Origin of the sequence: Microvirga sp. 3-52 (genome assembly GCF_018383585.1) — a bacterium.
In the GTDB taxonomy this organism is placed as follows: domain Bacteria; phylum Pseudomonadota; class Alphaproteobacteria; order Rhizobiales; family Beijerinckiaceae; genus Microvirga.
In genome coordinates, this window is sequence record NZ_JAHAMK010000031.1 from 1 (window position 1) to 51,070 (window position 51,070).

The 51,070-nt window shown below is 59.2% G+C and carries 42 protein-coding genes and 3 pseudogenes; 16 read left to right on the top strand and 29 right to left on the bottom strand.

All coding sequences use genetic code 11. The features are described from left to right. The first annotated feature begins 255 nt into the window (after positions 1–255). Positions 256–510: a hypothetical protein gene (locus KHP60_RS19530; RefSeq protein ID WP_213565982.1), complete on the top strand. Its 255-nt coding sequence runs from the start codon at positions 256–258 to the stop codon at positions 508–510. A 367-nt stretch (positions 511–877) separates the two neighbouring features. On the opposite strand, the gene KHP60_RS19535 is transcribed toward KHP60_RS19530, so the two are convergent. The 3 genes from KHP60_RS19535 to KHP60_RS19545 form a co-directional block, all read right to left on the bottom strand. Then, complete coding sequence (locus KHP60_RS19535) at positions 878–1,702, bottom strand: carbohydrate ABC transporter permease (protein ID WP_213565983.1); 825 nt, start codon at positions 1,700–1,702, stop codon at positions 878–880. A gap of 2 nt (positions 1,703–1,704) precedes the next feature. Continuing rightward, entirely contained in the window at positions 1,705–2,604 is a 900-nt protein-coding gene (locus tag KHP60_RS19540) for a carbohydrate ABC transporter permease (RefSeq protein ID WP_409366302.1), read from the bottom strand. A gap of 75 nt (positions 2,605–2,679) precedes the next feature. Continuing rightward, positions 2,680–4,005: an ABC transporter substrate-binding protein gene (locus tag KHP60_RS19545; RefSeq protein ID WP_213565985.1), complete on the bottom strand. Its 1,326-nt coding sequence runs from the start codon at positions 4,003–4,005 to the stop codon at positions 2,680–2,682. Positions 4,006–4,145: 140 nt separating this feature from the next. On the opposite strand from KHP60_RS19545, the gene KHP60_RS19550 reads away from it, so the two are divergent. The 3 genes from KHP60_RS19550 to KHP60_RS19560 are packed head-to-tail and all read left to right on the top strand — an operon-like array spanning position 4,146 to position 6,667. Beyond that, positions 4,146–5,033, top strand: a complete 888-nt coding sequence (locus KHP60_RS19550; RefSeq protein WP_213565986.1) for a dihydrodipicolinate synthase family protein — start codon at positions 4,146–4,148, stop codon at positions 5,031–5,033. Beyond that, complete coding sequence (locus KHP60_RS19555) at positions 5,030–5,704, top strand: GntR family transcriptional regulator (protein WP_213565987.1); 675 nt, start codon at positions 5,030–5,032, stop codon at positions 5,702–5,704. Before KHP60_RS19550 ends, KHP60_RS19555 begins: the two co-directional genes overlap by 4 nt. 3 nt (positions 5,705–5,707) lie before the next feature. After that, positions 5,708–6,667 (top strand): PfkB family carbohydrate kinase, encoded by a 960-nt coding sequence (locus tag KHP60_RS19560; RefSeq protein WP_213565988.1) that lies wholly within the window; start codon positions 5,708–5,710, stop codon positions 6,665–6,667. Positions 6,668–6,688: 21 nt separating this feature from the next. Here the strand turns inward: KHP60_RS19560 and KHP60_RS19565 are convergent, their stop codons facing one another. The 5 genes from KHP60_RS19565 to KHP60_RS19585 form a co-directional block, all read right to left on the bottom strand. Then, positions 6,689–7,594 carry an NAD(P)-dependent oxidoreductase gene (locus KHP60_RS19565; RefSeq protein ID WP_213565989.1) on the bottom strand — a complete coding sequence of 302 codons (906 nt, stop codon included), beginning with the start codon at positions 7,592–7,594 and terminating at the stop codon, positions 6,689–6,691. Between the two features lie 57 nt (positions 7,595–7,651). Next, positions 7,652–9,166, bottom strand: a complete 1,515-nt coding sequence (locus KHP60_RS19570; protein ID WP_213565990.1) for a tripartite tricarboxylate transporter permease — start codon at positions 9,164–9,166, stop codon at positions 7,652–7,654. 25 nt (positions 9,167–9,191) lie between these two features. Continuing rightward, the gene (locus KHP60_RS19575) at positions 9,192–9,671 is read right to left on the bottom strand and encodes a tripartite tricarboxylate transporter TctB family protein (protein WP_213565991.1); all 480 of its coding nucleotides are present in this window, start codon (positions 9,669–9,671) and stop codon (positions 9,192–9,194) included. An 80-nt stretch (positions 9,672–9,751) separates the two neighbouring features. Further along, positions 9,752–10,747, bottom strand: coding sequence for a tripartite tricarboxylate transporter substrate binding protein (locus KHP60_RS19580; protein WP_213565992.1), 996 nt, complete (start codon positions 10,745–10,747; stop codon positions 9,752–9,754). A 58-nt stretch (positions 10,748–10,805) separates the two neighbouring features. Further along, positions 10,806–11,825: a 4-hydroxythreonine-4-phosphate dehydrogenase PdxA gene (locus KHP60_RS19585; protein ID WP_213566022.1), complete on the bottom strand. Its 1,020-nt coding sequence runs from the start codon at positions 11,823–11,825 to the stop codon at positions 10,806–10,808. Positions 11,826–12,043: 218 nt separating this feature from the next. On the opposite strand from KHP60_RS19585, the gene KHP60_RS19590 reads away from it, so the two are divergent. The 6 genes from KHP60_RS19590 to KHP60_RS19615 all read left to right on the top strand — a co-directional run bounded on the left by KHP60_RS19590 (position 12,044) and on the right by KHP60_RS19615 (position 18,076). Next, positions 12,044–12,733 (top strand): GntR family transcriptional regulator, encoded by a 690-nt coding sequence (locus tag KHP60_RS19590; RefSeq protein ID WP_213565993.1) that lies wholly within the window; start codon positions 12,044–12,046, stop codon positions 12,731–12,733. A 55-nt stretch (positions 12,734–12,788) separates the two neighbouring features. Next, positions 12,789–13,508: a 3-oxo-tetronate 4-phosphate decarboxylase gene (otnC, locus tag KHP60_RS19595; RefSeq protein ID WP_213565994.1), complete on the top strand. Its 720-nt coding sequence runs from the start codon at positions 12,789–12,791 to the stop codon at positions 13,506–13,508. 4 nt (positions 13,509–13,512) lie between these two features. Beyond that, positions 13,513–14,322: a hydroxypyruvate isomerase family protein gene (locus tag KHP60_RS19600; RefSeq protein WP_213565995.1), complete on the top strand. Its 810-nt coding sequence runs from the start codon at positions 13,513–13,515 to the stop codon at positions 14,320–14,322. Then, complete coding sequence (gene otnK / locus KHP60_RS19605; RefSeq protein ID WP_213565996.1) at positions 14,319–15,584, top strand: 3-oxo-tetronate kinase; 1,266 nt, start codon at positions 14,319–14,321, stop codon at positions 15,582–15,584. Before KHP60_RS19600 ends, otnK begins: the two co-directional genes overlap by 4 nt. 79 nt (positions 15,585–15,663) lie before the next feature. Further along, positions 15,664–17,058, top strand: a complete 1,395-nt coding sequence (locus KHP60_RS19610; protein WP_213565997.1) for an NAD(P)H-dependent oxidoreductase — start codon at positions 15,664–15,666, stop codon at positions 17,056–17,058. Positions 17,059–17,083: 25 nt separating this feature from the next. Continuing rightward, positions 17,084–18,076, top strand: coding sequence for a bile acid:sodium symporter family protein (locus KHP60_RS19615; protein ID WP_213565998.1), 993 nt, complete (start codon positions 17,084–17,086; stop codon positions 18,074–18,076). Between the two features lie 31 nt (positions 18,077–18,107). On the opposite strand, the gene KHP60_RS19620 is transcribed toward KHP60_RS19615, so the two are convergent. The 6 genes from KHP60_RS19620 to KHP60_RS19645 all read right to left on the bottom strand — a co-directional run bounded on the left by KHP60_RS19620 (position 18,108) and on the right by KHP60_RS19645 (position 25,475). Then, complete coding sequence (locus KHP60_RS19620; protein WP_213565999.1) at positions 18,108–18,971, bottom strand: PCC domain-containing protein; 864 nt, start codon at positions 18,969–18,971, stop codon at positions 18,108–18,110. An 84-nt stretch (positions 18,972–19,055) separates the two neighbouring features. Then, positions 19,056–19,859 (bottom strand): SDR family NAD(P)-dependent oxidoreductase, encoded by an 804-nt coding sequence (locus tag KHP60_RS19625; RefSeq protein WP_213566023.1) that lies wholly within the window; start codon positions 19,857–19,859, stop codon positions 19,056–19,058. A gap of 7 nt (positions 19,860–19,866) precedes the next feature. Beyond that, positions 19,867–20,673 (bottom strand): SDR family NAD(P)-dependent oxidoreductase, encoded by an 807-nt coding sequence (locus KHP60_RS19630; RefSeq protein ID WP_213566000.1) that lies wholly within the window; start codon positions 20,671–20,673, stop codon positions 19,867–19,869. Between the two features lie 54 nt (positions 20,674–20,727). Continuing rightward, a complete protein-coding gene (locus tag KHP60_RS19635) occupies positions 20,728–22,365 on the bottom strand; it encodes an acyl-CoA synthetase (RefSeq protein WP_213566001.1) in 1,638 nt (545 codons plus the stop codon). 101 nt (positions 22,366–22,466) lie between these two features. Next, the gene (locus tag KHP60_RS19640; protein ID WP_213566002.1) at positions 22,467–24,341 is read right to left on the bottom strand and encodes a TRAP transporter large permease subunit; all 1,875 of its coding nucleotides are present in this window, start codon (positions 24,339–24,341) and stop codon (positions 22,467–22,469) included. Between the two features lie 114 nt (positions 24,342–24,455). Beyond that, a complete protein-coding gene (locus KHP60_RS19645; protein WP_213566003.1) occupies positions 24,456–25,475 on the bottom strand; it encodes a TRAP transporter substrate-binding protein in 1,020 nt (339 codons plus the stop codon). A 200-nt stretch (positions 25,476–25,675) separates the two neighbouring features. Here KHP60_RS19645 and KHP60_RS19650 point away from each other — a divergent pair, with 200 nt between their 5' ends. Next, positions 25,676–26,542: an IclR family transcriptional regulator gene (locus KHP60_RS19650; RefSeq protein ID WP_213566004.1), complete on the top strand. Its 867-nt coding sequence runs from the start codon at positions 25,676–25,678 to the stop codon at positions 26,540–26,542. An 85-nt stretch (positions 26,543–26,627) separates the two neighbouring features. Here the strand turns inward: KHP60_RS19650 and KHP60_RS19655 are convergent, their stop codons facing one another. From KHP60_RS19655 to KHP60_RS19705, 12 genes and pseudogenes are all read right to left on the bottom strand, one after another. Beyond that, positions 26,628–29,318 carry a PAS domain-containing sensor histidine kinase gene (locus KHP60_RS19655; protein WP_213566024.1) on the bottom strand — a complete coding sequence of 897 codons (2,691 nt, stop codon included), beginning with the start codon at positions 29,316–29,318 and terminating at the stop codon, positions 26,628–26,630. Between the two features lie 113 nt (positions 29,319–29,431). Next, entirely contained in the window at positions 29,432–30,067 is a 636-nt protein-coding gene (locus tag KHP60_RS19660; RefSeq protein WP_213566005.1) for a chemotaxis protein CheX, read from the bottom strand. Between the two features lie 5 nt (positions 30,068–30,072). Next, entirely contained in the window at positions 30,073–30,456 is a 384-nt protein-coding gene (locus KHP60_RS19665; protein WP_213566006.1) for a response regulator transcription factor, read from the bottom strand. 103 nt (positions 30,457–30,559) lie between these two features. Continuing rightward, entirely contained in the window at positions 30,560–30,829 is a 270-nt protein-coding gene (locus KHP60_RS19670) for a hypothetical protein (protein ID WP_213566007.1), read from the bottom strand. Continuing rightward, a complete protein-coding gene (locus KHP60_RS19675) occupies positions 30,826–32,817 on the bottom strand; it encodes a chemotaxis protein CheA (RefSeq protein ID WP_213566008.1) in 1,992 nt (663 codons plus the stop codon). The genes KHP60_RS19670 and KHP60_RS19675 overlap by 4 nt, the downstream gene beginning before the upstream one ends. Continuing rightward, entirely contained in the window at positions 32,817–33,701 is an 885-nt protein-coding gene (locus KHP60_RS19680) for a protein-glutamate O-methyltransferase CheR (RefSeq protein ID WP_213566009.1), read from the bottom strand. Before KHP60_RS19680 ends, KHP60_RS19675 begins: the two co-directional genes overlap by 1 nt. Beyond that, the gene (cheB, locus tag KHP60_RS19685) at positions 33,698–34,801 is read right to left on the bottom strand and encodes a chemotaxis-specific protein-glutamate methyltransferase CheB (RefSeq protein ID WP_213566010.1); all 1,104 of its coding nucleotides are present in this window, start codon (positions 34,799–34,801) and stop codon (positions 33,698–33,700) included. The genes KHP60_RS19680 and cheB overlap by 4 nt, the downstream gene beginning before the upstream one ends. After that, positions 34,798–35,511, bottom strand: coding sequence for a chemotaxis protein CheW (locus KHP60_RS25880; RefSeq protein WP_409366303.1), 714 nt, complete (start codon positions 35,509–35,511; stop codon positions 34,798–34,800). Before KHP60_RS25880 ends, cheB begins: the two co-directional genes overlap by 4 nt. A gap of 498 nt (positions 35,512–36,009) precedes the next feature. Continuing rightward, a pseudogene (locus KHP60_RS25885) lies at positions 36,010–36,243 on the bottom strand (chemotaxis protein CheW); the annotation flags it as partial. A gap of 4 nt (positions 36,244–36,247) precedes the next feature. Continuing rightward, entirely contained in the window at positions 36,248–38,116 is a 1,869-nt protein-coding gene (locus KHP60_RS19695; protein WP_311925210.1) for a methyl-accepting chemotaxis protein, read from the bottom strand. A gap of 632 nt (positions 38,117–38,748) precedes the next feature. Further along, a complete protein-coding gene (locus tag KHP60_RS25890; RefSeq protein ID WP_213566013.1) occupies positions 38,749–39,108 on the bottom strand; it encodes a VanZ family protein in 360 nt (119 codons plus the stop codon). A 212-nt stretch (positions 39,109–39,320) separates the two neighbouring features. After that, a complete protein-coding gene (locus tag KHP60_RS19705) occupies positions 39,321–40,739 on the bottom strand; it encodes a hypothetical protein (RefSeq protein ID WP_213566014.1) in 1,419 nt (472 codons plus the stop codon). 1,077 nt (positions 40,740–41,816) lie between these two features. Here KHP60_RS19705 and KHP60_RS19710 point away from each other — a divergent pair. The 4 genes from KHP60_RS19710 (at position 41,817) to KHP60_RS19725 (ending at position 47,517) form a co-directional block, all read left to right on the top strand. Next, positions 41,817–42,980 carry a glycosyltransferase gene (locus tag KHP60_RS19710; RefSeq protein ID WP_213566015.1) on the top strand — a complete coding sequence of 388 codons (1,164 nt, stop codon included), beginning with the start codon at positions 41,817–41,819 and terminating at the stop codon, positions 42,978–42,980. A gap of 174 nt (positions 42,981–43,154) precedes the next feature. Beyond that, on the top strand, positions 43,155–44,189 hold the full coding sequence (locus KHP60_RS19715; RefSeq protein WP_213566016.1) for a glycosyltransferase family 4 protein: 1,035 nt from the start codon (positions 43,155–43,157) through the stop codon (positions 44,187–44,189). 66 nt (positions 44,190–44,255) lie between these two features. Beyond that, positions 44,256–46,250 carry an asparagine synthase (glutamine-hydrolyzing) gene (asnB, locus tag KHP60_RS19720; protein ID WP_213566017.1) on the top strand — a complete coding sequence of 665 codons (1,995 nt, stop codon included), beginning with the start codon at positions 44,256–44,258 and terminating at the stop codon, positions 46,248–46,250. A 145-nt stretch (positions 46,251–46,395) separates the two neighbouring features. Further along, positions 46,396–47,517 (top strand): glycosyltransferase family 2 protein, encoded by a 1,122-nt coding sequence (locus tag KHP60_RS19725; protein WP_213566018.1) that lies wholly within the window; start codon positions 46,396–46,398, stop codon positions 47,515–47,517. Between the two features lie 119 nt (positions 47,518–47,636). Here KHP60_RS19725 and KHP60_RS25270 read toward each other — a convergent pair. Continuing rightward, positions 47,637–47,773 (bottom strand): annotated as a pseudogene (locus KHP60_RS25270) (IS481 family transposase); the annotation flags it as partial. 137 nt (positions 47,774–47,910) lie between these two features. Further along, entirely contained in the window at positions 47,911–49,089 is a 1,179-nt protein-coding gene (locus KHP60_RS19735; RefSeq protein ID WP_213566020.1) for a hypothetical protein, read from the bottom strand. 1,275 nt (positions 49,090–50,364) lie between these two features. Here KHP60_RS19735 and KHP60_RS19740 point away from each other — a divergent pair. Continuing rightward, positions 50,365–50,748 carry a hypothetical protein gene (locus KHP60_RS19740; protein WP_213566021.1) on the top strand — a complete coding sequence of 128 codons (384 nt, stop codon included), beginning with the start codon at positions 50,365–50,367 and terminating at the stop codon, positions 50,746–50,748. Between the two features lie 176 nt (positions 50,749–50,924). On the opposite strand, the pseudogene KHP60_RS19745 reads toward KHP60_RS19740, so the two are convergent. Continuing rightward, positions 50,925–51,070, bottom strand: a pseudogene (locus KHP60_RS19745) (IS630 family transposase); the annotation flags it as partial.

Sequence of the window (51,070 nt, forward strand, 5' to 3'; positions counted from 1 at the left end):
GAGCCGAACTTCGGGTTCGGGCACGATCCGGTCCACGGCAGCAGTCAGGCGGGTGCAGAAGCGCTCCGAGGCGGAGAGCAGGAGGCGAAGCGATCTGGCATTGGGAGGCGTGCCGGATGATGCATCCCGCACGAGAGATGCGTTAGCGGGGGAGCGGGCGATGACGCCTTCGAATTCACGCGCGGCTCATCCGGAATCACCAGCACGAGCGCAGACACGATCACCGATTGGAGCGCAGCCAGCGATTGAATCGGCATGAGAATCGCAGGAACATCCGCCAATTACCGCGAGGCCGGCACAAGCGTAACCTCCATTGCGGACGCGGCATCCCAGGCGGAGGCAGCCTTCACCAGCGCGCGCATCGCCCATGTGTTCCTGTACAACGCACAGACGGATACGGGCTACCTGCTCTCCGATCTCAACAACGACAATCGGTTCGAGACCGGGGTTATTCTGACGGGTGCCGGCAGTGCCGCGGACATGAACTACAGCTATATCATCAACATCTAGGCGAATGGCGCTCAGCATGGCGTGGCCAAGCCCGAGCGCTTGAGGATATGCGGGCGCCTCCTCCGCCACCGCGCCCGCCGAACCGCTGCGCCTGAGCATCGCCTGGAATGAGAAGAGCACTCACTGCCAGAGCGCGAGCAGCCAAGAGAATCCTGTTCATCGCCATCCTCCGTTTCGCCGGAATGTACAGCCCAGGCACGAGGCAAGAACCAGAAGGAAGCCTATTGTACTCTTTTCCGGCGAAGCTGCTCGATCATTTGCGACAAACGCTGGGAATTTTCGGCGGACAGGATTGGGCGAATGCGTTTCAGATACTGAACCGGCAGAAGGAGAGGCTGCTCTGCATAGGTCTCCGGGCAGGAGTTCATCATCCGCCCTTCACGGCACCCGCCGTGAGGCCGGCCACGATCTGTCGCTGCGCCACGATGGTGAGTATGAGGACCGGCAAGGTCACGATCAGCGCCGCGGCAGCCAATGGGCCCCAGCTCAACTGCTCGAAGGACAGCATGTTGTAGACCGCGACCGGCAGAGTTCGCGTTTCCCGGCCTGCCAGCACGACGCCGAAGACGAAGTTGTTCCAGGAAAATATGACCGCGAGGATGAACGCGACCGTGATGCCAGGCTTCGCGATCGGCAAGGCAATATAACGAAAAACATCCCAACGGTTGGCACCGTCGATGACAGCCGCCTCCTCGAGCTCGAGCGGGGTTGTCTCGAAATATCCGATCATGATCCAGATGACGATCGGCACGGTGATCACAAGGTGCGCAATGATCTGGGGTACAAGCGTGCCCATGAGTCCCAGCCACTGGAAGAGCAGGAATAGTGGAATCAGATAGGATAAACCGGGGGTCATGCGGGCAATGAGCACGACCACGGCAGCCTTGGTAGCCCGCATGCGGGCAATGCCATAGCCGGCAGGCACGCCGATCAGGAGGGCGAGTCCGGTTGCGGCGCCGGTCACGATCAGGCTGTTGAGAAAAAAGAGGCCAAAACGATTCGACTCGAACACGCCCGTATAGTTCTTCCAGGCGAATCGTTCGGGGATCAGGATGGGCGGGTACGCGGCATTATCGACCTCGAATTTCAGCGAGAGCGAAATCATCCATAGAAAGAACAGAACGGCCGGCGAGACCAGTACAAGGCCGACGAACAGCAGGCCGAGGGAATTGGCGACTTTTCTGAGGTTCATGCTCACCCCTGAACGTCAGTCCATTTCGTGCGCTGACGAAGATGGAGCATGAGAAGGGACAGGGCGATGACGATGGCGAAGAACACGACTGCGATCGCCGATCCGTAGCCGACATCGTAATAGGCGAAGGCGACACTGTAGAGATAAAGATTGATGGTTTCCGACGCCGTGCCAGGTCCGCCTTGCGTGATGGCGTAAATGATGTCGAAGCTCTTCAGGGCGTCGATCGTTCTGATGATCACAGCGACCATGAGGAACGGCGCAATCATCGGCAGCGTGATGTAGCGGAAGCGCTGCAGGACGTTTGCTCCATCGATTTCGGCGCTTTCATAGGGCTCCGCTGGAATGGCGGCTAGGCCACCCAGAACGATTAGCATGACGAGCGGTGTCCACTGCCAGGTCTCGACCAGAACCAGCGACGGGATCACCGTGGAGGGATTGAAGACCCATGCCTGTGGACCGATCCCGACCAGGGACAACAGGTAGTTCAACACGCCTAGCTGCGGATGAAACATCATCGTCCACACCAATGCGACAGCCACGGGCGTGGCCATCATCGGCATAACGAATACGCCACGAAGAACTCCCCGAAACGGCAGACGGGAGTTGAAGATGAGAGCCGCGAAGGTCCCGAAGATCAGTGGCAGAACGACCGCCAGGAACGTGTAGACGAGCGTATGGCCGACGGAGGTCAGGAAGCGCTCGTCCGACACGAGGCGCATGTAGTTTGACAGGCCGGTGAAGCGCCGGGCTCCACCGACCGTCCATTCCTGAAGGCTCATCCACACCGTGAAGACCCACGGGAACACGATCACCGATCCCACCACCGCCACGGCGGGCACGACAAAGGGCCAGTAGGAGCTCTTAGGGCGAGCGTCCGGAGTGGGCGCCGGCTCCGTCATCGAGGTGACTTGGCGTTCAGCGATGGTGGACATGGACATGCTCCACCATGCCGAACTTCTGCCATCGGGCTCGCATCAAGCCTTCTCGCTGCGCTCGAGGATGGGCTTGAACTGCTCCGTCGCCTTCTTCATCTCGGTGGCCGGGTCCCCTCCTCCCAGGAGGTTCGTCAGTCCGATGCCGATGACATCGCGGAACTCGGTCACCGGCTGGATGACGGGAAGGCCGAGCTTGCTGATCTTGCCCGATTCCACCACTGCGTCGATCCAGGCCGGCGGCATCTTCACGCCCTTGCGGGTTTCGGGGTCGTTGAGGATCGACTGGCGGAACGGAACGCCACCACCGGCCTGCAGCAGGCGCGCGCCCATCAGCTTCGAGACGGCCCATTGGCAATAAAGATAGGCTGCCTCCTTGTTCTTGCTGGCTGCGGTGACGCCGATGCCATCGCCGAACGTCGCCGAAGCCTGTGCCTTCGGCCCACGCGGCATGACACCGTAGCCCACCTTGCCGACGACTCGTGATTTCTCTGGATCCTCCAGCGGAGGTGCAAAGCCGACGCCATCGAGCCACATGCCGATCTTGCCCTGCAGGAAGGCCGATTGGCATTCTGACCAGTTGAAGCCGGCGACGCCCTGCGGGGCGGACTTCGTGAGTAGACGCTGATAGAGTTTTGCAGCCTCGATGGCTTCCGGTCTGTCCGTCATCAGGTTACCGCTGGCGTCGACAGGATCGATGCCGTGGCCGAGCAGGAAACTCGTCCAGACGGGAACATTGGCATTCTTCAGACCGCGGGCCACGAAGCCGTAGATCCCCTCCTTCGAGTCCGTCAGCGCCTCGGCAGCCTTCACCATCTCGTCGAAAGTTTGCGGATAGGCGATCCCCTTCTTCGCGAAGAGATCCTTGTTCCAGTACACCATCCAGTAATCGACCGAGAACGGCAGCGACAGCATCTGGCCCTGCGGGTTCTTCGCATAGAGCAGGCCGGCCTGGGAGAAGTCGCTTTCGGTGAGGCTCGGATCCGTCAGTTCCGGGTTCTTCATGAAGGCGCTGATGTCGGCCAGCCAATTGGCCTTTTCGAACTGGCGTTTCTGCACGTGATAGCTGATATGAACCACGTCGAAACTCGGGCTTCCCGAATTCAGCTCGATCACGGCTTTCTGCCGCTGCTGCTGCTCCGGCGTCTGCTCGGAGGAAACCTGAATTCCCGTCAGGTCGGTGAATTCCTTCTCGTGCTTCTGCAGAACCTCGCCGCGCGGGCTTTTGATGAGGTTCACGCCGATCTTCGTGCCGGCAAACTTCTTCCAGTTCACATCCGCAAAGGCAGGCGCGACCCCGCCCAAACCATATGCGGCAACCGCCGCCGTGCTTGCAAGAAATGTACGACGCGTAACCGACCCTGCCATTGCCCGTTTCCTCCGTGATTTGATGTAACGGTCCTTCCGGACTCTTTTCGGTGCTTGCAACCGATTAAGCACCATGTAACATGTTAGTGTCAACACAGCACTTGCTCGGCCCGGGGCCGAAGCTGTTACTGGAGGCTCTCTTGTCGCTCAGCTTTGGCATCAGTCCCGCACTTGTCACGCCGTTTCTGGATGGAAAGGTAGACGTTCACCGATTGGCCGCCCATGCGAAAGACTGCCTTGCTCGGGGCTGCCGGACGGCGACCTTGTTTGGCACGACCGGCGAAGGTCCTTCCATCGGCGCCATGGAGCGGGAGCGCATCGCAAACGAAGTCGTGGACTTCGGCATCCCGGCGGAAAAGTTGGTCGAAGGCGTCATCGCCTGTTCGCCGGAAGAAGCCGCCTACAGCACGAGCCAAGCCTTGCGCCGCGGTGCCCATGCGGTCCTGCTGGCGCCGCCCTTCTACTTCCGCCCTGCCCCGGACGACACCGTGGTCGGTTGGTATTCGGCCGTGTTCGATGCCGTCGGCAGCGATCTTCGCGATGTCATCCTCTATCATATTCCCGGGATGACAGGCGTACCCCTCTCTCGCTCGGTCATTTCGCGCCTGAAGGATCGCTATCCTGGTGCCATCAGGGGCGTCAAAGACAGCGCGTGCGATGCCGAGGCGACATTCGATCTGATCAAGGCTTTTCCCGACCTGGACATCCTCGTCGGCGATGAAACCTATCTCGGCCGCGCCTGTGCCGCAGGCGCCGCCGGGTCCATCTGCGGCGTTGCAAACATCCTGCCGGAAGCTGTTATTGCCCTGGCGGAGAATGGTCGGGATGACCCTCGCATCGTCCAGCTGGTTCAGGAGATCGGCCGCCACCCCATCGTTCCCATGGTGAAGGCGCTTACGGCTCACGTGCGCAGGGATCCGGCCTGGGCCGTTGCAAGGCCCCCGCTTCCCACGCTGGACGAACAGACCATAGCGCGGGCCGTTTCCTTGCTCGCGCCATTCGGAAAAGTGATCAAGGCCGTCGCATGAGCATGGCTCGCCAGGCGCCCCGCTCGGAACTCAAGCTGCGTGAGCGGGCCTATGACGTCTTTACCGACCAGTTGCTGCGAAGCGAGATCAAGCCCGGGCAATTCGTGACTCAGCGCGAGCTGGTTGCCCTCACAGGACAATCCCTCGGCGCAATCCGCGAACTGATTCCACGGTTGGAAGCGGAAGGGTTGATTGTGACCGTTCCGCAGCGCGGATTGCAGATTTTGCCCCTCGATATCGCGTTGATTCGCAATGCATTCCAGTTTCGGCTCATCCTCGAGCGCGAAGCGATCGCCTCCTTCAGCCACACGGCCAGCGATGCTGCCATAGGGCGAATCGAAGCTGCGCACCGATCGATTGTCGCTTCCGCACGAACCGGCTTGACGGAGAAAATCGTCGCCGAGGCTCAGCAGGTTGATCGGGAGTTCCACGAGACGATCATCGACGACCTCAACAACGATATCATCTCGAAGGCCTACCGGGTGAACTGGATCAAGGTCCGCCTTATTCGTCAGAACGAAACGAGTCTCGACGAAGATCTCGTGATCCCGGTCATGCGAGAGCACCTTTCCATCATCGAGGCCATGAAGCAGCGAAATACCTCGGCCGCTGTGGAGGCCGCGGTCGCCCACATCATGAATGCTCGGGCACGGGCACTCAGGCTTGAGTAAGTCATGAATCAGAAGCCGGTGATCTGCCTCGGATGCGCTTTCTGGGACACCATCTTCAAAGTCGACCACATCCCCGGGCATGGCGCCAAGGTGTTGCCCGACAGGGCCGTTCAGGCGGCCTCGGGGATGGCGACGGCCGCGGCGGCCACCATCGCCCGACTTGGCGGCAATGTCGAACTCTGGGCACGCATAGGTGACGATCCCACCGGCGACAGCTTCCTGCACGACCTGTCCCGTGAAACCGTGCGCATCGAACGGATCCGCAGGATCCCAGGCGCCTGTACCGCCTTCTCGACCATCCTCGTCGACAGTGCCGGTGAAAGACTGGTGGTGCCGTACACCGATCCGTCACTCGATTCCGATCCGAGTTGGCTCCCGCTCCACGAAGCGGCAGACGCCGCTGCAGTTCTGGTCGACATGCGTTGGCCTGAAGGTGCAAAGGCGTTGCTTGCCGAAGCGCGCCGTCATGGTGTGCCGACCATTCTCGACGCCGATGTCGCGCCGCCAGAGATGCTCCGCGAATTGATCGGGCTTGCCGACCATGTTCTGTTTTCGGAACCTGCCCTGCTTTCCCTTGCCGCGAGCGGATCGTCCAGAGAGGCACTGAGGGAAGTTGCTGCGGAACTCGAAGCACAGGTTGTCGGAGTGACGCTGGGCGCGGCAGGAGCATTGATATGGAAGCGGGAAGCCGCGGAAAGCACGGTGTATGAGGTCCCGTCGGTGCCAATTCGCGCGGTCGACACCCTGAACGCCGGAGATGTCTGGCACGGCACCTATGTCCATGGTCTCGTCAACAACTGGGGTCTGCTGCAGACCGTACAGTTGGCCAATATCGCGGCAGCCATGAAATGCGAGCATTTCGGAGGGCGCCTCGGCTCTCCACAGCTGTCAGAACTGCTGGAACGAACCCGCGCTGTCTATCAAGATCCGACTGAAAGCCGAGGAGAAGTCTGCCCAAGGTGAAGCATATGCCTCCGGGCGACTTCACCCACGACTGGCCGGAGATGAAGCTGAATTTCGGCGCTCCAGTTCGACGAGCAGCCCGCTGTGATCGAGATCCCCTGCATTGTCGATAAGGCCTCGGAAGAGATCCGCCGTCAGCGAGGTATAGGGCAGTGCATCCAGAGCGATGCGCTCTGCAGCGTCCAATGCGTTGTCGAGATCCTTGAGATGCGTGACCGAGCGGCCTTTTGTGGCGAAATCACGCTCGACCATGCGCTGACCATGAAGTTCGAGGATGCGGCTTTCGGCAAATCCTCCACGGAGAGCTTCTCGGACCTTGGCCGGATCGGCGCCTCCCCGCTGGGCGAGCAGCAGCGCCTCGGCAACGGCACCGATGGTGACGCCGACGATGATCTGGTTGGCAAGTTTCGCCAACTGCCCTGCCCCATGCGGACCCACGTGAACGGGCCTGCCCATGATCTTCAGGATCGACTCGACACGGTCGAAAACCTCGGATTCGCCGCCGGCCATGATCGCCAGGGTCCCCTGCTCCGCCCCAAGCGTTCCGCCGGAAACGGGTGCATCGAGATGATGGACGCCCCGCTCTGCGAGGTGCTTCGCGTGATCCTGTGCCTCGGCTGGCTTGATGGAGCTCATGTCGACCACGATGGCACCCGGCCGGAGGGCACTCACCACACCTTGCGTGAAGAGCACGTCCGTGACGGTCCTGCCGTTCTCCAGCATGAGGATGACGACGTCGGCGTTACTGACCGCCTCGGGGGCGGTGTCCACGACGCGAGCGCCAAAGCGTGAGAGCGCCTCGGCCTTCTCGCGCGATCGGTTCCAGACCGTCAGTGAATGGCCTGCGTCGAGCAGTCGCTTGGCCTGGCGCGAGCCCATTAGGCCGATGCCAAGGAACGCCACTGTGCCTGAAGTGGATGTCGCCATTGGAAACTCCTTCGAGGGACCTGCCCGATCCGCGGGCGATCCTCCTGACCATTAAACTCATGCCACAGCGGATGAGGCCTTCGGCTTCACCAAGCGGCTGAGCACGATGCTCAGAAGCGGGCCGAGGGCTAGCGCGATACCGATAAGCATGAGCGTTGCGACAAGGCCGTTCGACCAGAAGATCGAAAGAGAACCCCGCGACATGATCATGGACTGTCGGAAAGCGTCTTCCGCCTTGTCGCCGAGCACCATCGCCAGAACCAGCGGCGCGATCGGATAATCCAGCTTCTTGAACAGATATCCCACCACGCCGAAGGCCAGAGCCAGCCAGAGGTCGAAGGGACGCCCCGCAACCGTGTACGCACCGATGAAGCACACGACAACGATGACGGGTCCGATGATGGCAAAGGGGATGCGCAGGATCGAGGCGAAGAGTGGAATGGTGGCGAGCACCATGAGCACGGCGACGATGTTGCCGAGATACATGCTGGCGATCAGACCCCACACGAAGTCCGGCCGTTCAACGAACAGCATCGGACCTGGATTGAGACCCCAGATCATCAGGCCGCCCATCATGACGGCTGCTGTCGCGGAACCGGGAACACCGAGGGCAAGCATCGGCAGGATGGCGCTGCTTCCGGCAGCGTGATCCGCGGTCTCCGGTGCAACCACGCCCTCTGGCTCACCCTGTCCGAAACCGTCCTTGCGGCGGGAGAGGCGCTTGGCCAGGCCATAGCTCATGAAGGAGGCCGCCGTCGGTCCGCCGGGGGTGATGCCCATCCAGCATCCGATGGCGGCGCTGCGCAGGAGCGTCACCCAGTAGCGTGGCAGGGTCGCGATGGTCTTGAAGACATCGCGCACCTTGACCCGTGCGCGGATGCCGTCGAAGCGGAGGCCTTCCTCCATGGTGAGCATGAGTTCACCGATGCCGAACAGTCCGATCACCGCGATGAGGAAGCTGATGCCGGACAGGAGTTCGTTGAACCCGTAGGTAAGGCGCAGGCCTCCTGAGACGGTGTCCATGCCGACCGCTGCAAAAGCGAACCCGAGGCCCATGGAGACGACGGTCTTGAACGGGGATGCGGCGCCAAGTCCGATGAAGCTGGCAAAGGCCAGGAAATAGACGGCGAAATATTCCGGCGAACTGAACCGAAGGGCAAATTTGGCCACCCAGGTCGACAGCACGGTGATGAGGATGACGCCCACCAAGGCGCCGAAGCCGGCCGATAGGAACGCGAGCGTCAGTGCCTGCGTCGCGTGTCCCTGCCTGGCCATGGGATACCCGTCGAAGGTTGTCGCGACGGACGATGGCTCACCCGGGATGTTGAAGAGGATCGAGGTCGTCGATCCGCCGAAGAGCGCTCCCCAATACATGCTCGTGAGCAGAATGATCGCCGCGACCGGATCCATGGTGAAGGTCAGCGGGAGCAGCAGCGAAACGCCATTGGGTGCACCGAGGCCCGGCAGAACGCCGACGAGAATGCCCAGCAGAACACCGACCATCATCAACATGACGTGGTAGGTGGTCAGCGCGACGCCAAAGCCATGAAGGAGTGATGCGAAATTTTCCACGACCTGTCTCCGTCAGGATTGGAGGCTAGTAGAGGCCCAGGGCAGCTTCGAGCGGACCCTTCAGAAGGGGAACCTGGAAGGCGACTTCGAGCACGAAATAGAAGATCACGGCCGCGGCGATGCCGGAAGCGACAGCTATGACGAACCGGTACTTGCCCTGCACCCACATGACGAACGAGAGATAGAGCGCGGTCGCCACATAGAGACCGAGGAGACGTGCCACCACCACGAAGGCGAGCATCGGCAGGAAGAACGATGCCACCCGCTTGGCCTCTTCCCTGTGAAGGAAGACCGACTGCAGGCCGCGTCGGCCAACCGTCGCCTGGATCAAGGTGCCGACGCTGGCGGCGACGACCAAAAGGCCGATATAGAATGGAAAGGCTCCGGGCTCCGGTCCTGCATCTCCCCAGCCGATCCCGAACTCCAGAGCGCCGACCACGGCAGCGAGGCCCAAGCCCGCCGTCAAAGTCGCAGTTCCGACCTCAGCGGTATAACGAGAAATCATGGCATCCGTCCCGGTCCGATGAAAGCCGCAAAGAATAAGGGCTGGCGGAGTGGCCCCCGCCAGCCGCAAGCCCGTCGTGGTTAGCGAACGAGCCAGCCTTCCTGTTCAAAGACCTTGCGGTTCTTGGCATCGTCCGAAGCGATGAAGGTCTTCAGATCCTGTCCTGCCAGGAACCGATTGGTCTGAGACGTGCGATCAATGTATTCCTTCCACTCGGGCGTCTCGCTCACCTTCTTGAGGAGATCCGCGTAGAACGCGACCGACTCGGCAGGAACCCCGCCCGGCAGCCACACGGTGCGCGGCATCTGGAACTGATCGATCGGGATGCCCGCTTCCTTGCATGTCGGGATATCGGACCAGCCCATGGTGGCCGTCACCTTGACCCCGCCCTGCAGACGCGTCGGGCTGAACACGCAGAGCGGGGTGATCGCTCCGGCTTTCCACTGGCCAGCATTCTCATTCGGGTTGTTGGTGTTCGAGTCGATGTGGCCGCCCGCAAGCTGCACGCCGGCTGCGCCACCGCCCTGGAAGGGAACGTAGATGAACTTCGCCCCGGTGGCATCCTGGATCAGGCTGGTGAGGGTCTGGTCCGTGTCCTTGGACTGGCTGCCTCCCATCTTGAACGTATCGGGCTTCGCCTTGACGGCTTCGATATAGCTCTTGGCGTCCTTGTAGGGAGCGTCCGCCTTCACCCAGAGCAGGAACTCGTCGAGGGCCATCGCGGCGACAGGGGTGAGCTCGTCGGGCTTGTAGGCGAGCTTCGCCACATAAGGGAGGAGATAGGCATTGTTCGTGCCGAAGGTGAGCTTGTGGCTGTCGCCTGTCGCGATCTTCGTATAGATGAAGCCTTCAGCACCACTGCCGCCGCCCTTGTTGGTGACGACGATGGATTGGTCCATCAGCTTGTGCTTGGCGATGATCGACTGCACGACGCGGGCGAAGTTGTCCGTGCCGCCGCCGGGGGCCGATGTGACGACGAACTCGACCGGCTTCGCCGGCTTCCAATCCGCCTGAGCCACGCCGCCGAATGTCACCGCGACTGCGGTGGCGAGCAACCATGAAGTCTTTTTGAGCATCGTTCTTCCTCCCTGTGATAATTTCCGACTGATGGCGTCGGTTCGCGGAACTGGCTGTTTAGGAATTGACGGTCGACAATCTGGGCAGCTCGGCCTCGGATCGGCGGGCCCGCACCTCCGCGCCCATGCGAATGGCGAGCGAGAGCGCCTCGCGGCTGGCGCCGAGATTGGCAATGCCGCGACCGGCGATCTCATAAGCCGTGCCGTGAGCAGGAGTGCAGATCGGGAATTCGAAACCGCCGATCAGCGTGACCCCCCGGTCAAAGCCCATCAGCTTCATCGCGATCTGACCCTGATCATGATACATGGTGAGAACGGCATCAAAGTCGCCGTTCTTGGCCCGGAGAAAGACCGTATCGGACGGGAACGGCCCTTCGACGGTGAAGCCCTGGTCCTGCGCCTTACGGACCGCCGGTTCGATAATATCGATTTCCTCAGTGCCGAAGTTGCCGCCGTCGCCTGCATGTGGGTTGAGGCCGGCGACCGCAATGCGCGGCGGATTGAAGCCTGCGGCGCGCATGCACTGATCGGCCAGCGTGAGTGACCGCAGGATCCCCTTCTCGGAAATCGCCGAAGCTACCTGAGACAGCGGGATATGGGATGTGACACGGGCGTTCCAGGTCTTGCCCAGAACGTTGAACTCGCTCGCGGCGACCGATGTCTTGAGTACATCGCGCACGAAACGGATCTCGTCGTCATATCCTTCATAGGCCAGGCGCATGGCCTTCTTGTTGAAGGGCGTGAAAAATACCGCGTCGGCCCGGCCCGACTGGGCCAGCAGGAGGGCGCGCCGGAAATTCTCGGTCGCGAACACGCCACCTTCTAGCGTCGCCGTAGCGGGAACGACCTGACTGGGGTCAAGATTCTTCAGATCGACGAATACAGGGCGGGGCGAGCGAGACTGCATCGCCTGCTCTGACACCACAACATCAACATCGACCTCAACACCCGCAACCTTGGCGCCCTGCTCCAAGATCCGAAGGTCGCCGAAGATCACCAGATCCGCGCCAGAGCGGAATTCATTGGATGCGATGAGCTTGGCAGCAAGCTCCGGGCTGATGCCTGCCGGATCGCCCATGGCGAACGCAACGGTCGGCTTTGCTGACGGGGTCGATGACGTTTGAGCGCTCACAGCAACCTCTTCTCGGGATGACGTAAGGACATTAACAGCCATAAATTTCGTACACAAGTATGCTGCATGCAGAATTTTGTTTGCGAGGATTCAGGAAAAAGTTGTATAGAGAGGTCAAATACCGTCAGGGTTTTGTGAAAAGACGGCTAAGAATGGAACATGCCATGGCATCCGAGGCAGCTGCCCTGCTGATCGAAGAGTTCGATTCGCGCGGCCCCATCGCCCGCCCTACCCTTCACGATGCGATTGTGGCGCGCGTGCGCGACATGATCATCGAGGGCGAGCTGGTTCCGGGGACCCGGCTTCATGAAGGCAACCTCGGCAAGATGCTCGGCGTTTCCCGGACTCCCTTGCGGGAAGCCCTCAAGTTTCTGGTCAGCGAGGGATTACTGGAACTGTCACCCGGCCGCGGTGCCGTCGTCCGACAGTTCAGTGCAAAGGACGTTCACGACAGCCTCATCGTACTCGGGAACCTCGAGGGCCTTGCCGGACGCCTCGCGTGTGAGCACGCCACGGACGCCGAGATCCGGGAGGTCCGGCAACTGCATGACCGCATGATGGACATGTACGAGAAGCGCGACCGCCTGCCCTATTTCAAGCTGAACCAGAACATCCACTCGGCTATTCTCCGCCTCTCCAAGAACGACGCCCTGGTGTCGGTTCACAGCGTGCTGCAGGCCCGGCTGAAGCGCATTCGATACATCGGCAACGAAGGGCCGGAAAAATGGGCCGGGGCCGTTGCCGACCATGAAGAGATGATCAATGCCCTGGAGGCGCGGGATGCCGAGCGCCTGTCGAAAATCCTGACGGTTCATATGGAGAAAACCTGGGAGCGCGTCAGGAACGCGATCTGATAGCTGCTGCCACCCGGATTCCTACTCCAACACCGAAAGTTTCAAAGGCCTCGACATGAGCCATGAGAGCCAGCTTCGTGAGACGATCTGCCTTTTTGGGCGCTCTCTGTTCGAACGCGGTCTGACGGCAGGGTCATCCGGCAATATTTCGGTCCGATTGAGCGATGCGGGCTGGCTGACGACGCCGACGAACAGCTCCCTCGGCTTTCTCGACCCGGCTCGCCTGAGCAAGCTCGACGCGGACGGCCGCCTCCTCTCGGGCGATGCCCCGACGAAGGAGCTGCCTCTCCATACAGCTCTCTATGCGACCCGCCGGGATGCAGGCGCGATCGTCCATCTGCACTCCACCCATTCCGTTGCAGTCTCGATGCTGCCCGACGTCGACCCGGCCAATGCCCTGCCGCCCATGACGGCCTATTACATCATGCGTGTCGGCCGGACAGCCCTCGTGCCTTACTACCGGCCGGGAGACGCTGCCGTCGCGGACGCGATCCGTGGGCTCGCAGGAAAGTACAGCGCCGTTCTTCTGGCCAATCACGGCCCCGTGGTGGCTGGCAAGGACCTGGAAGCTGCTGTCTATGCCACCGAGGAACTGGAAGAGACCGCCAAGCTGCGCCTCCTCCTGCACGGCCTCAACCCGCGCCTGCTGACCCGTGCGCAGGTTCGGGATCTGGTGACACATTTCAAGCTGGACGAGGCGATTGCGGACGAGTCGCCTGATAGTCCGCAGGAATGCTGTTCCACTCCACATGACTCTTCACACAAGTGCGGATGAATCAATGCCCCGTTTCTCGGCCAATCTAGGCTTTCTCTTCACCGAGCACCCTGAAATCGACCGGATTGCTGCCGCAGCGGAAGCCGGCTTCAAAGCCGTCGAGATGCACTGGCCCTATCAGGTGCCTGCTGCAGAGATGCGGAGCGCCTTGAGCCGCAGCCAAGTCACCATGCTTGGATTGAACACCCCGGTCGGAAACGCCGCCGCAGGCGATTTCGGACTCGCAGCGCTGCCGTGCCGCGAGAGCGAGTTTGAGCAAGCCATCGATCAGGCGGTCTCCTACGGGCATACCATCGGTGCAACGGCCGTTCACTGCATGGCCGGGCTTGTCACTGCCGATGCCGCTTCAGCAGCGGAAAGTACATTCGTGGCGAACCTGAAACTTGCCGCCGACAAGGCTGCCCTGGCGGACATGACGGTCCTGATCGAACCGATCAACCATCGGGACAAGCCGGGATACTTCCTTCACACCATCGAGCAAGCCGCATCGATCCTCGATCAGGTCGGCCGCCGGAACGTGAAGATCATGTTCGACTGCTATCACACCCAGATCATGCAGGGTGACCTGATGCGGCGTCTCAGGGACCACCTTGATCTCATCGGCCATGTGCAGATCGCGGCGGTGCCGAGCCGTGCCGAACCGGATGAAGGCGAGATCGACTACCGCGAGATCTGCCGGTTTCTCGACACACTTGGCTACAGCGGCTGGATCGGAGCCGAATACAAACCTCGCGGACGAACGGAAGACGGCCTCGGCTGGCTTTCAGCCTGGACCCAGGATCAATCCTCAAGTGCCCGTGGAGCTGCGGCATGAAGCTCGGATGCATCGCCGATGATCTGACGGGGGCATCTGACCTTGCTCTCATGCTGGCCCGCGAAGGGCTCCGGACAGTCCAGACGATTGGCGTCCCGCGGGCGGGTGTCGACCTCTCGGGCGCGGATGCCGTCGTCGTTGCCTTGAAGTCGCGGACCATTCCGGCGCAGGAAGCCGTCGATCAATCCTTGGTGGCAGCGGAAGCTCTCAGAAGGGCCGGCGCGCAGCACCTGTTCTTCAAGTACTGCTCCACCTTCGATTCCACGGATGCGGGCAATATCGGGCCGGTTTCCGAAGCCCTTCTTGCCTTCGCCGGCACCGATTTCACCCTCGCCTGCCCCGCCTTCCCGGCTAATGGACGCACGGTCTACAAGGGCCATCTCTTCGTGAACGGGGTGCCGCTGCACGAAAGCAGCATGAAGGACCATCCGCTCACTCCCATGCGCGATTCCAATCTCGTGCGGGTTCTGCAGCGGCAGACCAAGCTGTCCGTCGGTCTCGTTTCCTATGAAGATGTGGAAGCAGGACCGGATTCCATTCGCACGGCCTTCGATCGAGAGAAGGCAGCCGGACATCAGATCGTCATCGTCGATGCGCTGAATGACACACATCTTCGGGCCATCGGTCTCGCAGCCGCCGACCTTCCTCTCATGACCGGCGGGTCAGGTGTCGCCATGGGCCTGCCTGCCGCCTACCGACAGAGCGAGGGCCCGACCACGCCGTCCTCCTCGAAAGGCTTCGATGCCCCTGCCGGCCGCAGCATCATCCTGGCCGGATCGTGCTCCAGCGCGACGAGAGAGCAGGTCAGGACCGCCCATGACGCTGGCATGCCCGCTCTCCGGCTCGATGCCATGGATCTCGCCTCGGGCGCCATGACGGCGCAGAACGCTCTGGACTGGCTGAAGACGCAGCCGACGAACGGCCCGGCCCTGATCTATTCCACGGCGACACCCGAGGAAGTTCAGGCGGTCCAGGGCAGGCTCGGGCGCATGAATGCCGGCGAGATCGTCGAGAGAACCCTTGCGGAAATTGCAAAGGCGCTTCCTTCCCTCGGCTTCACCCGCCTCATCGTTGCCGGTGGCGAAACATCCGGCGCTGTCGTGAATGCCCTTGATGTCGATGCGCTCGCGATCGGGCCTGAGATCGACCCCGGCGTGCCCTGGACGCGCTCGCTGGCAGGGATCGACCTCGCACTTGCGCTCAAGTCAGGCAATTTCGGAACTCCGGACTTCTTCCTGAAGGCTTGGAACATGCTTCGATAGGACGGGGCTCAAGAAGGCAACGCATTCAGCAACACAATAAACCGGTCGCGACCGCCTGCCGGAAGGGGAGATACGTGCGATGAACTATCATGATTACTACGCGAAGGCGGATCGCCCCGTGGAAACCTGCGTCGTCGGCACCGGCGGCTTCGGCCAGAGCTTCCTCGCCCAGGCCCCACGCGTCCCCCTGATGAATGCGCGCATCGCCGTCGATCTCACCGCCGAGAGCGCGGCATTGGGATTGAAGGCCGCTGGCATCGATCCGCGCAAGATCCAGATTTGCGAGTCGGCTCGCGATGCGAAGGTCGCGTGGGAGAGCGGAGACTCCATCGCAACCAACGATCTCGCGCTCGTGTGCGACCTTCCTTTCGACGTCGTCGTCGAGGCGACCGGACAGCCGCAGGCGGCCGCCCGCCACGCCCTCCTCGCGGTTCAGGCCGAAAAACACCTTGCGCTCGTCACGAAGGAGCTCGACAGCGTCGTTGGACCGGGCCTGAAGGCTCTTGCCGCCGAGCATGGCCGCATCGTCACGACTGTCGACGGCGACCAGCCGAGCCTACTCATCGGTCTCGCCACCTGGGCCGAGGTCATGGGCTTTCATGTCATCGCCGCCGGCAAGTCCAGCGAGTACGACTTCGTCTTCGATCCCACATCCCGCCGCCTCACCAGTAATGAACGCTCTGCGGAAAATGTCGATCTGGAAGGTCATTGGGCGCTCGGCGAACGAAATGTCAGCGAAATGCTGACCTCCAGAAGCAATGCCATTGCCGGCTTCCCGCAGCGGGCTGTGCCGGATCTGTGCGAACTCCTGGTCGTCGCGAATGCCACTGGCCTGCAGCCCGACCGATTCGATCTCCATGCGCCGCTCGCACGCATCAATGAGATTCCGACGATCTTCTCACAACAGGACAATGGCGGCATTCTTTCCGGCGACAGGCGGCTCGACGTGTTCCACTGCCTGCGCAAGCCCGACGAGATCAGCTTTGCCGGCGGTGTCTTCGTGGTCATTCGCTGCGATGATGCAAAGAGCTGGGACATGCTGGCGCAGAAAGGACATATCGTCAGTCGGACAGGCGCAACCGCCATGGTGTTCCTGCCGCGGCACCTGCTGGGACTCGAGGCCGCCACCAGCATTCTCGACGCCGCGATTCATCGGACGTCCGGCTACGGCTCAGACTACCGGCCGCGTTACGACCTGATCGCCGTGGCGACCGAGGACCTGCCGGCCGGCACGGTTCTCTCCATGGGAGGACACCACCACACGATTGCCGGCGTGACCGCCGAGTTCCGGCCTGCGGGACCGCTCACGGCGGCCGCGCCGGCGCCTTTCTATCTTGCGGCCGATTGCCGGCTGACTGCTCCGATCGCCAAGGGACAGGAAATCCGGATGAGCGACCTCGAACTGCAGGAGGCATCGGCACTTGCGCGGCTGCGTCGGGAGCAGGATCGGCGCTTCTTCGGGCCCCTGTCTTAAGACCTGCATCCGGAGCGCATGATCAATGTCCTTCCTCTCACTCCTGGTGCCGGACCGTTTCACCATCGCCCTTGTGGCAACAGCCATCATCGCGACGATTCTGCCTGCGACGGGCGCGGCGGCGCCCATCCTCAAGATGGTGATCATCGGGTCGATTGCTCTTCTGTTCTTTCTCCAGGGAGCCCGTCTTCCACGGCAGGCCATCATTCAGGGCGCCATTCATTGGCGCCTTCACCTGATGGTGTTCGCCGCGACCTTCATCCTGTTCCCGCTTCTCGGTCTACTCACGAAGACGTACCTGCAATCGTATCTCGCCCCGGGCATCGCCCTGGGGATCCTGTACCTTTGCCTTCTTCCCTCCACGATCCAATCGTCGATCACGTTCACCTCCATCGCGGGCGGAAATGTCGCCGCTGCCGTGTGCAGCGCGTCGGCCTCGAATGTGCTGGGTGTCTTTCTCACACCTCTTCTCATGGGATTCTTCATGCAGACCCAGGGAGGAGTCTCGTTCGGGGCCATCGGCGAAATCGTGGTGCAGATCCTCGTTCCCTTCCTCCTTGGACATCTCATGCGTCCCTGGATCGGACAATGGGTGGAGAAACGCCGAACGCTCACTGGAATCGTAGACCGCGGCGCGATCCTGCTCGTCGTCTATTATGCCTTCGGGGAGGCCGCCATCAACAATCTCTGGCGCCAGCTGGATCCGAGCGACATGATCCTCCTCGTCCTCGTCAGCTGCGCGTTGCTTGCCGCCGTTCTGGTGATCACGACGACAGCAAGCCGGCTGTTCGGATTCTCACGCCGAGATGAGGTCGCCATCGTTTTCTGCGGCTCCAAGAAAAGCCTTGGCAGCGGCGTTCCCATTGCCAGCATTCTCTTTCCAGCCAGCATGATCGGCGCGATCATCCTGCCCCTGATGCTGTTCCACCAGATCCAGCTGCTTGTCTGCGCGGTCCTGGCGAGAGCCTATGCAGAGAGGACGGACCAGGACTCGAAGATTGCGGAGCCTGCCGAGTAGATGCATCGATCCGACGCGAGCCTGGACGAAATCAGGTTGAGCTCGGCTCGATGACCAGTTCGAAGGTGACACAGACCGGATTGTCGCCACGCACGATCTCTCCTTCGAAGATCCTGCCCTGCATGTCGACAACATCGATATCGAGGCTTGCTCGCGGCAGATTGTCGACGTTCATCATCCTACCCTTACGGATCAGAACCTCCGTGGCATGGGACCCGACCCGGGTCCCATCTACGAAGCGGACCTCGTTCAAGCTGCCGATGCCGTATACGTTCGCCGCTTTGATCCCGTGCCGTAAGCAGATCGCCTCGATGGCGAAGGTGATATCCTCGTTGGGTTTGACTTTCACCAGCAGCACATGAGAGTGGGACGCCCCGACAATGCCCTCGGAAACCAGCACCGGTTCGAACAATGTAAAGTTCGTCTCAGGATCCGGCAGAGCCTTGAAGGCGGCGGTTCGGGATCCGATTCCGGTGACTGCGATCGGCTCCGCTACGATTGTCGCCGGTCCGAGCATATGGCCCATCTGCCGACCGTCGCGCGAGTTCCAGATCCCATGGCAATGGATGAAAAGCTTGCCGTCGCGCCAGCCGACGATGGCACAGGCGCGCTCGATCTCGACCCGACCCGTCGGCTCGAAGGTTTCGCTGTACCACGCCGCATGAAGAACGTCCGGAGAGGCGGCCGGCATGACGAACTGGAACGGCTCGCATATTCCGCCCTTGAACTCCACGAAGCCGCCAGTGCATCCGAAGCTCGCAAATCCCTTGGCAATCGCCGCATCGACGGCCTGACCTGGCTCAAGCGTGAATTGCAGCGGCACGGCCGACCCGGCAATGGCGGCCGTGCGCTCCGGAGATGCAGGGCCAGGGTGGCGAATTGTTCTCGATGTCATGTGTAGTACCTTGGCAACTCGCTTGGTCGTGAACAAGGCTCCATTCAGCCTCGCCTCCCCTGACCGCAACTACGAACTCGATCGTCAACGAAGCTCCGAGACGGCGCAGCTCTGGCCGCCATCCACCGGCAGGCAGACGCCTGTAATGAACTTGGCCTCCTCCGACGCCAGGAAGACGGCAGCATTCGCAATGTCCCAGGCCGTTCCCATTTTACCGAGCGGAACAGCCGCATTGCGTGCGGCCACCATCTCGTCGACGGAGGCATATTGCCCGGAGATCTGCTTGTAGATCAGCGGCGTATCGATGAGGCCGGGCATGATGCAGTTGGCGCGGATGCCTTGGCGGGCATATTGCATGGCGAGGGCGACAGTGGCCTGGTTCACGGCCGCCTTCGTCGCGGCATACGCGAAGTAGGGATAGCCGGTCCACCGAATTGCCGCGAGGGAGGATATGTTGACGATCACTCCTCCGCCTTGGCGCAGCATGTGCGGAATGACGGCCTTGGACGTCCGATAGATCGGACCGATGTTGAGGTCCAGGGCAGCAGCGAACTGTTCCTCGCTCAGTTCGACGGGGCCCCCCATATGGGTCACTCCGACGTTGTTATGCAGGATGTCGAGCCTGCCGAAGTCTGCAACTGCCTTCTCGACCGCATCGTTGATCGAGCCCAATTCCGTGACATCGGCCGAGATAGCCAAGGCGATGCCACCTTCACTGACTATGATCGCCGCCGTTTCCTCTGCGGCGGCCTGGACGAGATCGACACAGACTACGCTCGCTCCCTCTCGTGCATAGGCAACAGCGGCTGCCTTTCCGTTTCCCCACCCGAGCCCCGACGATCCCGCTCCGAATACGATGGCAATCCTGTCTTTCAAACGCTCGCCCATCTTGGTCTCACCCATGCCCGGTGCCGAGAGTATGCGAGGCGGGCTCGCTCTGTGCGGGATCAAGAATGCCGGCAATGGAAAAGCCGCCGTCGATACAGATTGTCTGTCCGGTGATGTAGCTGGACTTGCGCTGATCGAGGAGGAAGACCGCGGCTCCGGCAATCTCATCCGGTGAGCCGTAGCGGCGCTGCGGCACCGTGGTCATCCAGGCAGCGCGCACCTCGGGGGTGTGAACCTCCCGGACGAGAGGCGTCTCGATCGGCCCGGGCGCGATCGCATTCACACGGATCCCATTGGAGGCCAATTCGACGGCCATGACCTTCGTCATTGTGATGACACCGCCCTTCGAAGCCCCATAGGCCACCCGCCCCTTGTTGCCCATGACGCCGGACACGGATGCGATGTTGACGATGGATCCGCTTCCCCGCGCTCGCATCAGTTTCGCTGCCTCGCGCGACACGACAAAGCTCCCGATCAGATTGACCTCCAGCATTTTTCGGAAGAGATCGACGCTTGTATCGAGCGCAGGCACGTCCCGACCGATGCCGGCTGAGTTGACGACACCCGTGATCGGCCCGAACTCAGCCTCGCAAGCCACGATAGTGCGGACGACTTCGGCTTCGTCTGCAACATTCATCCGGTCGAACCGAACCCGGTTGTTGGATGGGGAGAGAAGATCCTTGCAGCGGTCGAGGTTCTTCTGTTCGAGATCCGCCACGATGGCGCGCCAACCTTCGGCAAGAATCGCTTCGACCACCGCAAGCCCGATGCCGGAAGCCCCTCCGGTCACGAGGACTGTCTGCTGCTGAGCCATGTTTCTCTCCCGAGGACGTACAACGCACTTCCGTGGCGGACCCCGCCGTTCACATCAGGTCGTGTCCCGTGATGGTTGAGCAAAGGGCAGGCAGCCACGCCTCTCCAGCTCTGCCCGGATGTCCTTCTTCGTGATCTTGCCGTAAGCGGATTTCGGCAAGGCCTCCCAGAAGAACACCCGCTTCGGGAGCTTGTAGCGGGCAACCTTGCCCTCCATCCAGGCCAGGAGTTCGCTCTCACTCACATCCGCCTGCGCCCGCGACACGCAGACCGCCACCCCCACCTCGCCCCAGGTTCTGTCAGGCACTCCCAGGACGGCGACCTCGGCAATGGCCGGATGCGTCAGGATCTTCTCTTCGATCTCACGCGGATAGACGTTCGAACCGCCCGAGATGTACATGTCGGAGGCGCGTCCGGTGATGTAGAGATAGCCTTCCTCATCCACATGCCCGAGATCACCTGTCCGAAACCATCCGTCTCGGAAGGATTTCGCATTGGCTTCGGGATTGTTGTAGTACCCTGCAAACACGGCCGGACCGCAGACGCAGATTTCCCCAGTCTCGCCGGGTGCCACCTCGCGCCCCTGCTCGTCCTGGATCGAGACCTGCATGCCCGTGCGTTCATAACCGCAGGTTCCGACCTTCACATTGGGACCATCGCCGGACTCGTGAAGCGCCGGCGGAAGCACGGTAATGTTGCCCGTGACCTCGCCAAGGCCGAAATACTGGACGAGCACCTTTCCGAGCTTCGTGAGCGCATGCTTCTGGTCCTCCCGGTACATGGGAGCGCCGGCATAGATCACGTAGCGAAGGGAAGAGTGGTCGTGCATGTCCACCGAGGGATGCTCGGTCAGCAGCTTGACGATGGTCGGAACGGTAAAGAGATTCGTGATCCGCCATTGTTCGACGAGCCTCCAGGCTTCGTCGATGTCGAACCGTTCGCTTGAGAGAAGCACTGTCTTGACCCCGCGCGCCACCTGCGTGAGCTGGTGAACGCCTGCGCCATGGGACAAGGGCGCCACCACGAGAGACGCGTCCTGGTGCGTCGTACCCGGCATCAGATCGCAGAGGTGGTTCGTCACCACAAACGCCATTTGGCCATGGGTAAGAACGGCAGCTTTTGGCCGCCCGGTCGTGCCGGACGTGAAAAAGAACCAGCATGGATCATCGTGCTCGACCGGTGCCAGGGGCACGCCCTCGCCCGAGTATCGTGCGACAAGATCATCATAGTCCTCACCGAACTCCGAAGGCCCGATAGAGATCACGAGCCGGACGCTGGGCGCAGCCTCACGCACTCCCGCGACATGCTCCGGGAAGTCGCGATGGCAAATCATGGCCGAGGCGCCGCTGGACTGGGCGAGATAGGCCACCTCATCCGGGGTCTGACGAAAGTTCGCCGGCACCCAGACAGCCCCGAGCTGAAAGCACGCGAACATGGACTCGAACATCTGGTTGCAGTTCTTGGACTGCACCAGGACGCGGTCCCCCTTCCCGATTCCCCTTGCGGCCAAGGCAGAAGTCATCGCATTGACACGCCGCGCCAGATCGCCCCAGGTCCAGGTCGCATCACCCCAGACGAAACCGATCTCGTCTCCGTGGCGTCGCGCCGCCTGACGCAGAAAGTTGGCCAGGTTCATGACCCGTTTGGACACGGGTACCAGACCGCCTGCAGGGAGCTGAGCGGAGCCCGTCATTTGCGGCGTCTCCAGAGACCGGCGATAACTGCGTGTGGCATAAGGCTACTTCCCTGTATCATACGGCTTGAACAATCATCCTCGCGAGAGCGAGGCTGCGATCAGAGAAAAGCCGTCGAGATCCACGGTACGGTCGCGATGATCACGAGACCGATGATGAGCGCCACGAGGTAAGGCCAAATCGCGCCGATGGCCTCGTCGGGCGAGACATTGCCGATCTTGCAGGCAAGATAGAAGCCGATACCGATGGGCGGTGTCATCAGGCCGATATTCATCGCCGTAACGATGACCATCGAGTAATGAATGTCGTTGATCCCAAGGCTCTTCGCGATCGGGAACATGAGGGGAGCCATCAGAACGATGGCAGGAAGCCCTTCAAGAACGCAACCCAGAATCATGAAGACGACGATGGTCACGGCCATGAAGCTGATCCAGCCTCCAGGCAAACCCGTCATGACCGACGCAAGTCCCTGGGCGACCCCAGCCTGCGTAATCGCCCAGGCCATCGCAAGAGCGGTTCCCAGGATCAGCAGGATCGATCCGGTCAGCGCTGCGGTCTCGACCAGCATCCCGTAGAGCTTGCGCCAGCCGATGCCGCCATAGAGAACGATGCCCACGAACAGAGCGTAGATGACGGCAATGGTCGACACCTCGGTTGCCGTCGCGACGCCGCCGGCGACAGTGCTCCGAATGATGAACGGCAGCACGAGCGCAGGCGCTGCGACGAGCAACGTGCGGCCGATCAAGGAGGCCGGAGCCCGGCGGACACCTTCCATGCTCTCGTGACGGGACTTCCAGCGCGCCAGAATCGCCAAAACCGCAAGCAGGACCATGGCGACGACGAAACCGCTGGTGAACAGGCCTGCTATGGAGACGCCTGCCACCGAGCCCAGAACGATCAGGACGATGCTGGGCGGGACAGTATCGGCCATCGCCGCGCCGGTTGCGAGAAGTGCGATCATCTCCCGTGGGCTGTGCCCCCGCCGCTTCATCTCCGGGAAGAGTGCCGGAGCGACGGTGGCCATATCGGAAACCTTCGACCCGGAGATGCCGGACACGACGAAGAGTGAGCCGAGCAGCACGTACGACATGCCGGCTCGCACGTGGCCGAGAAGTGAGGCCAGGAAATCAACGATGGCTTTGCCCATTCCGGTCGCATCCAGGATGCAACCCAAGAGGACGAAAATCGGAACCGACAGAAGGATGATTCCGGACATGCCTTCATCCATTCGTCCGATCATGACGAAGGTCGGAACCTGCGTGGCAAAAGCCAGATAGCTCAAAGTACCGATACCGAAGCAGAAGGCGATCGGTACGCCGGCCGCAAGGCAGGCCGCAACGAATACAACCAGGAACAGAATGATCTTGGCGCTGCCCAATTTCACGAGGGAGGGCGAGAAGAACCAGAGCGCACCGGCAAGCACGGCAATCAGTAGAGCCGCGACTACAAGGTCGCGCCATGACGAGCTTTTCAGCGCATAGGCAATCACGATCCCCAGCATCGACACCATGCCGAAAGGAATGGCCGCGACGCGGTAGGTATTCGGAATATTCAGCGCAGGCGAAGTGATGTGCCACTCTTCGAGCGCATAGTCGAAGGCGGGCACCATCAGGCTGATAAGAAAGGCCGCTATCACCAGGAGACCGAGAGCCTCCATGAATCCTTGAACCCGCTCAGGCATCTTGTGCAAGAACAATGTCAGCCTGAGATGTTCGTTGCGGTCGAGCGCGATGGCAGATCCCAACATGGCAAGCCACAGGAAGCAGATCGACGCGACCTCGTCGATCCACACGACGGGAAGCGAAAAGACATAGCGTGAGGTCACGCCCGCCAGCAGAAGCGTCACGATGGCGACCAATAGAGCCGAAGCGACAATCTCGACAGGTTTCAAAAAGCGCGACCCGGCCCGAACCTCGTCACTTTCCGCAACGATGATTGGTTCTGACGCAGGAATGGCCTGTGCGGAGGATGTCATGTCCAAACATTCCCTATCAGTTTCTACGACGCAGCTCGACCGAGACAACGATCCGTCGCAGAGGCGCCGGGATCCCTTTGCTACGGGCGCGGAATCCCGGCAGGCAAGGTCGGGTTAGGCCAGGGTGCCGACCGCACGCTCTAGCAGAGCCCATGCCTCATCGCCGTATTTTCCCTTCCACTCCGAGTAGAAGCCGGCTTTGCGCAGCTTATCGCGGAAGGGCCCCGGATCGGGCTGGTTGAACACCATCCCCTTTGCGGCGAGTTCCTGCTGAAGATTGCCATTCAGCTTGGCTACATCCTCGCGCTCTTGCACGCCCGCGGCATTGACGTGTTTGGACACGATGGCACGCACGTCCTCAGGCAGCCTCTCCCATGCGCGCCGGTTTGCCAGGAACCAGAAGCCATCCCACATATGGTTCGTCAGGGAGCAGTATTTCTGGACTTCGCTCAGCTTCGCCGTTGAAATGATCGCGAGGGGGTTCTCCTGGCCGTCCACCACCTTGGTCTGAAGCGCCGTATAGACCTCATTGAAGTTGATCGATGTCGGAGCGGATTCGAAGGCCTTGTACATGGAAGTCCAGAGCGGAGAGACCGGCACCCGGATCTTGAAGCCCTTCAGGTCGTCGGGCGTATTGATTGGCTTCGTCGAGGACGTCGTCTGCCGGAAACCATTATCCCAGATCTTGTCCATGGCCACGAGGTTCGCCTTGGCAATCTGCTGACGGACATAGGCGCCGAGTTCGCCATCCATTGCCTTCCAGACCGTCGCATAGTCCGGAAAGGCAAAGCCTATCCCGTTGATGGATGCGGCCGGTACGAGGGTGGACAGGATCAGGCCCGACAGCGTGAAGAACTCCACGCCGCCCGAGCGCACCTGGCTAAGCGTATCCGTATCGGACCCCAACTGGCTGCTCGGGAAGATCTGAAGATCGAAACGACCATTCGTCTCGGCCTTGATGGCGGCGGCCATTTCCCGCGCTCGCGCATTCATCGGGTGTGAGTCAGGCAGATTGTTTGCGTATTTGTAGGTGAACTCGGCCTGCTGGGCCCGCGCTATGAACGGGGCTCCGACAACGGCACCGGCAATAGCGGTTGAACCGACAGTAATCAGCCGGCGGCGAGACAAGATCATGTAACCCTCCTGATAAGAGACCCTCCGGTCCCATGCTTCCTCAAGAATCAGGTCCATATGGCGGACCCTATGTTATTGACGGCACGCCACTTGGCGGGCGTTTTCGTTGGCCCCTAAGGAGGCACTCTGATACTCTTCCTTGTCAATTGAAAATTGCTCTTTGGAACAAATCCTCATTTGCTCCACCCTCAAAGGTCCACATGCTGGAATACCAAAAGACCATAGCGGCCCGGCTTGCCGTCCAGGGCATCGATGCTGGAGCTTCCTATGGAGCCCAGGCAATCGACAAAGCAGCAACACTGCTCTTGCTCGTAGGGCGGGCGGGACCTTCAGGTACTCGGCTGTCCGATCTGGTTGAGCAATGCAGTCTCCCGAAGCCGACCGTCAGGCGCATGCTTCTCGCGCTCTTACGGGCGGGCCTACTTGATCAGGACTCGGACACTCGACGTTATTATCTAGGTCCGGAAATTCATGTTCTCGGGACTCTGGCGAGCGCGCGTTTTGGCATTCATTCGATCGCCCTCCGTTCCCTTGTAAGATTAAGTCAGCAGACCGGCGATACCGCCTTTCTTTCCGTACCCCGGGATGTCCACTCTATTTGTGTGCATCGCGAGGAAGGCCCCTACCCGATCCGCGTCCATGCCCTTCATGCAGGAGACCGGCATCCGCTCGGCGTCGGAGCCGGGGGCTTGGCATTGCTCGCGGCCTTGCCCGATGAGGATGTAGAAGAAGTGTTGGCTGCCAATGCGGACATTCTCGCCGACAAGTACCCACCGTTCTCGCCTTCAGCACTTCGTGGCCTCGTTCAGGACACTCGGACAAGAGGCTACGCGCTCAATCCTGGAATGCTGCTCCCGGACTCATGGGCCATCGGCGTTTCGATCCATCGTTCGGACGGCAGACCTGTCGGAGCCCTCTCCATCGCGGCGACGGAAAGTCGTTTGTATCCAGAGCGCCAGCTTGAGATTGCCTCTCTCCTCAAGAAGGAGGCCTCTTGGATCGAGACACGCTTGAACGAGACTGACCCTGGAGAAAAGCCCGCGCGAGTTCGCCGCAACCGTCCATGATCGTAACGCTTGCAGCGGCCCCTCAGGATCCTCGAATAAGTCCTTGTAGAACTTATGCGGTCAACAATCGAACGCCTCCGTTCTCTCAGGCTCGTTCTATTATTTCACGGATCCGCAAAGCCAGATCTTCGATGGCGAAAGGCTTCGTGATCATCTCCATGCCTGGCGCCAGGAAACCGGATGCGATTGCCGCCTGCTCGGCATAGCCGGTGATGAAGAGCACTTTCAGATTTGGGCGCATCAAGCGTGCGTGATCGGCGAGTTGACGACCATTCAGCCCAGGCAACCCCACATCGCTGACAAGCAGATCGATCCGCTCTTTCGACTCCAGAACTTTGAGTCCGGACGGACCATCCACCGCCTCAAGGGCTTGATAACCGAGATCGGCCAAAACCTCGAGAATGAGCGACCGGACGACCGGCTCATCCTCGACGACCAGAACTGTCTCACCGGCCCCGGCGCGATGGGCTTCACTCAAACCCACCTCGGGAACTTCTCCTTCAACTTCACCTGTGTAGTGAGGCAGGTAAATCTTGACGGTCGTACCTGCGCCAACTTCGCTGTAGATCCTGACATGTCCTTCAGATTGTTTGGCGAAACCATAGACCATGGACAAACCGAGTCCTGTTCCCTCGCCGATCGGCTTCGTCGTGAAGAAGGGATCGAAGGCTTGAGCGAGAACATCAGCAGGCATGCCGGTTCCGGTGTCCGACACGCTGATCGTCAGGTACTGACCAGGAGAAACATCTTGCTGGGACGTGGTATAGATACGATCCAAGCTAGTGACGGAAGTCTCGATGGTGAGTGTGCCCCCTTCGGGCATGGCATCTCGAGCGTTGATCGCGAGATTGAGAATTGCGCTTTCCAATTGGTTCGGATCGCAGAGCGTCAGCGGAAGGTCATTGGATGCAACGATTTCGAGGTGGATCGCTTCGGACATGGTTCTCCGAAGAAGATCTTCCATGGAAAGGACAAGTCGATTGGCATTGACCGGCCTCGGGTCGAGAGGCTGCCGTCGCGCAAAGGCGAGAAGGCGATGCGTCAGTGCGGCGGCGCGGTTGGCTGACGTGGTTGCGGAGCTGATGTAACGATCGATTTTGTCGAGACGTCCCTGTGCCATTCGTGAGCGAAGGAGATCGAGCGAACCGACGATGCCTGTCAGCAGATTGTTGAAGTCGTGTGCGATACCGCCTGTCAGCTGACCGATCGCCTCCATCTTTTGGCTCTGCCGAAGCTGCTCCTCAAGTTGTTTGCGCTGCGTCACATCGCGTCCGACGCTGTAGAACACATCCTCCGCTGGGGCGAAGGTCCAGTTGATCCACCGATAGGAACCATCCTTAGCCTGGATGCGGACGTCGATGTCGTTGATCGCCATCCCGCCTTGCAAAGTCTGAAGAAGGGTATTGCTTAAAGATCGATCCTCTTCGTGGATCCAGGCGTCGATACGAGTTCCGACGATCTCATCCTCCCGGTATCCCAGCAGTGCCGACCAGGCCGGATTGACCGCACTGAGATAGCCGTCGGCGTCGCAAACACTGAACAGATCGCTTGAAAGGCTCCAGAGACGGTCGCGCTCGCGGGTGCGCTCTTCGACGCGACTTTCCAGCCTCTCGTTAAGCTCGCGGAGTCTCGATTCAGATCGCTTGGCCGCCGTGATGTCATAGATCACGCCGATGAACCGCAATCCTGCCGTTTCCGTGTCGCGCACATGCTCGCCCCGCCGGGCAAGCCAGCGAAGTTCCTTGTCATCAGCGCGCCGGATCCGAAACTCCACATAGGAGGCAGCTTCACCGGAGCTCTGTTCGACGACAGGGCGGTCACCCGGCTCGACGAGAGAGTTGACGGTCCGAACCGGGAGAACATTGCTCGGGTGAAGCCCGAGCAACCGGCAGAACTCATCCGAGACATTGACGGTGGCATAGCCATCCAAATATTCGAATGTTCCGATTCCGCCAGCGCTCTGCGCAATTCGAAGACGCTCCTCTACGTGCTTCTGTTCGGTAATGTCGATGACGACGCCGGTAAACCGCACTGGGCGATCACCTTCATCAAAATGGCAGCGTCCTCGTGCAAGAGCCCAGCGGACAGAACCATCGGGGGCGAGAAGACGGTATTCCTTCGAGAAGATCTCTGCTCCGTTGAGAATGCCGCCGACGGCGAGACGAATTCGCGGACGATCCTCCGGATGAATGGCTTTGAAGAACTCCTCGGTGGGCAGCCCCTTGGATGCCTCTGCAGGATCAAGATCATGAAGTACCGCGAACCTCGCATCCGCGGTAAAGCGTCGGTTGGAAACATCCCAATCCCAGGAACCGCCGGTACCGGCAACGGTCAGCGTCAGACGAAGCCGCTCGTTTGTCTGGTCCAGCTCTCTTTGGCTCGCCTCAAAGGCGGCCTGCATTGTCTGTGACTGACGTGCCTGAGTGATATCGACCTGTGTTGCGAGGAAGAACTGCGGCTCTCCGCTTCCATTGCAGATGGGTGTTATGAAGAGATGGTTCCAAAACTGTGAACCATCCTTGCGACGGTTGAGCAGTTCGGCTGAGATCGCCCGACCGGCTCTGATTGCTTCCCGTATCTTCGCAACAGCGCCTTGGTCCGTGTCAGGAGTTTGCAAGAAGCGGCAATTTCTGCCAATCGCCTCCTCAGGGGAGTAACCTGTAACCCTGGAGAACGCTTCGTTCACGTAAACGATAGGGTTGTCGGAGTTCCGCGGATCCGTTGCAATCATGGGCAGCCCGGACTTCTCGAAGGACGAGAAGATCGGTCCTGCCATTCGCCGCAATTCGCTTGCGGCCATATCGATCGCCCGCTTCGCTTCGCCCCGTGACAAGATTTGAACCGTCATGTCATGTAAGACTTGTTCAAGGGAAGCTTCAATACCATCGTTCAAGCCTCGTCGCCAATGACCCGTTCGATGAAGCCCGCGATCAGTTCTTTAAGCGCAGCAAGCGACGGCAGATCCATCAGCATGGCAATATAGCCCCGGATATTGCGATTTCGAATCGAGAAATTGATGTAGAGAAAGAGAACCAGACCCTCGTCCGGTCGCTCGTGCGGAAGACTGAAGAGTGCCGCACCATCTCCGCGGATCACTTCCGGCAGGGAGATGTTGAGGGATTGCTTCAGCATGTTCGCCATGGTCGCGAGGCATCCGTTCAGGATGATGTTGCCCGTTTCGGCAAGAGCCTCCTGCTCCATATCGGCAACCTGATCGAGCGGCACATCGCTCCCGATGATGGCCCTGACGAGATCAAGGCTTGTCGCTTCGGGAAAGATCAACAATGCTCGGCCCGAGAAGGCGCCTTCGAACTGCTGCTGAATGGCGACGAGTTCATCCGTCTCACGTTCTCTGATCAGTCGAGTGGCATTTTGAGGAGCCATGATCTCGATGGAGGGAACGGACAGGAGGACCTCTTCGCCGATCATCTTGCGCAGGCTCGAGGCGGCGCGACTGACGCCGATATTGACGAGCTCCGTCAGAGCATCATGTTCGAGGTCGGTCAGCTCGATATGATCTTTCATTATGATCACGTGCCGCCTGACCGCAGGCGGAGCGCCGCTCCAGCGATGAATCCTCTAAGCCCGTCCTCGGTCAGGGGCTTGCTGACGAAGGTGGCATTCACCTCCCTCGCCCGGGCAATCACCTCGTCCTGGATATTGGCGGTGATCACCGCGACGGGCATGGTCGGGTGAATGGTCCGCAACTCAGCAGCCAGTTCCAGACCATCCTTATCCGGCATGTTGAAGTCGATCATGGCCACGTCGATCTTCCTCCCGCGCAGGATCTCGAGGGCATCCTCGGCATTTCCGGCCTCGATACGTTCCCATTCGGGCTGCAGAGCAGCCAAGGTCTTGCCGGCGACAATGCGCGCCAGCTTGCTATCGTCGACGATCAGAACAGTTATAGCCACTCAGATGCTCCGCCAGGAGAATTTTTACTACCGGAAACGACCGGTCCTGTTTGAGAAGAAGGTTACTTGTTCTTTTAGAGTATATGGGAAGAATGACAACTGCTCAGCCCTCCGGCTGGGTTGCGCCGGATGGTGCCGCCGCCGTCAGGACGGGAATCAGCCACTCCCGGATGAAGGCGTCCTTTCCTCCCTCTTTAATTGAGGGCCGCAGGGCCATCAGAACCTGGAAAACCGCCGCATGGAGGTGTTCCGCGTCCGTCAAATCAACGACGCGGCTTCTGTCTGCCTGAAGCCAGCCTAGCAGCGGCTCGGCATCTTCAACCCGGCACTGCCCTTCCAGCAGGATGATATTGCCATTCAGACGCACGCTCATCCGATCAGCTCCGGGATGTCGAGAATCATGAGGACACTGCCGTCACCAAGAAGGGTTGTTCCCATCACGCCGGGCGTCCCAGCCAGAATGCCGGACATAGGCCGCATCAGAACGTCCATGCGCTCGGCAAATCCGTCGACAGCAACCCCGACCCGTTCACCTCCCACCGACATGATCAGGACTTTCGACCCGCGCCCAGGATCCGCATTGCCCAAGATCCCCAGAAGATTGGCGAGCCTGACCAGGGGAAGTGTTCGGTCGCGTAGCACAAAGGCTTCGGCTTCCTGGATGGGAAGGATGCGTGAGGCAGGCACGAAGGCTGTTTCCAAGACGCCGTCGATCGGGATGCCGTAGGTCTCGCCACCCACACGAACTGCCATCACCTTCGTCATGACGATCGTGAGCGGCAGGGAAAAGCGGATTGTCGTTCCGCGTCCCAGCACGCTCTGCACACCGACTTGGCCGCCGAGTCTTTCGACTGCCGAGCGCACGGCATCCATGCCAACCCCTCGGCCCGACAGATCCGTGATCTCCGACGCCGTCGAGAATCCCGGGACAAAGATCAGCTCCATGGCCTCGGCGTCGCTCATGCGCTCGATCCGATCCCTTGGAGCGACGCCGCGCTCCAGGGCAACCTGCCGTATTGATGCGGGATCGACGCCTCGCCCATCGTCGCTCACTTCGACGATGACCCGATCTCCCTCGCGGCGAGCCCGCAGGACAATCCTGGTTCCGGTCGGCTTTCCTGCCTCCAGGCGGATGTTCTCCGGTTCTGCGCCATGAGCGATGGCGTTACGCAATACGTGGAGCAGAGGCTCGAACAGGCCTTCCACAACGGACTTGTCTGCCTCGACGTCCTCGCCTTCCATGGCAAAGTCGATAAGCTTGCCCAACTGTCCCGCGGTATCGCGGACAGCGCGGGGAAAGCGCCGAAAAATATCCCGCATTGGCATCATGCGAACGTCCATCACGGTTCTATGCATGTCCGCGACGAGCCGCTCTATGACCGCCTGACTCGCCAGGATGCCTTGAACAAGATCGTTTCGATCCGTTCCCTCGCCGCTCGAGGTCGCCAGATGCGCTAACGAATTCTTAGCGACAACCATTTCACCAACGAGATCTGCCAGACGATCAATCCGCGTCGCATCGACACGCAGCGTCCGTGAGCCTGTCGCACCGACTGCACTTGTGTCGCGGACCGGAGAGCCGTGAGGTCCGTCGCCATGAGGATCAGCCGTATCCCGCCGCGCTACTTCATGAATCGCCACCTGATCCGGAACGAAGCGGAAGACCGTCTTCACGGCGTCGAACCCGGCACAGGACAGAGCCTCGATCCGAAGATTGCAGGAAAAAGGATCGATCTCGGCCGCAAGAGGCAACGGCTCCCTGTTTCCCATGCGAACAGCGACGAGATCCGGAACCGAGCGCAGGAGCGCCAGAGGATCGTCGCCGGCGAAAAAGCAGTCGGCCCGTGGTGTATACCGGATGGCAATCAGACCGGTATTATGCGCCCTCAAATCTATTCGATCGAACCCCGCCGACAACAGATCATTGATCCAGCCGACGTCCGCCTCCGGGACTATCGGGGCAGCTTGTGCGGATCCTTCGTCGAGCTGGGAGCGAAGTGCCCGTGCGAGGCGATAGCCTTCCTCGCCCGCATCGCGGGGCAACTGCCCCGTCTGCTCGATCGCGCCAACCCAGCGCTCCGCCTGACTGATACATTCGAGAAGGATGTCGATCGCATCGTTGTCGATCCTTGCCTCCGCGCCTTTGAGAGCGCCCAGGAGGTCCTCGGCGGCGTGGAGCGCCAACGCCATGGGCGCGAAATCGAACAGGCCGACGGATCCCTTGAGCGTGTGGACGGCTCGGAAGGCGCTGTCCAGGTGAGCGACGATCGTGGATTCACGCTCCAGAGCCAGGAGGCTGTCGGTCGCCTGCTGAACCAGTTCCCGCGCCTCGACGATGAAATGCTGGAGAAGATCGTCCATCACCCACCTTCCCCCGGCCGCTGATAAACGATTGCGTCCTCGAAGCGGCGGAGGCTGAACTGCTTCGAAATGCGGTTCATCGACTCGGTATGGCCGAGACAGATATAGCCACCGGGATTCAAGGATTCGTAGAGATTGTTCGCGGCGAGAAGACGGGACGCATCGTCGAAATAGATTAGAACATTGCGGCAGAAGACGATGTCGAACCGGCCTTGGGCCGCTACCGAGGCCCTGTCCACCAGATTGACTGACGTGAATTTTACTGATTCCCGCAGATCCTGAATGAGCCTGCGTTGCCCGTCATGAGGCGGCTCGAAATAACGGTCGCTCAGTTCTCGCGGCAGGCGCGAAAGAGCGCGCTCCCCATAATCGCCGGCCTCGGCCTCAACCAGAACCCGCGTATCGATATCCGACCCGACGATCTCGATGTGATAGGCATCGACCATGGGCCAATTCTCAAGGAGCCAGATGGCGATGGAATATGGCTCCTCCCCCGTCGAACATGGCACCGACCAGATCCGCACGAGATCGCCGGGTTTCCTGCTTCGCACGATGTCAGGCAACAGCGATCGGCCCAGGCAATTCAGCTGATGCTCCTCACGGTAAAAATAAGTCTCATTGACCGTAAATATGTTGATCAGGTGCTCGACTTCGCTCTCGCTCGCTTGAACATGAGAGAAATAAGCTCGGAACGTGCGCATTCCGGTGGCAGACATGCGGTCGGCTATCCGCCTCTCGATGTAATACCGTTTGTTCTCGCCGAAGATCATACCTGTGCGACCGTAGAGAAACTCGCACAGGCAGCGGATCTCCTCCGGACTGAGCCGAGTCGCAAAATCCTGCTCCGCTTCGGCGGCCCTGTTCGGCGACCGGGGCTTCCTCATGATGGCCCCAGCATAGCGATGATCCGGTCGGCGATAAGCTCCAGAGGGGCAACGGTTTCCGCGCCACCTCTTCGAAAGAGCTCGCCGGGCATGCCCCAGACGATGGCGGTCTCCTCGGCCTCGGCGATTGTGCGACCGCCCTCCCCCCGAAGCCGCGTCATGGCTTCAGCTCCATCGCTGCCCATCCCCGTCATCAGCACCCCGATCAACCTGGCAGGCGCAAAGTGCTGCATGGCGCTCTCGACCAGCCGATCGACACTCGGATGCCAACGATGCTCCGGAAGGGAAGGAGCTGCCAGCACGATTGGGCCATCCGGACGATCCCCGACGATCACGTCCGCATCGCCTTTCCCGATATAGACCTTTCCGACTTCGAGAGGCATCGGATGAGTGACTTCGGTGACTGTCAAAGCGCAAAGCTTGTCGAGCCGGCGGGCAAGCGGACCAGTGAAAGATCCCGGCATATGCTGCGCCACCACCACAGGCCATGGAAAATCGGACGGAAGCCGAGAGAGCACTGCATCCAAGGCCGGCGGACCTCCCGTCGAGGTTCCGACGAGAACAAGACCATATGCCGCAGAGGCTGCACTCCTGATCGCACGTGCTGCCGGCGGCGGACGAAGGGACCTTCGAGGGGACGCCATCGGTTTCGGGCTCAGGCCGCTCTTCAACCGCACCCGCTCGGCCAATCTCAGGCTGCCCGGCAGGCGCGCTCGCGATGCGGCACGGACCTTTTCGACAAGCAGAGGAGCAAGGGTCTCGATCTCGAGCGAAACAGCTCGCTCTGGCTTCGCGATGAAGTCTACTGCACCTAGGTCCAGGGCCTCGAGCGTAACGCCTGCCCCTTCCGCAGTCAGAGACGACACCATCACGACGGGGCATGGGCGCTCCAGCATGATGCGATCGAGACAGGACAAACCGTCCATTTGCGGCATGTGGATATCGAGCGTGATCACATGCGGCTCAAATCCGGCAAGTTGTTCGAGGGCTTCCACGCCATTCCGAGCGAAGGCAATCTCGAAATCTCCCTCGGCGCCAAAGACTTTGCCGAGAAGACGTCGCATCAGGGGCGAGTCGTCAACGATCAGCAGCCGGATCACGGAGCAGGCCGAGCAAGGTGACCATCGCCCATAGCCGCAAGCAGATCCTTCTCCGCTTTGTCCAGAAGTTCGCGCGGATTGAGCAGGAGGATCATTCGCTCTTCGGTGTCGATATTGGCAATCCGATCAATGATTTGGCTCCCGTCTGCAGCCAGATCAGGCGTCGGGCGAAGTTGGCGTCCGGGGATCTTGAGGACCTCCGATACGGAGTCGACGACAAAGCCAGCCTGCATTTTATCGATCGTGACGACGATGATGCGCTCCCGTCGCCGCTCTCCGCGTCCTTCGAGGTTGAAGCGCCGCCGCTGATCGATCACTGGAACGACACGGCCGCGCAGATTCATGACACCTTCGATGAAGACGGGAGCCTTGGGCAGACGTGACAGGGTTTCGGGAACACGCACCACTTCATCCACGGACGCGATGGGCAAGCCGTATTCCTCACCCTCCAGCTGAAATACGATGAACTGCTCTTCGTCATCCGAAGAACTGTCGGGGCTGCTCATCTCTCGCGTCTTCTCCTTTTGTGATGCGACGTATTCGGTTAAGTCCTGATCGCGAAACAGGTTATCTGTCGACAGAACCGCCACCAGCCGGCGCCCTTCCTCGAGGCGGTAGATACCTTGAATTTTGGCCTCTGCTGCACCACGGGTCAGGATCGCAGGGACAGGTTCGATCTCACCGGAGCGAACGCGAAGGATCTCCTTCATTCCATTCGTCACCAAGCCTACCAAAGCGTTACCCATGCGCGCGACTACAACACGGGATTTGGCGTCCTCATGTCCGCCTGCACGCAGACCAAGGATCCCTCGGAGCGAGACCAGCGGGAGCAGGTGCTCGCGCAGAGGCATGATTCCCAGCATGACCACCTCAGCCTGGGGAACGGCCGCAACACTCGGAGGAAGCGTCACGATCTCCTGAACAGATCCCAGGGGAAGGGCGAAATCCTGACCCGCAACCGCAAAGCAGACGAGAGCCACTTCGTCACGCGATGCCGTCGTACCAGGTTTGGGCTCTGTCATTTCCGGGACGCGCTGGGGCTGCACACGGCGTCCGGCGTTGCCAAAGTCGCGGGACAGCAGCGCGTCGAGATCAATCAAACGGGCAGGTGCGCCATTATCGTCGGATGCACCGGCGCTCCCGAACGATGCCACCCGGTCGATTACCAGGCCGATCGGAGTACCCTGATCGACAACGACAACACGGGCATTCGCAATAGGGCGTTCCCCGCGTCCGAAAAGGCTATGGAGCGATACCACCGGCATCACGACCCCTCGAAGATTGGCGACACCGACGAGGCTCGAAGGGCCGAGCGGCACGCGAGTCACGACCGGCGGACGGATCACCTCAGCAACCTGAGTGGCGGGTAAGGTGAAGCGTTCGTCACCCACCTCTATCGTCAGGAACGATTGAGTGACAGCCGCAGGGGCCGTCTCAGCCATGATCCTAAGACTCCGCCATGTGGAGTTCGTCTGCCAGGGAAGCGATCTCCTCAATGCCGGCGGCAAGGTCCTCGGCGCCACGTGCTTGCTGTCGAGCCGCAGCGGCTGCCTGAGTAGCGGCACTTCCCGCCTGCTCGGCCACAGCCGCGACCTGCTGCGTACCCAGCCGTACCTCGCGGACTGCCGTTAGGATCGTCTCCGATCCTGCCAGGATCGCAGCGCTCCCGTGCCGGATCGCGTTAACATCGGCCTCAACCGCATCCAGCCTCTCAGTCATCATGGCGTTCTTCGCGATCTCTGCCTCCCCGATCGCGGCACTCTGCTCAAGGTCGCGCCGGACGACGGTGATTTGCTCGCGAATCTGGCGGATAAACTCTTTGATGCGATCGGCGTTCTCCGAGGCATCCCGCGCAAGAGCGCGAATGTCCCCAGAGACAATCGCAAAGCCGCGACCGGCTTCCCCCGTACGGGCAGCCTCGATGGATCCGCTCACGGCAAGCATATTGGTCTGAACAGCGACGAGAGCGATACTGTCGACGATCTTCTCAATGCGCCTGCTGGAATCGTCCAGCCCTCCTATCAGATCGATGACAGCCTGAGTTTCCTTCAAACCGTGTTCGACGCCGGCCGCAAGGCGCAATATCGCGGAGCGGTTATCCTGGAATGCCGAGGCAAGCGCCTCGATGCGCGCAACCGCCTCGCCGGCAACATCCCGCGACGTGTCAGTAGCCCGTTCGATCTGTCCCATTGCGGCATTGGCCTGCTGGGTCGCGGCAGCCTGGATCTGAGCCCCCCGGCTGATCTGATCAACTGCGGTCATGATCTCACCGGCAGCTCCCGATAGTTCCTGAATGGCTGCCGAGAGTTCCTCCGCAGCGGATCCAACCTGTTCGGCACTGGCAGATCCTGCAGCGTTCGCCTGGAGGTCGTCAGCCAAGGCTGCAAGCGCCTGCGCGGTCTGCTGGCTTTGGTCGAGAGCGACGCTCTGCTGCTGTACGGCCCGCTGTGCCTCGGCCGCTGCGGCAGCCTGCTCTTCGGCGGCACTGGCCACTTGCTCGGCCCCGCGCTGTGCTTCGCGGATGGCTGCTTCGGCCTCGACGGCGGCAAGGAGGATCGACTGACTGCCATCCGCCAAAAGGATCATGTCAGAGCGGATCCTATCGAGAGTCGCGACGATGGCGCGCCCCACCTGAGCCTCGCCGGATGCGGTTTCGGCTGCAGCCCTGATCCTCTCGGCGATGGAGCGGACCTCCGTGACAATACCTCCGGCAAGAGTTTGGATATCCTGAGCGCTTTTCTCCGATGTGCTCGCCAGAGCGCGCACCTCATCGGCCACGACGGCAAAGCCGCGACCGTTGTCCCCGGCGCGAGCGGCCTCGATGGCTGCATTAAGGGCCAATAGATTAGTTTGGTCAGAAATGTCGCCGACCGTGCGGGTAATCTCGCCAATCGCGGCAGCCTGTTTGTCAAGAAACGAAATGATCTCAACTATGGTCTTCTGGCGCGCCGCATTCGCTCCAACGGCAGCGACGGAAGCATCGATTTGAGCCCCGGTCTCGATCAACAAGGTTTGAAGACTGGCGGTCTTGGCGCGAGCGGCCTCGGCATGCTGTCGTGCCTCGGAGAACGAGTTGCCGAGGCCCACGATGGCACTCAGCGATTGCTGCGAAGCGCCTGCTGCCTCCTCCGCCCCGACGGCGATCTGCTCCATTGCGCGACGCAATTCCTCCGCAGCGGACGAAGCCTCGGTCACCCCGCTGGCCAATTCCTCGGTAGCTGCGCCGATGCGCTCAGCCGCCTTCTGCTGCCGGACCCTGACCCGCTCAAGGGTCCGGCGCTGAGGGCTTCCCCCCTTTGGAGAAGCGGACGACACCGTTGAAGCTGCGGAATCGCCATCAACCTGACGGAGGGTACCCTTACTAGGCAATTCGGTCGTTTTAACCAGTGCCATTGATGGCCTTTATTAATTGCGGACAGTATATCAAGGCTCGACATGAAGTGCTGGCACTTTGGTCAGCCCAATCATATCGAGGCCAAGCGGAGCGAGAACTTTTATAGATTCGGGCGGCTTTGTAGCAAGGTATGCCTATGGCCGTTTCGACAAAAAAACAAGCTGTGCAGTAATTGTGTACTAGCGACGCCTGCCGGGAGCGGCTGCAGCCCAGCTCAAGCCGGCATTGGGCCAGCATCTGCATCGACCAGTGCCACGCCCTGACTGCCTATTCCTGCGAGCCAGTACCATCGGGGCGCCGCTTGTCGCAGGCACAGACCGTCTAGCACGGTATGCCGGCGGTCCGACCTTCAACGAACCGGCCCGGGCCTTTGAATATGGTGGGACTGTCATACAGCGCCTCGGCGATCGTCTTCCAAGACTCGTGCCTGTCGGCTGCTGGCGGGATGAGAGGGCGTGCTGCGCGAAGGCGATGTAGCGATCCACGGCAGAATGTTGGACTGGACTCCATAGGGCCGGATCGGCATCCATATAAAGGTCCAAGGCTCACGACGTCATCTTGAGGCAGGTTGCCAGTATCGTCCGGTGAACAGGGCAATCACAGCAACTCCAATGATGGCTCCCGATCCGCTTACGCAAGCGTCAAGAATACGGCTCACACGGCCCGGCGAAAAGTTCTGCAATAGTTCCAATACAAAGCTATACGTCACAAGGAAGATGCCGACCTGAATCCGTCGCTGAGGGTACCTCAGTGCAAACAGCACGGCTGTTCCGCAATAGGCAACAAAGTGTTCGATGTATCCCGGCGCACTAGTGCGCGCTTGAAAGTCATCAGGGACAAGCGACAAATAAGCGAGGACCGGAACACATAACCACGCGCTGACCAGAAGAATTCTGTTATTTATAGAAGCCATATCTTTATGCCTCGAGTGAGAGGAATAGCAGCAAGTTCTGCTTTTTTACCCACAACCTCACGTCACTCACCTCCACGCCGCACAATCAAGGCATACGAGTGTATTCTTATGCAAAAGTTCGCTTGGAGTTCGAACAATCACAGGTTATGCGCAGAAAAGTGGATTTATAGTCGTCGAACGCCGCAACAACAGGCCGTATGAAGCAGAGAGCATCAGGACGCTATCTTATCTGCATTCATAAACGAGCTAAGCGGATAGCTGTGGCGCAATCTGGGATGCTGAACCAAGGATACCGCATACCGGTATTTTCCAGATGGCAATGGTGGAATTGAGTCCACAATTTCAAATTCGACTTGGCAAGAATCCCCCATTACTCGCCGGAACGATGTACGAATTTCCTCCAGAGCTATGGGGGGCGGCGGCGCCTCTATAATCAACTTGATCAGAATGGAATTGTAGTCCGTCTGGATAACCTGAGTCTTCTTCAGCCATCCGTCATTATGAACTTTTCCAAGGAAGTGCATAAAAAAGTTTCCTGGCACGGTCGAACCATCCTCGCGCACAAAAGTGTCCATGATGCGCCCAGTGACAGTATGCAGGTTCTCCACGGATGGAGTCGGAGATTCCGTCAACGCACCAACAACTGCTCTGTCGCCGATCCGATAACGGATAATTGGCATAGTATAATTTGTCATGCAGGTGACCAGTACATCACCCTCCTCACCGGGCCTGCATGCCTGCCCACGCTCGTTCACCACTTCAACGAAATGGGTATAGGAAAATACCTCCATCCCTCCGCCTGAGACCCGCTCTCCCGCGAAGCTGCCGACCTCACGCGACCCATATCGGTTTAGAACAGGGCAGCCAAAAGCTCGCTCAACTTCCTCGCGAATGAATGGATACAATGTTCCGGCACTGGTGACCACACCTCTGACACTGGTGACTTTGATACCTGCATCATTGATATAGCGTGCTAGTTCATAGATGCTCTCTGCATACGCCTCAATCATCACCGGACGAGCCCGTTGCAGTATCTTGGCGTAACGCTCCAAGTCCAATTTGCTCATACACCAGGAGTTGAGGAAAGTCTGGTTGCGTATGAAGTTAGACAGCTTGTTTCGCCACCCTGATGTACCGCGTAAAACATCCCGTTCGGAGCCCCAAAGCGTAACGAACGGTTCGCCAGACTCCCATCCTGCCCAGCGTTGCAGCATCTCTTGAGTCGCCCGACCGATATCGTCGTAGCAACGGTCCTGTAGCACGACAACAGGAATACCAGAGCTCCCACCTGACCCGTTTTTGTACCAGGCCCGAGTCTCGTAATCACGACTTTTCAAACGTTCGAACTCGCTATGCAGATGATCACGCGTCAATTCTGGGATCTGTGAGAAGCGCGTGAGGTCGACCTGCTCGCGATCTACGACCCCAGCATCGCGCAGCAGGTCTCCGTAATATGGGACATTACGAGCAGCATGAAGCAACAAATGCTTGAGTTGTTGCATCTGGGTCGAGCGCCGCTGCGTGATTGGCAACGTATAAAAATCGGCCAAAAAAGCAACATGGTTCGGAACAGGGTTGCGTGTGACATGCGTATCGTAAAACCCTAAAATAGGTCTACGCCAGTTCCTCATAATCTTCCTGCCTCTCGTGACTCACTCAAATCTTATCTGTATGGGAGGAAAACTGAAACGAACTCAGGTATTACCCCATAATAATGTCCATCCGCCGCAGGGTTGATCTGAAGCGAGCGCACCACGCGTAAATGGCTGGCTCGCCCCACCGTGGCAGACCGGCTTAGCCAGCGTGGTATGGGCTGCCGGACGGCCCTTGAGTAAACGGGTCCGTCACGCCGCTACCCGCGCCAGCGCCCGCGAACCGGTCCACTGGACATCGTGAATTCGGTTCGCTTCGGGGCTGTCCCGACAAGCGCCGCAGCGGCTTAGGATCCGACGCAGTCGGTCGAGTCCCTACACATCTGAAACCAACGGAAAGGCCAAGCCATCGTTCAAGACGCTTCTGCCGGACTGGGCTAACGGGATCCCAGACAGTTCATCGCAGATTGCAGCCACCGAGCGTCCGCAGTGCTTGGCGCAGCACAACTAGCAGCACCCGTATGCTGGCTCTAACTGACGATCTCAGGCTCACGCCCTCGCTGGAATAATCTGATCAGAGATCACCGCTAGGCGGCTCAATCCACTAAGCCGACAGTCGCGCTGGCGCCTGGAGGGCAACTCCGTAGCCGCCCGAGTAGCCGCCCGAACTGCAAGTGCATGATTGCGGCGGTCATCGGACTCTGACCGAAACGGCTCTGCAGAGGAACGCGCGGACCGGCTCCGCGACGGTGTTGATCCGCTTCGCCACCGTGTCAGCCTCTGCGTTGCACACTTGGCACCCAAAGGCTGAGTGAGGCGCAAGTGTGCGTCAGCGCAGGCTCTTTAGGTGCACTCCCGAAGAGAGACTACATATAGGAGAGTTTGATGGTACTCTGCCGGGACTGTGGCTGACGTTTGACGACAAAAGCCGACGACGCAATTGCCATCCGGATACACGATGCTTGCCTACGATAACCGGCTGTCCGTACAAGCGTTCAACATCGCGAACTGAATAATGAATGTACTAAGTGGTGTTTCAGAGCGCCGTCTAACAATTCGCTGAACGTCATGACTGCTCAAGCCACAAAGTGCGGTAGGAGGGCTACAGGATTGCCGATGGTCGCGGAAGAAATGGCTAGAGTAAACAATAGTGGCTTCGAGCGGGCGCTATCCTGCACGGCTCATGCAAGACCTATAGCAATCATTATCGGACAGTTTAAGCATGGTGGGAGCGAACGTCAGCTTTATACCTTTCTAACGTACTGTGATCGCAACCGTTGGAACCCGGTCGTCTACGTCTCGGGCGAGCTAGGATACTGGGACGAGCCGATCCGGAAACTGAATATTCCGGTCGTACTCCTTAGAGGCAGCCCACTCGCGAAGATGAGGCAATTCAGGAAGCATTGCGTCGCCCAAGGCGCAAAGCACTTCTTCTCGTGGTCTTCATATACGAATGCCTACGGCCTGTCTCTGATCGGGCTCAATGTCCATTGTATAGGATCGTTCCGGAATACAGGGTTTACTGATCTGCCATCGCGCTGGCGATGGCTCTGGTCTTGGGCCAGCATGGCTGGAATATCCACCGCGGTTTGCAACTCGCGGAGAACGCAGATCGAAATCTCAGAGCGCAGTGCCCTGACGAAGAAGGTTGTCTACATTCCAAATGCCATCCAAGTACTTCCCAGTGACAAACTGCGAGCATACCGTGAAGCATGGCGCCAGAAGCTGGGCTTATCCGAGACTGATGTGCTCGTTCTTGGCGTAGGCAGAGTGGAGCCGGCTAAGAACTTCTCACGCTTTGTCGATGTAGTTCATCAGGTCGTCCAGCACGTTCCTGTCAAGGCCATCATCGCCGGAGGTGACCAGGGGGACCAACAAAACGTTCAGGCGCACGTGGACGATCTCGGTCTGCGAGATACCGTCGACTTTCTCGGATTGATCCCAGAAGCCCGTGAATTGATCTGCGCCGCCGACGTCTTCCTCTTATCCTCTGATAGAGAAGGCATGCCGAACGTCGTCCTGGAGGCAATGGCGGCCGGCGTTCCGTGTGTATCCACGAAGGTGGGTTCCATTGGCGACGTGATAGAGCATGGAACGACAGGGTTCATAGCCGAGATGGATGTCCAGCAATTGGCACAGTATGTGCATCGTCTGGCTATTGACCCGACCTTAAGCAAGGCAGTCGGCAAGCATGCGAGAGCTGCAATCGAGCGAAACTTTCAACCGGAACACATAGTGAGTGAACTCTGGGCGTTGTGCGAGACGCCAAGCGATCACTAAGCCGCGTGTTGCGGCATTCATTCTCGTCACACTCTGAGAAATGAAAAATCGATCGAAATGCTCTGCGGTGCGACATATGCTGCAGACGAGAATTCTGGGATCCTAGAGATCTCGCTGGAGCTGGGTCAACGATCGCAAGCCGATTGTTGAAAGAACTACGTCAGGAGTTTCGTTATGGAAGCCCCAATTCGCGTGCTAATGGTGACGTCGGAGTGGCCGACAGAGAGCAGTCCCTTCGCTGTTCCATTTCTCGTACAGCAGGTTGAGTTTCTGCGGCGCGCGGGAGCCGAAGTTGATGTATTTTTCTTTCGTGGCGCAAAGAATCCTTTCAACTACATGAGGGCCTGGTGTAGATTACAGTGGAAATACAGATCGAAGTGGAAACAGTACGACCTTGTTCATGCCCATTTCGGTCAAGCTGCTTTGATCCCATGGCCAAAGAGATTGCCACTCGTCATCACCTTTCACGGGGTCGACATGCTGGGGCAGCTCTCAAAGACGGGACGGATGACATTGCGTGGAAAGTTGCTCGTATGGCTGGGGCGACTTGCCGCTCGCTTCGCGGATGCAGTGATCATAGTCTCGAACGAGATGAAGCAAAATCTACCCGCGAACATGACACTCCATATGCTGCCTACAGGCGTCGACCTTGCATCACTGCCTGAACTGCCGAGAGAGGAAGCACGGCACCAGCTTGGGCTGCCTATCGAAGAACGACTTGTACTCTTCGTGGGAAATCCGAACGATCCATTGAAGGGTTACGACAGAGCGTGTGAGGCAGTCGATACACTTAATAGAAGGTTGCCAGTCAAGCTCGTGCTCGGTTGGAATAAGCGGCACGATGATATCATCATGATGATGCACGCTTGCGACGCACTCATCGTGACGTCTCTGCAGGAGGGATCGCCTACAATCGTCAAGGAAGCGCTTGCGTGCAATCTTGGCATAGCTTCCGTGGACGTGGGGGACGTCGTCGAACGGTTGGCCGGAATCGCCGGATGCGAAATAGCTCCCGATCGCGAACCCGAAACGATTGCCACCGCCCTTGAGAGGGTCCTGCTCCATGGTGAAGAGATCAAAGGGCGCGAGGCGATCAAAGATCTTGACGAGACGATTATTACAGACAGGCTCATGAGAATTTACCGCGGCGTCATGAGACATGTCTACGAACTGAGTGACCGGCCGTTCGTCTCCAGCCAAAGCAAGTGATCCTGGAACCCGTGCGCGCGCTGCCGCTGCTTTAAACGATATTACTCATTCTTGGAGGTGATACTGATGTGCGGCATCTTAGGCGTTGTTAGCCTCAGCGGCGAGCCCGTCGATGTTAGCGTTCTACAGCGGATGAACGACATGCAGTCTCACAGGGGGCCAGATGGAGAAGGCTTTCTGCTCGGATGGTTTGATGGCGAGATGTCAAACCAAGTTTTCGTCCCGCAAATTGCGCAGTACAGCCTCAATAATGCGGTTCAAGTTGCTTTGGGGCACCGACGGCTGGCCATACTCGATCTCATGGATCGAGGATTGCAGCCGATGACAGTCAGGGATGGTCACTCCTGGATCGTCTTTAATGGCGAGATCTACAATCACCTGGAACTACGCGCCGAACTCGAGGTCTGCGGCTATCGGTTCAAAAGCCGCACAGACACTGAAGTCCTTTTGACAGCGTACGTCCACTGGGGGGAGGATTGTCTGTCGCGCATAGACGGAATGTACGCCTTTGCGATCTGGGACGGAAATCGCAGGCGACTGTTTTGCGCCCGTGATCGGTTTGGAATTAAACCGCTCTACTACACCTTCCAGAATGGCTACTTTATCTTTGCATCGGAAATTAAAACGCTCCTTGCTTTTCCAGGTGTCGAGGCAGTTGCCGACGATGAGGCAGTACTCGGCTTTCTTACGCACGGCAATTGCGATTACAGCGATCGGACCATGTTCCGTGACATCAATTCCTTACCGGCGTCACACTGTCTGGATATCGATCTGAGTACCCATCAGTTCGAACCAAAGCGCTACTATCAACTTAGCCCGCGTACTCGATACGATATGTCAGATGCGGATCAGATCGAGAGATTGCAGGAACTCCTTGTCGATAGTGTCCGAAAGCATCTGATCAGCGATGTCCGGATCGGTAGCTGTCTCAGCGGCGGACTGGATTCATCAGCCGTCGTCGCCTTGGTTGGAAAGATTTCACGTGAGAGCCCGGAGCTTGCTGGCGCAATCGGAGACAAGCTCCACACGTTTACATCCTGCTATGAATATAAGGAGCTTGATGAGCGAAACTTTGCTCGAAGCGTTGCGGATTCGGTCGGAGCCAGATCAGAGCTCGTGTTCCCGTCAGCTTCGGACTTCTGGGCAGACTTCGAGCGATTGACCTGGCATCAGGATATGCCCTGCGGCAGCCTGAGTTTCTACGCCCAGTGGCGGGTTATGAGGGCTGCCAAGGAAGCCGGCGTCAAAGTTCTCCTTGATGGACAGGGTGGTGATGAAGTCTTTGGTGGATATGCGAAGTTTCGATACGCGTATATGGCATCGCTTCTTCGAAGCGGCCGCTTACCACGACTGACGAGCGAGCTCTACGCCATGATGCGCCAAGGAGACCGTTACGTGCTCGACCTGCGTAATGGCTACCGCTATCTTCCAAAGGGTTTGCGCCAGCTGCTGAACGTCGACTCGGTCATGAAGAACGTAATTCGAGCGGATTGGAGCAGAGCCGTCTCAGACCACAGCTCGCCGGCCACACGTTGGTGGCGTAATGCATTCGACTCCAAGAGCCACGGCGCAAAGAACTCTTGCACGTTGATGCAGCGAATACAGCTCGACGATATCCTTGTCGATACGCTTCCGCAGCTGCTACGATTTGAGGATCGCTCGTCGATGGCGTTCTCGATCGAGGCGAGAGTGCCGCTCCTGGACCATCGCCTGGTCGAGCACGGCATCTCACTTCCAGATCACCTGAAAGTGAATAATGGATGGAGCAAATTTGCAGTTCGGAAAGCAATGAAAGGTTTAATGCCTGAAACGGTTCGATTGCGTAAGAGCAAACTGGGTTTCGCAGCGCCCGACCGGATATGGCTCTCAGACGATCTCAAGCCTCGAATCAATGAAATGATTCAAAGTGATATGCGCAGTGAAAAGTATATTAACTCGTCAGCCCTGAGGCAATGGCATGGGTCCTCGAAGATCGATAGAGGGAACAAGGAGTCTTATCTTGGTCTGTTCCGAATTATGTCTCTTGAAACGTGGATGCGCACGTTCAATGTGTCCTGTTGACGCAACTTTCTTCTGATTAGCCTGATGTGTGCCAGCGGCGCAACGAAGGCGTTGTTTCCTGTCCAGCAATGTCTCGAAATAACGTCAAAGTTCTCATGGCCTTCTATCCTAGGCACGAGGGCCGCAAAAATTCACGGAGATCGAGATGCATCGTGTGTTGCCCTTAACCAGAGAGGATGGCGCCGTGGAAGCGGAGACGAACAAGGCCTTTCGACCTGTCAGCGTCAGCATAATCATGCCCGTTCGGAACGAGGCGAAGCATATCGATCAGTGTCTCGGAGCGATACTGGCGCAGGACTACCCACCCGAGCTGATGGAGATTATCATCGCTGATGGCATGTCTACGGATGATACTCGCACCATCATTGGTCAGTTAGCGGCCGATCATCCCGCTATTCGAATAGTGGTGCTGGATAATCCGCTTCGAATTGCCCCTTCAGCTCTCAACCTCGCAATCGCTCAGTCGACAGGCGATGTGATCCTTCGGGTCGATGGTCACACGTTCATCGCGCCGGATTATGTATCGCAGTGCATTGCTGCTCTCCAAACGTCGGGCGCCGACAACGTCGGAGGTGGCACGGAGCCGATGTGTCACGGGCGTTTCGGTGAAGCAATCTCACTGGCGACGGGCACCTCGTTCGGCGTCGGCCACGGGCGTTGGCGGCATGCCTCACAGGAGAGGTGGGTGGACACCGTCTATCTTGGAGCTTGGCCTCGTCATGTCTTCGAGCAGATCGGCCTGTTTGATGAGGAGCAAGTTCGAAACCAGGATGATGAATTTAACTACCGCTTGCGTGAGCATGGCGGTTCAGTGCTGATGAGTCCTCGCGTTAAGTCGAGCTATTACAACCGCAGCACACCTCTCTCTTTGTGGCGCCAATACTTCCAGTATGGATACTGGAAGGTGCGGGTTATGCAAAAACATCCAGGCCAGATGCGAGTGCGGCAATTCATTCCGCCGCTCTTTGTCGCTACCTTGCTGCTTACGGCGGTTCTTGCACCATTTACAAGCTTCGGCCTGTGGATGCTAGTTCTGACGGCCAGCTGCTACACGGCAGCTAATCTTGGAGCTTCTGTTTGGACGGGGCGAAAGGCCGGCATTGCAATGCTGCCGTTGCTTATGATGGCGTTCGCAATTCTTCACGTATCATATGGACTAGGCTTCCTTGTGGGATTGGTTCGCTTCTGGAATTGCTGGGGACAGCATGGGCGAATAATGCGTCTCATGTCCAGCCATGACGCTTCCGCTTCCATCGAGTGCCGTTAGAGCATCGGACTGGATTTTGGATTCCGAGGCTTCAGCGCGGGACGGAGTTGTGATTCACTGCCCTGAAAGGGAGGCGGATCATGGGTCACAGCTATTCCCTCGATCTGCGGGTGCGGGACGATCTTCTTGCGGAATGCTACACGATAGAACCCATCCAGCACCGTCTTGTGAAAGCGCTCAACGATGCCATTCGTCTGCGGGCTTTTCGTCTGGTCCTAGAATGATCCACATCCCCGATCGCCGGATAAAGCTGGTACTATTGCCAACGACATCGATCTCCGAACCCTACTCTGCTGCCATCAGCTAAACGGACGAGTCCAGCGGCATTAAGTGATCAACTTCGACGCCAGGAAGCAGCGGATGTAAGTCGGCTGAGACTAACGCCGCCGCAACTTACTTGCCATCCATCACCGCTGGACCGCTCGAAGCACCCGTATTCAAGCCTGGCAGATGGGAGATGGTGTATCGATACTTGCCAGACGACGATGGAGGAATGCTATCAACGAAATCAAATTCTATCCTGCAGTTTCTTCCCATCACCCGCTGCAAGGTACTCCGGATTTCGTCAAGGGCATGAGCCGGCGGTGGCGCAGCCGTGATCATCTTGATCACGATCCTGTTGTAATCTTTCTGGATCACCTGGGTCTTCCGGATCCAGCCGGAGTTGTGAACCACGCTCAGGAAGTGCATGAAGAAGGTCGCGGGCACCGTCGATCCATCCTCTCGTACAAGAGCATCCAAGATACGCCCGGTGACGGCCTGAAGTCGCTCGACCGAGTGGACCGGCGTGGCTGCAGCGGCCCCTACGACCGCCCGGTCGCCCAACCGGTAGCGGATGAGCGGCATCGTATAATTGGTCAGGCTTGTAACCAAGATGTCGCCTTCCTCACCGGGCCCGCATGGATTGCCGTTTTCATCCACGATTTCCACCAGATTGACGTAGGAAAACACCTCCAGCCCGGAACCGGAGGTCCTTTCAGCCGCGATGTCGCCGACCTCACGTGATCCGTAGCGGTTCAACACCGGACACCTGAACGCGCTCTCAACCTCGTGCCGGATGAACGGATACAGGGTGCCAGCGCTGCTGATTACGCTGCGAACACCCTCGACCCGCGCGCCCGTCTCGTTGATGTAGCGAGCGAGTTCGTAGATGCTTTCGGCATATGCTTCGATGACCACGGGTTCTACCCGCTGCAATGTCTTCACATAGCGTTGCAGATCGGCTTTGGTCATATTCCAGGAATTGAGAAGAGTTTGGTTGCGGATGAAGCCGGAGAGCTTGTTGCGCCAGCCTTCAGAGTTCATAAGAATGTCGCGCTCGGAGCCCCAGAGCGAGACGAGTGGCTCCCCAGGTTCGCACCCGGCCCATCCATAATGGAGGTCCTTCACGGCTCTGCCGACGTCGTCGTACAGACGATCCTGCAGAACCACTACAGGTTCACCCGTACTGCCGCCGGTGGTTCTCCTATACCAATTTCGTGAGGCGAGATCGTCGCTCTTTAGATGCTCGAACTCATCACGCAGGAGATCGCGCGTGAATTCGGGTATCTGTCGGAAGCGGGAGAGATCCACCTCATCGTTCCGGACCACCTTGGCGTTATGCAGCAGATCCTGATAGTAGGGTACATGATGTGACGCGTGACGCAGTAGCTGGGTGAGACGCCTGACTTGGATCTGCCGACGGTGCTCGATAGGAGAGCGATGGAACGCGTCCAGGCTTGTAACATGTCCTGGAATTGGGTTCTTTGTAATGTGTGCGTCATAGAACGCTAGAATGGGTCGGCGCCAATTGTACATGGCTGATCCTCTGACGGAATCTTTCCGCAACTTGAAAGTTCGTCTGATGTCAGGGCAGGTTGGGTCTGCGCTGCATGAACAGATGCGGAAATGCCTCTACGAGCAGTCGCATATGTTGAATAGTTTCACCGACTGTCTTACAGACCACACAGGTTTCTGACACGATGAACCTTTCTGGCGAATTCCCTGAAACCGAATGCCTATTGTGGTCATTTTTCGCAATGAACAAAGCTACTTTAAGTAGCATCACTCCTTTGGAGGATGCTCACAGGCCGTGGAATGTCCAAGCGCGGAATGCGCGTTTCACCGATCAAGCGACAACCTTCTTGTGGCCAGGGCAAGCACGCATACATGTGGCTCTGGCTCCAACGAGCAGCTGAATTAAGTCAGATCAGTCCGGACGGGTGATGCGGCTGCACGGCATCCGCCCTCGGCTGCCGCCGCTTCCGCTTTGTTCGAACAGAAAGTACCACAGACATTTCGAATAGCGGCGAACTGTACGAAGCCCAACCAACTGGACGCGAGTCTGATCGCTAGCCGTCCAAGCTACACTGCCCAACGGGCGCGCAAGTTCAGATCGCAGCAACCGCCTGGACGGCAGCTGAGAGTGTGCGGGAGCTAGATCACATGAAAGTGAGGACGCCGACCAGGCGGGCAAGCAGATGCTTTGGCGTGCCTCGACGGGCCTTTCCAAGGCTTGAACAGCGAAGCTGGCCCATCAGCGGCACTGCCCAGTGTGCCGAGACACGTATTGGGATCTGTTCGGCTGTACCAAGAGTTATACATCCAACAATGGCTGCATTGGTCGCCTCGATCCTCGATCGGTCCGAAGGCGAAGCGGGCCAGCTTGGCCTCCAAGTCACTGGAGATCAACATTGCCCTCCCCAGCGAGACGAACGAGATTCCGACAATCGCTGTCCAAAGGTTCGCTGGATCCCCACCGAACCTCCCTGTCGGCAGTTAAGGAAATCCGATGAACCTATTTGTGCGGCGCCGTGTTGAGTGGGAACCCGCGATGTAACCGTATGCCGGTAAGAGGAAAGCAGTATCATGGCCGAGGCGCGCGTCGGCATTCGAGTTGCAGATGACCGACAATCAGTGACAATTGAGATTGGTTCTACCGCAGAGCAATCGGAAACTGTCGTCCTAAATATTGAGCAACTCACGCAGATCATCAGGCTTCTGGGCCAAGCCAGAGCTCGTATGGTCCAAGGAGATCAGAAGAGGCCGCTCGACGGGAAAACTGTTGAGACTGTCATCGAACCGCCCTGGTACATCCAAGTTGCGCAGATCGACGGCTCACTTCTTGCATTCGACCACCCGTCCTATGGACCTCTCGCATTTGCTGTCCCTAGGGCCGACGTAGTCCGGATCGTCGACATCCTAAGCAAGCACTTGGCACACGCGAACCCGCAACAGGAAAAGCCAAGCTAGCAGATTGCCGAATTTTTGCCTGCTGCCTAGAGCCGTAACAGAATGAAGCCCTTCATATCAGCGAGGGTGCCGGGCGTCCCGAGACTGACCTGGCGACGTGCAGTAATCGCCACTCTGTCACGTTGAAGGAATACGCGAGACATTGATCTGAGGCCTGAACGCACTGCCGGCGGGACCTAGTGGATGGAATCTAACGCTTGGTGCCCACGCCTGACGGCGGCGATGATTTCATCTGGATCAGCCGTCCACGTGAAGGGCTTGGGACTGGCGTTCGTCTCGGCAACGTAGCGGTTGATGGCCGTCTGAAGGTCAACCACCGAAT

Excerpts from the sequence above, each read along its gene's own strand:
- KHP60_RS19680 (WP_213566009.1), bottom strand. The coding sequence starts at position 33,701 with ATGAGGAAGCCCCGGTCGCCGAACAGGGCCGCCGAAGCGGAGCAGGAT.
- KHP60_RS19535 (WP_213565983.1), bottom strand. The coding sequence starts at position 1,702 with ATGAACCTCAGAAAAGTCGCCAATTCCCTCGGCCTGCTGTTCGTCGGC.
- KHP60_RS19610 (WP_213565997.1), top strand. The coding sequence starts at position 15,664 with ATGAACTATCATGATTACTACGCGAAGGCGGATCGCCCCGTGGAAACC.
- KHP60_RS19560 (WP_213565988.1), top strand. The coding sequence starts at position 5,708 with ATGAATCAGAAGCCGGTGATCTGCCTCGGATGCGCTTTCTGGGACACC.
- asnB (WP_213566017.1), top strand. The coding sequence starts at position 44,256 with ATGTGCGGCATCTTAGGCGTTGTTAGCCTCAGCGGCGAGCCCGTCGAT.
- KHP60_RS19630 (WP_213566000.1), bottom strand. The coding sequence starts at position 20,673 with ATGGCTCAGCAGCAGACAGTCCTCGTGACCGGAGGGGCTTCCGGCATC.
- KHP60_RS19740 (WP_213566021.1), top strand. The coding sequence starts at position 50,365 with ATGGCCGAGGCGCGCGTCGGCATTCGAGTTGCAGATGACCGACAATCA.
- KHP60_RS19710 (WP_213566015.1), top strand. The coding sequence starts at position 41,817 with ATGGTCGCGGAAGAAATGGCTAGAGTAAACAATAGTGGCTTCGAGCGG.
- KHP60_RS19655 (WP_213566024.1), bottom strand. The coding sequence starts at position 29,318 with ATGGCAGGACCGATCTTCTCGTCCTTCGAGAAGTCCGGGCTGCCCATG.
- KHP60_RS19725 (WP_213566018.1), top strand. The coding sequence starts at position 46,396 with ATGCATCGTGTGTTGCCCTTAACCAGAGAGGATGGCGCCGTGGAAGCG.
- KHP60_RS19555 (WP_213565987.1), top strand. The coding sequence starts at position 5,030 with ATGAGCATGGCTCGCCAGGCGCCCCGCTCGGAACTCAAGCTGCGTGAG.
- KHP60_RS19645 (WP_213566003.1), bottom strand. The coding sequence starts at position 25,475 with ATGATCTTGTCTCGCCGCCGGCTGATTACTGTCGGTTCAACCGCTATT.
- KHP60_RS25890 (WP_213566013.1), bottom strand. The coding sequence starts at position 39,108 with ATGGCTTCTATAAATAACAGAATTCTTCTGGTCAGCGCGTGGTTATGT.
- KHP60_RS19715 (WP_213566016.1), top strand. The coding sequence starts at position 43,155 with ATGGAAGCCCCAATTCGCGTGCTAATGGTGACGTCGGAGTGGCCGACA.
- KHP60_RS19660 (WP_213566005.1), bottom strand. The coding sequence starts at position 30,067 with ATGAAAGATCATATCGAGCTGACCGACCTCGAACATGATGCTCTGACG.
- KHP60_RS19675 (WP_213566008.1), bottom strand. The coding sequence starts at position 32,817 with ATGGACGATCTTCTCCAGCATTTCATCGTCGAGGCGCGGGAACTGGTT.
- KHP60_RS19640 (WP_213566002.1), bottom strand. The coding sequence starts at position 24,341 with ATGACATCCTCCGCACAGGCCATTCCTGCGTCAGAACCAATCATCGTT.
- KHP60_RS19600 (WP_213565995.1), top strand. The coding sequence starts at position 13,513 with ATGCCCCGTTTCTCGGCCAATCTAGGCTTTCTCTTCACCGAGCACCCT.
- KHP60_RS25880 (WP_409366303.1), bottom strand. The coding sequence starts at position 35,511 with ATGAAGGAGATCCTTCGCGTTCGCTCCGGTGAGATCGAACCTGTCCCT.
- KHP60_RS19580 (WP_213565992.1), bottom strand. The coding sequence starts at position 10,747 with ATGCTCAAAAAGACTTCATGGTTGCTCGCCACCGCAGTCGCGGTGACA.
- otnK (WP_213565996.1), top strand. The coding sequence starts at position 14,319 with ATGAAGCTCGGATGCATCGCCGATGATCTGACGGGGGCATCTGACCTT.
- KHP60_RS19545 (WP_213565985.1), bottom strand. The coding sequence starts at position 4,005 with ATGGCAGGGTCGGTTACGCGTCGTACATTTCTTGCAAGCACGGCGGCG.
- otnC (WP_213565994.1), top strand. The coding sequence starts at position 12,789 with ATGAGCCATGAGAGCCAGCTTCGTGAGACGATCTGCCTTTTTGGGCGC.
- KHP60_RS19705 (WP_213566014.1), bottom strand. The coding sequence starts at position 40,739 with ATGAGGAACTGGCGTAGACCTATTTTAGGGTTTTACGATACGCATGTC.
- KHP60_RS19530 (WP_213565982.1), top strand. The coding sequence starts at position 256 with ATGAGAATCGCAGGAACATCCGCCAATTACCGCGAGGCCGGCACAAGC.
- KHP60_RS19540 (WP_409366302.1), bottom strand. The coding sequence starts at position 2,604 with ATGACGGAGCCGGCGCCCACTCCGGACGCTCGCCCTAAGAGCTCCTAC.
- KHP60_RS19620 (WP_213565999.1), bottom strand. The coding sequence starts at position 18,971 with ATGACATCGAGAACAATTCGCCACCCTGGCCCTGCATCTCCGGAGCGC.
- KHP60_RS19575 (WP_213565991.1), bottom strand. The coding sequence starts at position 9,671 with ATGATTTCTCGTTATACCGCTGAGGTCGGAACTGCGACTTTGACGGCG.
- KHP60_RS19635 (WP_213566001.1), bottom strand. The coding sequence starts at position 22,365 with ATGACGGGCTCCGCTCAGCTCCCTGCAGGCGGTCTGGTACCCGTGTCC.
- KHP60_RS19615 (WP_213565998.1), top strand. The coding sequence starts at position 17,084 with ATGTCCTTCCTCTCACTCCTGGTGCCGGACCGTTTCACCATCGCCCTT.
- KHP60_RS19650 (WP_213566004.1), top strand. The coding sequence starts at position 25,676 with ATGCTGGAATACCAAAAGACCATAGCGGCCCGGCTTGCCGTCCAGGGC.
- KHP60_RS19625 (WP_213566023.1), bottom strand. The coding sequence starts at position 19,859 with ATGGGCGAGCGTTTGAAAGACAGGATTGCCATCGTATTCGGAGCGGGA.
- KHP60_RS19590 (WP_213565993.1), top strand. The coding sequence starts at position 12,044 with ATGGCATCCGAGGCAGCTGCCCTGCTGATCGAAGAGTTCGATTCGCGC.
- KHP60_RS19585 (WP_213566022.1), bottom strand. The coding sequence starts at position 11,825 with ATGGGCGATCCGGCAGGCATCAGCCCGGAGCTTGCTGCCAAGCTCATC.
- KHP60_RS19565 (WP_213565989.1), bottom strand. The coding sequence starts at position 7,594 with ATGGCGACATCCACTTCAGGCACAGTGGCGTTCCTTGGCATCGGCCTA.
- KHP60_RS19670 (WP_213566007.1), bottom strand. The coding sequence starts at position 30,829 with ATGAGCGTGCGTCTGAATGGCAATATCATCCTGCTGGAAGGGCAGTGC.